General features: G+C 45.6%; 53 protein-coding genes (1 of these 53 running past the window's edge). 30 read left to right on the top strand and 23 right to left on the bottom strand.

Annotated features, from left to right (window positions below):
* The 4 genes from LSG34_RS15695 to mioC all read right to left on the bottom strand — a co-directional run.
* Positions 1-786: the 5' portion of a ParA family protein gene (locus LSG34_RS15695; protein ID WP_233010050.1), read on the bottom strand. The gene continues 9 nt to the left of window position 1, outside the view; the window shows 786 of its 795 coding nt (coding positions 1-786); the start codon lies at positions 784-786; its stop codon lies off the left edge, out of view.
* Positions 787-813: 27 nt separating this feature from the next.
* Complete coding sequence (rsmG, locus tag LSG34_RS15690) at positions 814-1,431, bottom strand: 16S rRNA (guanine(527)-N(7))-methyltransferase RsmG (RefSeq protein ID WP_233010049.1); 618 nt, start codon at positions 1,429-1,431, stop codon at positions 814-816.
* A gap of 14 nt (positions 1,432-1,445) precedes the next feature.
* Positions 1,446-3,335 (bottom strand): tRNA uridine-5-carboxymethylaminomethyl(34) synthesis enzyme MnmG, encoded by a 1,890-nt coding sequence (gene mnmG, locus LSG34_RS15685; RefSeq protein ID WP_233010048.1) that lies wholly within the window; start codon positions 3,333-3,335, stop codon positions 1,446-1,448.
* 532 nt (positions 3,336-3,867) lie between these two features.
* The gene (mioC, locus tag LSG34_RS15680) at positions 3,868-4,305 is read right to left on the bottom strand and encodes an FMN-binding protein MioC (protein ID WP_233010047.1); all 438 of its coding nucleotides are present in this window, start codon (positions 4,303-4,305) and stop codon (positions 3,868-3,870) included.
* A 165-nt stretch (positions 4,306-4,470) separates the two neighbouring features.
* Here mioC and LSG34_RS15675 point away from each other — a divergent pair, with 165 nt between their 5' ends.
* The 5 genes from LSG34_RS15675 to LSG34_RS15655 all read left to right on the top strand — a co-directional run bounded on the left by LSG34_RS15675 (position 4,471) and on the right by LSG34_RS15655 (position 9,592).
* Positions 4,471-6,306 carry a DEAD/DEAH box helicase gene (locus LSG34_RS15675; RefSeq protein ID WP_233010046.1) on the top strand — a complete coding sequence of 612 codons (1,836 nt, stop codon included), beginning with the start codon at positions 4,471-4,473 and terminating at the stop codon, positions 6,304-6,306.
* Between the two features lie 110 nt (positions 6,307-6,416).
* Positions 6,417-6,839, top strand: a complete 423-nt coding sequence (gene trxC / locus LSG34_RS15670; protein ID WP_408636174.1) for a thioredoxin TrxC — start codon at positions 6,417-6,419, stop codon at positions 6,837-6,839.
* Between the two features lie 120 nt (positions 6,840-6,959).
* A complete protein-coding gene (locus tag LSG34_RS15665) occupies positions 6,960-7,451 on the top strand; it encodes a YbhB/YbcL family Raf kinase inhibitor-like protein (RefSeq protein WP_233010045.1) in 492 nt (163 codons plus the stop codon).
* A 56-nt stretch (positions 7,452-7,507) separates the two neighbouring features.
* On the top strand, positions 7,508-8,299 hold the full coding sequence (locus tag LSG34_RS15660) for a sulfite exporter TauE/SafE family protein (protein ID WP_233010044.1): 792 nt from the start codon (positions 7,508-7,510) through the stop codon (positions 8,297-8,299).
* A gap of 105 nt (positions 8,300-8,404) precedes the next feature.
* Complete coding sequence (locus LSG34_RS15655) at positions 8,405-9,592, top strand: YbfB/YjiJ family MFS transporter (RefSeq protein WP_233010043.1); 1,188 nt, start codon at positions 8,405-8,407, stop codon at positions 9,590-9,592.
* 7 nt (positions 9,593-9,599) lie between these two features.
* Here the strand turns inward: LSG34_RS15655 and mnmE are convergent, their stop codons facing one another.
* The 5 genes from mnmE to rpmH all read right to left on the bottom strand — a co-directional run bounded on the left by mnmE (position 9,600) and on the right by rpmH (position 13,562).
* Positions 9,600-10,964 carry a tRNA uridine-5-carboxymethylaminomethyl(34) synthesis GTPase MnmE gene (gene mnmE, locus LSG34_RS15650; RefSeq protein ID WP_233010042.1) on the bottom strand — a complete coding sequence of 455 codons (1,365 nt, stop codon included), beginning with the start codon at positions 10,962-10,964 and terminating at the stop codon, positions 9,600-9,602.
* 219 nt (positions 10,965-11,183) lie between these two features.
* Complete coding sequence (gene yidC, locus LSG34_RS15645) at positions 11,184-12,818, bottom strand: membrane protein insertase YidC (RefSeq protein ID WP_233010041.1); 1,635 nt, start codon at positions 12,816-12,818, stop codon at positions 11,184-11,186.
* A 3-nt stretch (positions 12,819-12,821) separates the two neighbouring features.
* Positions 12,822-13,085, bottom strand: coding sequence for a membrane protein insertion efficiency factor YidD (gene yidD, locus LSG34_RS15640; RefSeq protein WP_233010040.1), 264 nt, complete (start codon positions 13,083-13,085; stop codon positions 12,822-12,824).
* A complete protein-coding gene (gene rnpA / locus LSG34_RS15635; RefSeq protein WP_127026396.1) occupies positions 13,037-13,408 on the bottom strand; it encodes a ribonuclease P protein component in 372 nt (123 codons plus the stop codon). Before rnpA ends, yidD begins: the two co-directional genes overlap by 49 nt.
* Before the next feature lie 19 nt (positions 13,409-13,427).
* Positions 13,428-13,562: a 50S ribosomal protein L34 gene (gene rpmH / locus LSG34_RS15630; protein WP_008897167.1), complete on the bottom strand. Its 135-nt coding sequence runs from the start codon at positions 13,560-13,562 to the stop codon at positions 13,428-13,430.
* Between the two features lie 446 nt (positions 13,563-14,008).
* On the opposite strand from rpmH, the gene dnaA reads away from it, so the two are divergent.
* From dnaA to glyS, 8 genes are all read left to right on the top strand, one after another.
* Positions 14,009-15,370: a chromosomal replication initiator protein DnaA gene (dnaA, locus tag LSG34_RS15625; RefSeq protein WP_233010039.1), complete on the top strand. Its 1,362-nt coding sequence runs from the start codon at positions 14,009-14,011 to the stop codon at positions 15,368-15,370.
* A gap of 12 nt (positions 15,371-15,382) precedes the next feature.
* Complete coding sequence (dnaN, locus tag LSG34_RS15620) at positions 15,383-16,492, top strand: DNA polymerase III subunit beta (protein WP_233010038.1); 1,110 nt, start codon at positions 15,383-15,385, stop codon at positions 16,490-16,492.
* Between the two features lie 3 nt (positions 16,493-16,495).
* On the top strand, positions 16,496-17,596 hold the full coding sequence (gene recF / locus LSG34_RS15615; protein ID WP_233010037.1) for a DNA replication/repair protein RecF: 1,101 nt from the start codon (positions 16,496-16,498) through the stop codon (positions 17,594-17,596).
* A 2-nt stretch (positions 17,597-17,598) separates the two neighbouring features.
* The gene (gene gyrB, locus LSG34_RS15610) at positions 17,599-20,019 is read left to right on the top strand and encodes a DNA topoisomerase (ATP-hydrolyzing) subunit B (protein ID WP_233010036.1); all 2,421 of its coding nucleotides are present in this window, start codon (positions 17,599-17,601) and stop codon (positions 20,017-20,019) included.
* 203 nt (positions 20,020-20,222) lie between these two features.
* Entirely contained in the window at positions 20,223-22,739 is a 2,517-nt protein-coding gene (locus LSG34_RS15605; protein WP_233010035.1) for a hypothetical protein, read from the top strand.
* Positions 22,740-22,744: 5 nt separating this feature from the next.
* Complete coding sequence (locus LSG34_RS15600) at positions 22,745-24,487, top strand: hypothetical protein (protein WP_233010034.1); 1,743 nt, start codon at positions 22,745-22,747, stop codon at positions 24,485-24,487.
* Positions 24,488-24,693: 206 nt separating this feature from the next.
* The gene (gene glyQ, locus LSG34_RS15595; RefSeq protein WP_233010033.1) at positions 24,694-25,626 is read left to right on the top strand and encodes a glycine--tRNA ligase subunit alpha; all 933 of its coding nucleotides are present in this window, start codon (positions 24,694-24,696) and stop codon (positions 25,624-25,626) included.
* Positions 25,626-27,683 (top strand): glycine--tRNA ligase subunit beta, encoded by a 2,058-nt coding sequence (gene glyS / locus LSG34_RS15590; protein WP_233010032.1) that lies wholly within the window; start codon positions 25,626-25,628, stop codon positions 27,681-27,683. The genes glyQ and glyS overlap by 1 nt, the downstream gene beginning before the upstream one ends.
* A 90-nt stretch (positions 27,684-27,773) precedes the next feature.
* Here the strand turns inward: glyS and LSG34_RS15585 are convergent, their stop codons facing one another.
* From LSG34_RS15585 to tusA, 4 genes are all read right to left on the bottom strand, one after another.
* Positions 27,774-28,514, bottom strand: a complete 741-nt coding sequence (locus tag LSG34_RS15585) for a LytR/AlgR family response regulator transcription factor (RefSeq protein WP_233010031.1) — start codon at positions 28,512-28,514, stop codon at positions 27,774-27,776.
* 26 nt (positions 28,515-28,540) lie between these two features.
* Complete coding sequence (locus tag LSG34_RS15580; RefSeq protein ID WP_233010030.1) at positions 28,541-29,548, bottom strand: sensor histidine kinase; 1,008 nt, start codon at positions 29,546-29,548, stop codon at positions 28,541-28,543.
* Positions 29,548-30,273: a hypothetical protein gene (locus LSG34_RS15575; RefSeq protein ID WP_233010029.1), complete on the bottom strand. Its 726-nt coding sequence runs from the start codon at positions 30,271-30,273 to the stop codon at positions 29,548-29,550. Before LSG34_RS15575 ends, LSG34_RS15580 begins: the two co-directional genes overlap by 1 nt.
* Before the next feature lie 164 nt (positions 30,274-30,437).
* A complete protein-coding gene (gene tusA, locus LSG34_RS15570; protein WP_233010028.1) occupies positions 30,438-30,692 on the bottom strand; it encodes a sulfurtransferase TusA in 255 nt (84 codons plus the stop codon).
* Positions 30,693-30,884: 192 nt separating this feature from the next.
* On the opposite strand from tusA, the gene LSG34_RS15565 reads away from it, so the two are divergent.
* Together LSG34_RS15565 and LSG34_RS15560 are read left to right on the top strand one after the other, a co-directional pair.
* Entirely contained in the window at positions 30,885-31,298 is a 414-nt protein-coding gene (locus LSG34_RS15565) for an HI0074 family nucleotidyltransferase substrate-binding subunit (RefSeq protein ID WP_233010027.1), read from the top strand.
* Positions 31,295-31,612, top strand: coding sequence for a nucleotidyltransferase family protein (locus LSG34_RS15560; RefSeq protein WP_233010026.1), 318 nt, complete (start codon positions 31,295-31,297; stop codon positions 31,610-31,612). Before LSG34_RS15565 ends, LSG34_RS15560 begins: the two co-directional genes overlap by 4 nt.
* An 83-nt stretch (positions 31,613-31,695) precedes the next feature.
* On the opposite strand, the gene fadA is transcribed toward LSG34_RS15560, so the two are convergent.
* A complete protein-coding gene (gene fadA / locus LSG34_RS15555; protein ID WP_233010025.1) occupies positions 31,696-32,862 on the bottom strand; it encodes an acetyl-CoA C-acyltransferase FadA in 1,167 nt (388 codons plus the stop codon).
* 15 nt (positions 32,863-32,877) lie between these two features.
* Positions 32,878-35,031, bottom strand: coding sequence for a fatty acid oxidation complex subunit alpha FadB (gene fadB / locus LSG34_RS15550; RefSeq protein WP_233010024.1), 2,154 nt, complete (start codon positions 35,029-35,031; stop codon positions 32,878-32,880).
* Positions 35,032-35,202: 171 nt separating this feature from the next.
* On the opposite strand from fadB, the gene LSG34_RS15545 reads away from it, so the two are divergent.
* From LSG34_RS15545 to LSG34_RS15520, 6 genes are all read left to right on the top strand, one after another.
* Positions 35,203-37,125: a transglycosylase SLT domain-containing protein gene (locus LSG34_RS15545; protein ID WP_233010023.1), complete on the top strand. Its 1,923-nt coding sequence runs from the start codon at positions 35,203-35,205 to the stop codon at positions 37,123-37,125.
* A 55-nt stretch (positions 37,126-37,180) separates the two neighbouring features.
* Positions 37,181-38,503 carry a Xaa-Pro dipeptidase gene (gene pepQ, locus LSG34_RS15540; RefSeq protein ID WP_233010022.1) on the top strand — a complete coding sequence of 441 codons (1,323 nt, stop codon included), beginning with the start codon at positions 37,181-37,183 and terminating at the stop codon, positions 38,501-38,503.
* A gap of 9 nt (positions 38,504-38,512) precedes the next feature.
* Positions 38,513-39,151 (top strand): YigZ family protein, encoded by a 639-nt coding sequence (locus LSG34_RS15535; protein WP_233010021.1) that lies wholly within the window; start codon positions 38,513-38,515, stop codon positions 39,149-39,151.
* Positions 39,151-40,602, top strand: coding sequence for a TrkH family potassium uptake protein (locus LSG34_RS15530; RefSeq protein WP_233010020.1), 1,452 nt, complete (start codon positions 39,151-39,153; stop codon positions 40,600-40,602). Before LSG34_RS15535 ends, LSG34_RS15530 begins: the two co-directional genes overlap by 1 nt.
* 471 nt (positions 40,603-41,073) lie before the next feature.
* Entirely contained in the window at positions 41,074-42,357 is a 1,284-nt protein-coding gene (locus tag LSG34_RS15525; protein ID WP_233010019.1) for an AAA family ATPase, read from the top strand.
* Positions 42,357-43,241, top strand: coding sequence for a hypothetical protein (locus LSG34_RS15520; protein ID WP_233010018.1), 885 nt, complete (start codon positions 42,357-42,359; stop codon positions 43,239-43,241). Before LSG34_RS15525 ends, LSG34_RS15520 begins: the two co-directional genes overlap by 1 nt.
* Before the next feature lie 148 nt (positions 43,242-43,389).
* On the opposite strand, the gene trkA is transcribed toward LSG34_RS15520, so the two are convergent.
* Genes trkA through def form a run of 4 tightly spaced genes read right to left on the bottom strand, consistent with a single transcriptional unit; the run spans position 43,390 to position 47,559 of the window.
* A complete protein-coding gene (trkA, locus tag LSG34_RS15515) occupies positions 43,390-44,766 on the bottom strand; it encodes a Trk system potassium transporter TrkA (RefSeq protein ID WP_233010017.1) in 1,377 nt (458 codons plus the stop codon).
* A 12-nt stretch (positions 44,767-44,778) separates the two neighbouring features.
* On the bottom strand, positions 44,779-46,077 hold the full coding sequence (gene rsmB / locus LSG34_RS15510; protein WP_233010016.1) for a 16S rRNA (cytosine(967)-C(5))-methyltransferase RsmB: 1,299 nt from the start codon (positions 46,075-46,077) through the stop codon (positions 44,779-44,781).
* A complete protein-coding gene (fmt, locus tag LSG34_RS15505) occupies positions 46,077-47,036 on the bottom strand; it encodes a methionyl-tRNA formyltransferase (protein ID WP_233010015.1) in 960 nt (319 codons plus the stop codon). Before fmt ends, rsmB begins: the two co-directional genes overlap by 1 nt.
* A gap of 16 nt (positions 47,037-47,052) precedes the next feature.
* Entirely contained in the window at positions 47,053-47,559 is a 507-nt protein-coding gene (def, locus tag LSG34_RS15500; protein ID WP_233010014.1) for a peptide deformylase, read from the bottom strand.
* A gap of 122 nt (positions 47,560-47,681) precedes the next feature.
* Here def and LSG34_RS15495 point away from each other — a divergent pair, with 122 nt between their 5' ends.
* From LSG34_RS15495 to LSG34_RS15480, 4 genes are read left to right on the top strand one after another with little or no spacing between them, the layout of a single operon-like run.
* Positions 47,682-48,839 carry a LysM peptidoglycan-binding domain-containing protein gene (locus LSG34_RS15495; RefSeq protein WP_233010013.1) on the top strand — a complete coding sequence of 386 codons (1,158 nt, stop codon included), beginning with the start codon at positions 47,682-47,684 and terminating at the stop codon, positions 48,837-48,839.
* 22 nt (positions 48,840-48,861) lie between these two features.
* On the top strand, positions 48,862-49,953 hold the full coding sequence (gene dprA / locus LSG34_RS15490; protein WP_233010012.1) for a DNA-processing protein DprA: 1,092 nt from the start codon (positions 48,862-48,864) through the stop codon (positions 49,951-49,953).
* Positions 49,954-49,955: 2 nt separating this feature from the next.
* Positions 49,956-50,429 (top strand): DUF494 family protein, encoded by a 474-nt coding sequence (locus tag LSG34_RS15485; RefSeq protein WP_046519776.1) that lies wholly within the window; start codon positions 49,956-49,958, stop codon positions 50,427-50,429.
* Positions 50,430-50,477: 48 nt separating this feature from the next.
* On the top strand, positions 50,478-51,023 hold the full coding sequence (locus LSG34_RS15480; protein ID WP_233010011.1) for a DNA topoisomerase family protein: 546 nt from the start codon (positions 50,478-50,480) through the stop codon (positions 51,021-51,023).
* A 68-nt stretch (positions 51,024-51,091) separates the two neighbouring features.
* On the opposite strand, the gene LSG34_RS15475 is transcribed toward LSG34_RS15480, so the two are convergent.
* Both LSG34_RS15475 and purE read right to left on the bottom strand, forming a co-directional pair.
* The gene (locus tag LSG34_RS15475) at positions 51,092-52,243 is read right to left on the bottom strand and encodes a 5-(carboxyamino)imidazole ribonucleotide synthase (RefSeq protein WP_233010010.1); all 1,152 of its coding nucleotides are present in this window, start codon (positions 52,241-52,243) and stop codon (positions 51,092-51,094) included.
* Positions 52,244-52,246: 3 nt separating this feature from the next.
* Positions 52,247-52,732, bottom strand: coding sequence for a 5-(carboxyamino)imidazole ribonucleotide mutase (gene purE, locus LSG34_RS15470; RefSeq protein ID WP_233010009.1), 486 nt, complete (start codon positions 52,730-52,732; stop codon positions 52,247-52,249).
* Positions 52,733-52,844: 112 nt separating this feature from the next.
* Between purE and LSG34_RS15465 the strand changes: the two genes are divergently transcribed.
* The 3 genes from LSG34_RS15465 to LSG34_RS15455 are packed head-to-tail and all read left to right on the top strand — an operon-like array spanning position 52,845 to position 55,427.
* Positions 52,845-53,426 carry a Sua5/YciO/YrdC/YwlC family protein gene (locus LSG34_RS15465; protein WP_233010008.1) on the top strand — a complete coding sequence of 194 codons (582 nt, stop codon included), beginning with the start codon at positions 52,845-52,847 and terminating at the stop codon, positions 53,424-53,426.
* A 29-nt stretch (positions 53,427-53,455) separates the two neighbouring features.
* Positions 53,456-54,385 (top strand): oxygen-dependent coproporphyrinogen oxidase, encoded by a 930-nt coding sequence (hemF, locus tag LSG34_RS15460; RefSeq protein WP_233010007.1) that lies wholly within the window; start codon positions 53,456-53,458, stop codon positions 54,383-54,385.
* A 43-nt stretch (positions 54,386-54,428) separates the two neighbouring features.
* The gene (locus LSG34_RS15455; protein WP_233010006.1) at positions 54,429-55,427 is read left to right on the top strand and encodes a D-alanine--D-alanine ligase; all 999 of its coding nucleotides are present in this window, start codon (positions 54,429-54,431) and stop codon (positions 55,425-55,427) included.
* Positions 55,428-55,500: 73 nt separating this feature from the next.
* Here LSG34_RS15455 and LSG34_RS15450 read toward each other — a convergent pair whose 3' ends face one another.
* Entirely contained in the window at positions 55,501-55,947 is a 447-nt protein-coding gene (locus tag LSG34_RS15450; protein WP_233010005.1) for a group II truncated hemoglobin, read from the bottom strand.
* A 9-nt stretch (positions 55,948-55,956) separates the two neighbouring features.
* Between LSG34_RS15450 and aroE the strand changes: the two genes are divergently transcribed.
* Positions 55,957-56,772, top strand: a complete 816-nt coding sequence (gene aroE, locus LSG34_RS15445) for a shikimate dehydrogenase (protein ID WP_408636173.1) — start codon at positions 55,957-55,959, stop codon at positions 56,770-56,772.
* Complete coding sequence (locus tag LSG34_RS15440; protein WP_233010003.1) at positions 56,769-57,017, top strand: DUF1488 domain-containing protein; 249 nt, start codon at positions 56,769-56,771, stop codon at positions 57,015-57,017. The genes aroE and LSG34_RS15440 overlap by 4 nt, the downstream gene beginning before the upstream one ends.
* Here the strand turns inward: LSG34_RS15440 and LSG34_RS15435 are convergent.
* Positions 57,009-57,548 carry a gamma carbonic anhydrase family protein gene (locus LSG34_RS15435; RefSeq protein WP_233010002.1) on the bottom strand — a complete coding sequence of 180 codons (540 nt, stop codon included), beginning with the start codon at positions 57,546-57,548 and terminating at the stop codon, positions 57,009-57,011. The two genes, LSG34_RS15440 and LSG34_RS15435, sit on opposite strands and share 9 nt — an antisense overlap.
* Between the last annotated feature and the right edge of the window lie 123 nt (positions 57,549-57,671).

Below are 57,671 nucleotides of genomic sequence, written 5' to 3'. Positions count from 1 at the left end.
AGTGGTGGTTTTTACAGTTTTTTTATCGGCGCGGCGTAAAATTTCGCCAGCGAGCGCCAGATAGGCTTTAGCCCCTGTTGAACCTTTGTCGTAATACATGACCGGAGTACCAAAACTTGGAGCTTCCGCCAGTCGCACGTTACGTGGGATCACAGCACGGTAAACTTTATCGCCAAAATGTTGTTTCAGCTGTTCAGACACATCATTGGCCAGACGGTTCCGTGGGTCGTACATAGTACGCAAAATACCTTCGATTTTAAGGTCGGCATTGACCACAGATGTCAGCTGATTGATGGTGTCCATCAGGGCAGTTAAACCTTCCAGCGCATAGTATTCACATTGCATAGGCACCAACACGGAGTCTGCGGCGGCCATTGCATTCACCGTCAGCATGTTCAGTGCTGGCGGACAATCAATAAAAATAAAATCGTACTGTTGCCGGGCGTCTTTTAACGCATTACGTAAACGCAGTTCGCGGGCAAAGACGTTGAGTAAACGCACTTCGGCGGCTGTCACATCAGAATTAGCTGCGATCAGGTGATAACCACCGGCCGTTTCTTTCACCACTACTTCGGCAAAAGGTTTTTCTTCCACCAGTAATTCATAAGCGCTGGCATGCACGGCATATTTGTCGACACCGCTACCCATGGTGGCGTTGCCTTGCGGATCCAAATCAATCAGCAGCACCTTGCGTTTGGTTGCGGCCATAGAGGCAGCCAGATTGACCGCTGTGGTTGTTTTGCCCACACCACCTTTCTGGTTTGCAATAGCTATGACTTTTCCCACAAGGACCCCAATACGTTTTTGATTAAATTAGACTTTCTCCAACACTACCAGATAACGTTCGGCGTTCAGTGTTGGCACCTGTAACGGATGACTGCCGACAACTTTAACAAAATTCGGCAAAGCTGCAATTTCTTCTTGAGCTAAAGCGCCTTTCATGGCTAAAAACTGGCCATCGGCCCCTGGCAAATGCTGACACCAGTTCACCATATCGGTCATTGAAGCAAAAGCACGGCTCAGTACCGCATCATACCCTGTTTCAGGTTGATGATCTTCCACCCGACTCTGAATAGCTTCAAAGTTCTGTAGTTTCAGCTGTAATTTGACGTGATTTAAAAAACGAATGCGTTTGCCAAGGCTATCCAACAGGTAAAATTGCTTGTCAGGTAATGCTATCGCCAGCGGAATACCAGGCAAACCAGGACCAGTACCAACGTCGATAATACGTTTTCCAGTGACAAAAGGTGCCACAACCAGGCTGTCCATAATGTGTTTCACCAGCATTTCTTCTGGATCACGCACTGAGGTCAGGTTGTAAGCACTGTTCCATTTGTCCAGCAACTGGACATAAGCAACTAGTTGTTGCAGTTGGTGTTCAGATAAAACTAAGCTGGTCTGAGCGACCAGCTTTTTTAATTTTTCCAGCATGATGATCCCAATGCTTAAGCAGATTTGCGCAGTAAACCTTGTTTTTTCAGGTAGACCAGCAATAACGAAATAGCGGCAGGCGTGATGCCTGAAATACGCGAAGCCTGGCCCATGGTTTCAGGTTGCACCTGATTCAGTTTCAGTATCACTTCGTTGGATAAACCTTTGACCGCTTTGTAATCAAAGCCTGCAGGCAAACGAGTATTTTCGTTACGCTCTTGTCTGGAGATCTCGTCCTGCTGACGATTGATATAACCTTCGTACTTGATTTGAATTTCAACCTGTTCAGCAGCTGCAGGGTCGGCTAAGCCCGGGCCTACCAGATCAATTTTCATCAGATCCTGATAATTCACTTCAGGACGACGGATCAATTCTTCCAGACTGGCTTCTTTACTCAGCGGCGTTTTCACCAACAGGTTCACTTCGGCCAAAGCCGCGTGTTGTGGGTGGATCCACTGCTGTTTTAAGCGCTGGCGTTCCAGTTCAATTTGTTCAATTTTCAGGTTAAACGCAGCCCAACGCGCATCGTCGACCAAACCTAACTCACGGCCTTTGGCGGTTAAACGAATGTCCGCATTGTCTTCACGTAACATCAGACGGTATTCAGCACGGCTGGTAAACATACGGTACGGCTCTTTGGTACCCATAGTGGTCAAGTCGTCAATCAGAACACCGACATAGGCCTGATCACGGCTTGGCGTCCAGGAGTCTTTATCCTGAGCAGAAAGCGCTGCGTTCATACCAGCCATTAAGCCCTGAGCACCAGCTTCTTCGTAACCTGTAGTGCCGTTAATTTGTCCTGCAAAAAACAAGCCTTTGATAAACTTGGTTTCCAATGAAGTTTTTAAATCCCGTGGATCAAAAAAGTCATATTCAATGGCATAACCAGGCCGGGTAATATGGGCATTTTCCAGACCTTTGATCGAACGAACCAGGTTTAACTGCACGTCAAAAGGCAAGCTGGTAGATATCCCGTTAGGATACAGCTCGTGTGTGGTTAAACCTTCTGGCTCAATAAAGATCTGGTGTTTATCTTTGTCAGCAAAACGGGTGATCTTATCTTCGATCGAAGGGCAATACCGTGGGCCTATGCCTTCAATCACACCAGTGTACATAGGGGATCTGTCTAAACCATTACGAATAATATCGTGGGTTTGCTCGTTGGTGTAGGTGATATGACAAGGGATCTGAGTCGGTTGATCCTTGTGGGATCCCATAAACGAAAACACCGGAGTCGGGTTATCACCAGGCTGAGCCTGCATCACTGAAAAATCAACAGTTCTGGCATCAATACGAGGTGGAGTACCGGTTTTTAAACGGCCCACACGGAAAGGCAATTCACGTAAACGTCTAGCCAGTGCTATGGATGGCGGATCACCGGCACGGCCACCACTGTAATTTTGTAAACCAATATGGATCTGGCCACCGAGGAAAGTACCTACAGTCAGCACCACTGATTTAGCTTTAAATTTCAACCCCATTTGGGTCACTACACCACAAACCTGATCGTTTTCTACGATCAAGTCATCACAGGCTTGTTGAAAGATCTTCAAATTTGGCTGGTTTTCAAGAACTAAACGTACAGCTGCACGATAGAGCTGACGGTCAGCCTGAGCACGGGTTGCACGTACAGCCGGGCCTTTCGAACTGTTTAACGTTCTGAATTGGATCCCGGCACGATCCGTAGCTTTTGCCATGACGCCACCCAGGGCATCAATTTCTTTCACCAGATGGCCTTTACCAATGCCACCAATGGCCGGATTACAGGACATCTGACCTAAAGTCTCAACGTTGTGAGTCAGCAATAAAGTTTGCATTCCCATGCGGGCCGCAGCAAGCGCAGCCTCTGTGCCGGCGTGACCACCACCAACAACGATGACATCAAATGTTTCCTGAAAAAGCATATAGGCCTCGAACTCAAACCAGTTCTGTAAAAAGGGCGCGTATTGTAACTGGATCTGAGGCTTTGGGAAATGATTAAAACTCGATCACGATCCTCGAAAGATCACTAATAATATATAAGGATCTTTAAAGAGATCTTTTTATTATGTTTACTACTATACGGAGCCTTTTCTGTGGGTAACCCTTGATCTGTTTTGAAGATCAATCAGTTAGAAAGGATCGGATCCTGTGATCAACACAAGATCCTGAGTCGAACAAGCGGTGTTTAACTAGCACTTTTATACACAGGGCATAAAACCTGATTTGTTACACAGAGGATAACTTCAGCTTTTACATAAGTTATAACTACACTTATACACATTCGACCTAATAATAAGTGAAAACTGTGGATATCTATGTGTAACTGGATCATAAGTATGATCCTCTTTATATAGAAGTCGATCACGATCGGGTTATAAAGAGTAAAGGCCCTTTGTTTACGGGCCTTTAGGTGATGAAGGGTAAAAGATCCTGTTATGTATAACTAAGAAGAGTTTAAGGCAGAGTTTTGATAAATTCAGGCAGCCAGACCAAAGCTTGATCTTCAGGCAGTTCAGCCGTTAAAACATCGATATCTAATCCTGGTAACAATAATCTGCCACCTAAAGAACCAAAAAGGTCAGAGATTTTTTTACCGGCCAGACAAAAAGTATCGTAACTGGAATCACCTAAAGTGATCACTGCGTAGGAAACTGTGGTAAGATCTGTTCGATCTTGTGCTAATTGATCCACAAAAGGTTGGATATTATCGGGCAGATCCCCTGCGCCATACGTCGAAGTGACGACTAACCAGATACTATTTCTGGTTATCAGTGTTAAATCAGGGGTGAGATGAAGTTTTACTTCATAACCCGCTTTTTCCAAAGTTTCAGCTACTTGTTCTGCTGCATATTCCGCAGCGCCCATTTGGCTGCCCACAAGGATCTCAATCATACTGCATCCTATTGTCAGTGAAATGATTGGCTATACTACTGGAATTAAAACGTGCAAAGCGAATGCTTCTTGCACCTTTTTGGGTATTTTTACTGCAAAGCAGGCTCAGTAAATCTACGATAGCACAAACCGTTCGCCTGCGTGTTATTGAGGTTTATACAATATATGTCCGAGTCCATGTCTTTTTCCCAGCTAGCGCTGCCGGAACCTATTCTTCGTGCAGTTTTAGAACTTGGTTATGAACATCCGTCTCCAATTCAGGAAGCGGCTATTCCTAAGTTACTAGCTGGTGAAGACTTGCTAGGCCAAGCCCAAACAGGTACTGGTAAAACAGCTGCGTTTGCACTGCCTTTATTAGCCCGTTTAGATCCGGCCCAAAATGATCCACAAATTTTAGTGTTGGCTCCTACTCGCGAACTGGCTATCCAGGTTGCAGAAGCGTTCCAGGCTTATGCCCGTTATATGCCAGCTTTCCATGTACTGCCTTTATACGGCGGTCAAAACTACACCACTCAGTTAAAAGCACTGAAACGTGGTTCTCAGGTTATTGTTGGTACGCCAGGTCGTATCATGGACCACCTGGATCGTGGCACTTTGGTGCTGGATAAACTGCGTGCCATAGTACTGGACGAAGCCGACGAAATGTTGCGTATGGGTTTTATCGATGATGTTCAAACTATCATGGATGCTACTCCGCCAGGCCGTCAGGTTGCGATGTTCTCCGCTACTATGCCAAACCAGATCCGTGCTATTGCTCAGAAGCATTTAAAAAATGCTCATGAAGTAAAAATCGAATCAAAAACGTCCACTGTTGAACGTATTCAACAACGTTACGTAATGCTGGACAATAATCAGAAGCTGGATGCGTTAACCCGTATTCTGGAAGGCGAAGAATATGATGCAAGCATCATTTTCGTTCGTACCAAAAGTGCGACTGAAGAAATTGCTGAAAAGCTGGGCGCCCGTGGTTATGCAGTCGCCTGCTTAAACGGTGATATGAACCAGGCTCACCGCGAGCAAACCATCCGTCGTTTAAAAGCTGATCAGCTGGACGTGATAGTTGCAACAGACGTTGCTGCCCGTGGTCTGGACGTGGAACGTATCAGTCTGGTTATCAACTATGACATTCCATACGATAGCGAAGCTTATGTACACCGTATCGGTCGTACCGGCCGTGCTGGTCGTGATGGTAAAGCCATTCTGTTTGTATCACCACGTGAACGTCGTTTACTGCGTACTATCGAACATGCGACTCGTCAGCCGATTGAAAAAATGTCGCTGCCAACAGGTCAGGTGATTGAACAACGTCGTATCGAGTCTTTCCGTGCTCAGTTAGCTCAGACCATTGAAGCGAAAAACTTAAGCTTCTTCCAGGATCTGGTGAACGATTGGCGTGAAAAGTTAGAAACGACTGATGTAGATATGGCTGCAGCCCTGTTGTATCTGGCGCAGAAAGATTCTCCGTTAAACGTAGCTAACCAGTTCCCGGAAATCCGTGAACCACATAGCCGTGACCGTGATGATCGTGCTCCGTCTTCAGGCCGCGATAAATTTGCCCGTGGCGATAGACCAGAACGTTCAGGTGACCGTCCTGAGCGGGGTGGCGATCGTCCACCACGTCAGCGTCGTGAGTTAAAAGGTGATTACACCAATTATCGCATTGAAGTGGGTAAAGAACATGGCGTGCGCGCTGGTGACATCGTTGGCGCTATCGCCAATGAAGCCAACATCGACAGCCAGTTCATCGGTAACATCAAACTGTTTGATCATTTCAGTACTGTAGAATTACCAGCCAATATCCCGGCTGAGACGATGCAGCACCTGAAAAAGGTCTATGTGCGTAAGCAAAAACTGAATATCAGTGTGGATACTGGCTCAACAGCCGGCGGTTCAACCTCTGGTTCAGCTCCAGGCTCAGCACCACGTCGTGAACGCACGGAAACAGGCTCAGGCCCGCGTCCAGGTGCAGCTCCACGTGCACCACGTAAGCCAAGAGATTAATCTCTGACTTGTAAAAAGACCGGCGAAAGCCGGTTTTTTTATAGCTATAACTCTATAAAAACTTATGCAGCGCCCATATTTAGCTTCAATAGCCAAATCTGGAGCCAGTTATGATTATTGCCTGTCCTCATTGTTCAACCTTAAACCGGGTTCAGCCGGAAAAGTTTGCCGATCATCCCAAATGTGGTCAGTGCAAAGACGCGCTTTTTGCCGGAAAACCCATAGAGTTAACCCAGCAGAATTTTGTCAATCAGATCCAAAAGTCAGAATTACCTGTGGTGGTCGATTTTTGGGCTAGCTGGTGTGGGCCTTGTCTGAACTTTGCACCGGTGTTTAATCAGGCTGCTGCTGAATTAGAACCGCAATTTCGGTTTGCCAAAGTAAATACTGAACAGCAACAACAACTGGCGGCACAGTTTCAAATTCGCTCTATTCCCACTCTGATGCTGTTTAAAGCGGGTAAGCTGGTTGCTCAGCAATCAGGTGCTATGCCAAAACAGATGTTTTATCAGTGGTTACAGCAACATAGTTAGAAAGCACATACCTGAAGCGGACTGACCTGAGTTGGTCGCAAAAGTCTGGATTTGCTTAGCGGCAAAGTCCAGACTCCATTCTTATACCTCTTTAATTCTGAATTCAATCTAAGGAAAAGCATGACATCCAGCCTATTTCAACTGACAAGCCCGGATATCCGTGAAGGCCATTTTATGGCAAAAACTTTTGAATTTAATGGTTTTGGTTGTGACGGTCCAAATCTGTCGCCTGCATTAAACTGGCAGAATGCACCAGACGGTACTCAGAGTTTTGCTATTACTGTGTTCGATCCGGATGCACCTACAGGTTCAGGTTTTTGGCATTGGCTGGTTCTGGATATTCCAGCTACTGTCACCTCATTGGCTCAGGGCGCTGGCAATGGTCAGTTACCAGCAGGCTGCCGCTGTTTTAACAACGACTATGGTATTAAAGAATTTGGTGGCGCTTGCCCACCTGAAGGCCATGGTATGCACCGCTATCAGTTTACCGTCTGGGCTTTACCGGAAACGACTTTAGCTGTGCCTGATGCAGCCAGCGCTGCTGTAGTAGGTTTTATGCTGAATGCGACCGCTATTGGCAAAGCGACTTTAACCGCCACTTATGCGCGGTAACTAAAATATTCTACCAGGCCAGCATCTGCTGGCCTTTTTGATGAAAGCGGGAAATTATGGATCTGTGGGTACTGACGTTATTTATTCTGGCGGGTCTTGCTGGTGGCTTGTTGTTGGGCCTGATAGGCGTCGGCATGGCTTTGGTGACAGTGCCTTTTTTAACTTTTATGCTGCCATCTTTAGGTTTTAGCACGGAAGTTTCACCTGTTATAGCGCTTGCCAGTTCTATGGTGATAGCCGCTATAGGTTCTATTTCTTCACTGCGGGTGCATCATCAAAAGGGGACCATTAACTGGGAGTTGATCCGGTTGATGTTACCAGCCAGTTTATTTGGCGTTGTGCTTGGCTCCTTGCTGGTAACCCGTTTGCCGGCCTTGTGGCTGCAGTGTATTTTCGCCGCCTTTTTGCTTTATGTGGCTTTCTCTATGTTAAAGCCATCAACAAAAACGACTCAGCTGCAAAATCCCCCCTCAAATCAACTATTACGCTGGTTTCCGGCTTTAGTCGGAGCCACCGGCAGTTTTATAGGTGCTGGAGGTGGTGTCTTGATGGTGCCTTTTTTAAGTCGCTTTATGGCCATGCCCAAAGCAGTAGCCAGTTCAGTGGCCGTGGGTTTTCCGGTGACAGTGTTTGGCGCTATCTCCTATATGCTGCAGACAGCTCCTGTTACTCATCCGGATCTGATAGGGGCTGTGTATTGGCCGGCTGTGTTGGGAATGAGTATAGGCTCTGTAGTAGCCGCTCCGCTTGGGGTGCAGCTTTCTACTAAAGTGCCTGCGGCCTTGTTGAAGAAGTTATTTGCCTGCGTATTACTTTTGATAGCGCTAAAGATGCTGTTATCTTTTTAAATTGTGCGGGCGAACAACCCATCTCTGCAACTATTCGCCTATAGCTTTGCGTTGTGTTGGCTGTCAATCTGACTAAAAAGTGCGAATGCTAAAAGAAGGGAATGTATGTCTGATCCAGTGGCCCGCCGCATACTATTGGCAGGTTTTTTTAGTCAGCTGTTATGTTTAGGCATAGCGCGTTTTGCCTATACTCCGCTTATTCCTTTGATGTCCGGTGCAGGTCTTACTGAAGCTTTGGCTGGTTATTTAGCAGCAGTAAATTACCTGGGGTATTTTGCCGGCGCTTTATTGGCTGTGCGGTTAAAAGACTGGCAGTGGAAGTTTTATGCCTATCGTGTTGGTTTGGTTTTTGCCGTAGTGAGCACACTAGCCACAGCTTATAGTTCAGACCCTCTGTTTTGGGGCTTGTGGCGCTTCTTGGCAGGTTTAAGTTCGGCTGCTTCGATGTTATTGGCTTCAGGCCTTATTTTGCAGCAGCTGGCCGCGCGTGGTGCTAAAGCTGAACTGGGTTTGCATTTTGCGGGCCTCGGCCTGGGCATAGCTTTAGTGGCTTTATTAGTCGAGCTATTTAGCGCTGTCACTTTGAGTTGGGATCAGCAATGGCTGGCGCTTAGTCTGCTTGGATTGGTGCTGATAGTTCCGGCATGGCGCTGGTTGCCTGCGCCACAGCTGTCGTTGTCCAGCAACAACACAGATGCAACCCCTTTAGCCTTACCGCGTAGTTTCCTCTGGCCCTTATTTTTGATGTATTTCTGCGCCGGTTATGGCTATGTGGTCACTATCACTTTTATTGTCGCTATGGCGAGTCTGAATGCAGAACTGACTGGTTTTGGTAACTGGGCATTTTTTGCATTAGGTGTAGGTGCAGCACCAGCAGCGATACTCTGGGATCGTGTCGCACGACTATCAGGTTATTTAGTCAGTTTACGTTGGGCTTTGCTGTTAAACGCTTCGGCTATTGTGTTACCTGTGCTCTGGAGTCAGGCGCTGGCGTTATTGTTTAGTGCCTTTTTATTTGGCATCAGTTTTGTTGGTTGTGTCAGCTTAATGCTGACGATGGCAGGGCGCTTATTACCAGCAAAACCAGCTCAGCTGATGGGTAAGATGACGCTTTGTTATGGCACTGCTCAAGTTATAGCGCCTGCTATCAGTGGTTATCTGGCCAAACAAAGCGGCAGTTTTGATTCAGGCTTACTACTGGCCAGCGTGATTACCTTATGTGGAGCAGCAGTACTGACGCTGCTTATCCGCCGCACCGCCAGCGATCATCTGGCAATGCGGGGAGGGAGCTAGAATTGAGTTATTTACCGATACAGAACGAGCTGAAAATCCTGCCCAATAAATCATCTGAACTGAATTCGCCCGTGATTTCATTCAGGTGTTGCTGAGTCAGGCGTAGTTCTTCGGCTAACAGCTCGCCAGCCAGGTGGTTATGCAACTGAGCGTCGCCTATGGCTAAATGCTCTGCAGCGCGTTCCAGCGCGTCTAAATGGCGGCGGCGGGCTATAAAGCTGCCTTCTGTATTGGCGTCAAAGCCCATACAGGCTTTTAAATGATCACGTAACTCTTCTATACCGGAATTGGTTTTGGCCGAGATATGAAATACCGGATAGTCACCGTCCTGACTGGCGCCTGTCGTTTCACCTGTTAAGTCGGCTTTATTGCGTATCACAGTTAAGCCCAGGTCTTTGGGTAAACGTGACATAAAATCTGGCCAGATGTCGGCTGGGCTGGTGGCATTTGTCGTGGTGCCATCGACCATAAAAAGTACGCGGTCTGCTTGTTCTATTTCCTGCCAGGCGCGTTCTATGCCTATTTGTTCCACTTTGTCTGTGGCTTCACGTAAACCAGCTGTGTCGATGATATGCAGAGGCATGCCGTCTATATGAATATGCTCACGCAAGACATCACGGGTGGTACCTGCTATTTCTGTCACTATGGCGGCTTCGCGGCCTGCTAAAGCATTTAATAAGCTGGATTTGCCAGCGTTAGGCCGGCCAGCAATCACTACGCGCATACCTTCGCGCAATATGCTGCCTTGAGTGGCTTGTTTCTGGATCCCGGCTAAATCAGAGATGATTTCGGCTAAGTCACCAGCTACTTTACCGTCTGATAAAAAGTCGATTTCTTCGTCCGGAAAATCGATAGCGGCTTCGACGTAAATCCGCAGGTAAATTACTTTTTCGACCAGATCGTGTATTTTGCGCGAGAACTCACCCTGCAATGAATGCATAGCGGAACGGGCCGCCTGCTCCGAACTTGCGTCAATTAAGTCGGCTATGGCTTCGGCTTGCGTTAAATCTAATTTGTCGTTTAAAAAGGCTCGTTCGGAAAACTCGCCTGGGCGCGCTATACGCACATCTTTAATATCCAGCACACGGCGCAGCAGCATATCTAAAAGCACGGGCCCACCGTGGCCTTGTAATTCCAGTACATCTTCACCGGTAAAGGAGTTGGGGCCTGGGAAATACAAGGCTATGCCCTGATCCAGAGTTTGTTTTTGTTCGTCTAAAAACGGCAGGTATTCAGCAGTACGGGGTTTTGGCACTTTGCCCAGAATGGCAGAAGCCACTGTGGATACGGCAGGGCCTGATACCCGTATTATTCCTACACCGGCACGACCTGTGGCTGTGGCCTGAGCGGCAATAGTGTCTGTGCTGTACATAGATCAAACCTCGACTTAAATTATTGCCTTCGTACTTGAAGCTGCAGTTTTGTTGACCGCGTTCTCTCGCCCCAGTCACATAGGACAACTATGCTCCTGGGGTCTCGTTCGCTTGTTGCCTCACTGCAACACCAATTACTTTGGCCACAGGATCAATTTGTTAAACTCATAAAAACAAAAAGGCCTGAAAACAGGCCTTTAAAGTGTATACCTTAAGCCTTAGCTTTTGGTGTATAGACCTTTCTTCTCCATACCGCGGTAGATATACAGCATCTGGGCTAAAGAAATCAGGTTGCTGACTAACCAGTACAGCACCAGACCACTTGGGAACCACAGGAAGAATACTGAGAACACCACTGGCATCCACAGCATAATTTTTTGCTGCATAGGATCAGTCACTGTCATAGGCGTCAGTTTTTGCATTACAAACATACTGATACCAAACAGCACTGGTAATACGTAGTACGGGTCTTGGGTGGACAAATCCTGGATCCATAACATAAACGGAGCCTGACGTAATTCCACACTCTCAACGAACACCCAATACAAAGCCAGGAAGATTGGCATTTGCACCAGCATAGGCAAGCAGCCACCCATAGGGTTTACTTTTTCTTTGCGGTACAACTCCATCATAGCCGGGCCCATTTTTGAGCGGTCGTCCTTATAACGGGCCTGCAGTTCGTCAATTTTTGGCTTCAGATTACGCATCTTGGCCATAGACTCGTACTGCACTTTGGTCAGCGGATACATCACACCTTTCACCAGCAGGGTGATCATAATAATGGCGACACCCCAGTTGCTGACAAAGCTTTGAATAGTGGTTAACAACCAGAATAAAGGCTGAGAAATAAACCATAAGAAGCCGTAGTCAACCGTCAGATCCAGACCATCAGCAATAGCTGCTAAGTTATCCTGATCCTTTGGACCGGCATAAAAAGTTGAAGCAATAGTCAGGCTTTCACCAGCCGGAATCGTCAGCTCAGGGCCTTTAGCGCCTACAATACCGTTGCCGTTATTCACTAAGCTATACAGTTGATTGTCTGCAGTTTTTTCAGGAACCCATGCAGCAACAAAGTAGTGCTCCAGCATAGCCACCCAACCACCTTTGGTGGATTGAGCCAGGTTAGTTTCCTGCATATCTTCAAAATCGTATTTTTCATAACGTTTTTCAGAAGTAGAGAAAGCCGCACCACGGTAGATAGGCATCATCATGCTGCTGCTTTCGCCATTATTAATGGTTTGCACCAGATGCTGGTAAGGCTGAACTAACTTAGTTTCAGCAGTGGTATTTTTCAGTAAATATTCTACCCGGACATCATATTTTCCAGCGGTAAAGGTGTAGCGTTTTTCAATCTCTAAACCGTTATGGTTAAAGGTTAAAGGCACCACAACTTGCTGCTCGCCATTGGCAAGCGCGTAACTGGTTTTGGCTGCAGAATACACAGGACGACCGCTGTTGCGTTTATCATCCGGACCATCTGCTAATAAGCCAGACTGAGCTACGTATTCAAAACCGTTTAACTTACGCATCAGCTGATAAGGCTGGTCGCTGTCTTTGCTTAAAGTAAAAGCAGGTAAAGTTAAATCAACAATATCGCCACCTTTAGTATCGAGCTGTACTTTTAATACATCAGTACTGACTGTGATCACTTGTTGAGTAGCAACTGGCGCAGCAGGTTGAGCTGAAGTGCCTGAACTGCTTAATTGTAAGTCGGCCGAACCAGTTGAACTGGTTGTACTTTGTTCAGTGACCGGAGTTACTGGTTTAGGCGCGTGATCGGTTTGCCATGCCTGCCATAACAATAAGCTAACGAAGGCGAGGGCTATCACTAATAAACTGCGTTGAGAATCCATCTGTTAGTTAGTCTCTTTCTGCTTTTGTGGAACCGGGTCTTCACCACCGGGATGTAAGGGGTGACATTTTAATAAACGTTTTGTAGTTAACCAACCACCTTTTACGGAACCAAAGCGTTCTATGGCTTCAATAGCGTAATGAGAACAGGTGGGATAAAACCGGCAACTGGGTCCAAATAACGGACTGATCAACTTCTGATAACCACGTACAGTGGAAATTAGCAGTCTTGCACCAGTGTTTTGTATTGGCGAGCTATTTTGCCCCATAACTTATCCAGTTGCTTGTGCAATTCTTCATTGGGCGTGTTGCTGATATCACCTTTTACCATCAAAACTAAATCAACAGGTGGAAGTTCATGTTGGTGTAGCCTGAAGCTATCCCGTGAACATCTTTTGATGCGGTTTCGATGCGTGGCTAATTTAACACGTTTTTTGGCAATAGTCAGACCAAGTCTTGGATGAGTAGACTGAGTTGGCTTACACAATATGGTAAAGAGAGGAGAAGAAACCCTGAAAGGATTTTGGAAGACATTGTCGAATTCGCGGGGAGTTAACAGACGTAACTCCCTGCTGAATGTATAGCTGACCACGCAGCGCTTACGAATCTGACTAGACTGTTAAGCGCTTGCGGCCTTTAGCACGACGACGTGCAATCACTTGACGGCCATTTTTGGTAGCCATGCGAGCACGGAAGCCGTGGACGCGAGCACGTTTTAAAACGCTAGGTTGAAATGTTCTTTTCATAACTTCGTCCGTCCGGTCGATATTTACTAAGGGTCTGTGTTTTAGTAAAAACCAAAACGCAGCGATTAAAAAAGAGCGCGAATTCTAAGCGGGTCGGCAGCTCTTGTCAATGCAGATCCTTGTGTTTCTGCTGATCTGATCATTATTTTTTATCGATCTTTAAAAGTTGTCCACAAGGCAGGTCACTCAACTGGGATAAAATGTGAGTTGTTTTAAAAAACAGCGGTTTTTGGACCGCTTTGGTCTGATCTTTTGCTTGCATATCAGTAAATAGAATAAGAGGTTTATTGTTATATAAAACAAGTGGTTACATATTGTTTTTGCCGCGCGTCGCATTTTTGCAAAAGTCAATATTGAACTTGTGGATAAGATCGTATGATAATGCTGCTCTTTTCACTTACGCCTGCCTAACTAAATAATAATTATTAGGGGCTTTTGGAGATATGGTGTATCAGTCCGTTTGGAAAAATTGCCTCGAAGCGCTCCAGGCCGAGCTACCGGCTCGTGATTTTGGAACCTGGATCCGTCCATTACAAGCTGACAGCTCGCATGACGCACTGACTTTGTATGCGCCTAACCGCTTTGTGTTGGATTGGGTGCGTGACAAATACCTGAATCGGATCAATGAACTGATCCAGGGCTACTGTGGCGATCATGCGCCACGTTTACGCTTTGATGTTGGTTCAACCCAAAAGCCTTTGGCCGCCCCTGTGAATCAATTGCCACGAGTTGCACCAGCTGCAGCTCCGGTGGCCGCTATGCCTGAGCCAGCGCCAAAAACTATAGTGAATAGCAATGTCAATGCTAAACACAACTTCGATAACTTTGTAGAAGGTAAATCGAACCAGTTAGCGCGCGCTGCAGCCAAACAAGTGGCCGATAATCCTGGCACTGCGTATAACCCGCTGTTTTTATATGGCGGTACAGGTTTAGGTAAAACTCACTTATTGCATGCGGTCGGCAACGGTATTCTGGCGAAAAATCCAAATGCTAAAGTGATTTACATGCACTCAGAACGTTTTGTACAGGATATGGTAAAAGCTTTACAAAACAACGCGATAGAAGAGTTTAAGCGCTATTACCGTTCCGTAGATGCGCTACTTATCGATGATATTCAATTCTTCGCGAAAAAAGATCGTTCCCAGGAAGAGTTCTTCCATACCTTTAATGCCTTACTTGAAGGTAACCAGCAGATCATTTTAACCAGCGATCGTTATCCAAAAGAAATCGACGGTGTGGAAGAGCGCTTAAAAAGTCGTTTCGGTTGGGGTTTAACTATCGCCATAGAACCACCTGAGCTGGAAACCCGGGTTGCGATCCTGATGCGCAAAGCTCAGGAGATCAATATTCGTCTGCCGGAAGAAGTGGCCTTTTTTGTCGCTAAACGTCTTCGCTCTAATGTGCGTGAATTAGAAGGTGCGTTAAACCGTATTTCGGCCAATGCCAACTTTACTGGCCGTCCTATTACGATCGACTTTGTGCGCGAAGCATTACGCGATATGCTGGCTTTGCAGGACAAGTTAGTCACGATCGAAAATATTCAGAAAACTGTGGCCGAGTATTACAAAATACGGGTGGCGGATTTATTGTCTAAACGCCGCAGCCGTTCAGTCGCCCGTCCTCGTCAAATGGCGATGGCTTTGGCGAAAGAACTGACCAACCACAGCTTGCCGGAAATTGGTGATGCTTTTGGTGGCCGTGACCACACCACAGTTTTGCATGCGTGTCGTAAAATCGAATCGTTAAAAGAAGAGACGCATGAAATTAAAGAAGATTTCCAAAACTTAATTCGAACATTGTCTTCATAATAGGGAATGGTGATGCAATTTACTATTGAACGCGACGCTCTGCTCAAACCCTTACAAATGGTGTCAGGTGCTATTGAACGGCGCCATACTTTACCTATTTTGTCGAATGTGTTGATTGAAGCGCGCGAAGACGGTCAGCTCATCCTGACCGGTACCGACTTAGAAATTGAATTGGTGGCTATGTCACCTATCCAGCAACTTATAAGCCCTGGCCGTATTACTGTGCCGGCGAAAAAGATTCTGGATATTTGTCGCAGCTTACCCGACACCTCTTTATTAAGTGTCACAGTGCAAGGTGATAACTGTGTGGTCAGCACAGGCAAAAGTAAATTCACCTTATCGACTTTAAGCGCCAACGATTATCCAAATTTAGAAAGCTGGCAAGGTGAGGTCGATTTACAGTTACCACGTAGCCAGTTGCGTCATTTATTAGACGACACCGCATTTTCAATGGCCAACCAGGATGTGCGTTATTACCTGAACGGTTTGTTATTTGAAGTGGATAACGGCACTTTACGTTCTGTCGCAACAGACGGTCACCGTCTGGCGATGAGTTCTATTGAATTAGCTGCTACAGCTGGTCATTCAAAACAAATCATTATTCCGCGCAAAGGTGTGCTGGAAGTGATGCGTTTACTCATTGCCGATGATCAACTGGTGACTTTAAGTTTAGGTCAAAACCATATTCGTTTAACCGACACTCAATTCAGCTTCAGCTGTAAATTAATTGACGGCCGTTTCCCTGATTATCGTCGTGTATTGCCACGCAACAGCACTAAGCTGGTGACAGCGCACCGTGATGTATTAAAAGACTCTTGTGTTCGCGCTTCCATTTTATCGAATGAAAAATACCGTGGCGTGCGTTTTACTTTGAGTTCAGGTGAGCTACAAATTGTGGCGAATAACCCTGAACACGAGCAAGCGGAAGAAAGCATTGAAGTGGAATACCAGGGCGATACGCTGGAAATTGGCTTTAACGTCGGCTACTTGCTCGACGTACTGAATACCTTATCAACCGACCTGGTGGTGCTGCATTTAAGTGACGGTAACTCCAGTGCGCTGATTGAAGGTGTAGCCGGTAAGTCAGGCGCCATGTACGTTGTGATGCCAATGCGTTTATAGTGAATGGCATTAAATACGCTTAGAATTCAGCAGTTTCGCAACATTGCCGAAGCTCACTTAGAGTTTCGTTCCGGGATAAACCTGATTTATGGCGAAAATGGCAGCGGCAAAACAAGTTTGCTCGAGGCCATTTATTATTTGGCGCACGGCCGCTCTTTTCGCAGCAGCAGATCAGAAAAGCTGATCCGGTATGAACAACCGGCATTTTTACTGAATGCCAAAGTTGAAATGGCGCAGCAGATATTAAATCTCGGCTTGCAGCGCGAACGCGAAGGCGAACTACGGATGCGGTTAAACGGGGAAGACCTGAACCGTGTCTCTGAACTGGCGCAATTGCTGCCGGTACAATTAATTACCCCAGAGAGCTTTAAGCTATTACTTGGGGGCCCAAAAGAAAGACGGCAGTTTTTCGATATGGGATTGTTTCACGTGGAACACAGTTTCTATTCCTTGTGGAGCAAATTGCAGCGTGTACTAAAACATCGCAATGCGTTGTTAAAAACACAAAAGCGTTATAACGATGAATATGCCTACTGGGACCAAAATTTGGCCAGTTTGGCATTTGAATTACAGGCTTTACGCCAGCGTTATATTTCGGCTTTAGATGCGGCGGTTCAGCCTCTTTTGGTTGATGCGCTCTGGGCTTCGGGTTTAACCATGCAGTTATACTCAGGCTGGCCCGAACGTATCGAAACGCCGGAGCAATTACAGCAATTACTGCAGCAAAATTTTCTGCAGGATTTGCGGTTAGGACATTGTCAGTTTGGCCCACAAAAGGCGGATTTAAAGCTGAAAGTAGCGGGCCAGGCGGTAGAAGAAGTGTTGTCGCGTGGACAACTTAAAGTATTACTCTTTGCGCTGAAAGTTGCGCAAAGTAACGTGATTTATAACTACGGCCATAAAAAGCCAGTGTTATTAATTGATGATTTGGCCTCGGAATTAGACGATAATTCCAAGCGTCATATATTTAGTTTTTTAAACACCATTAATTCGCAGGTATTTATTTCAGCGATTAATACTGATCAGGTTCTGCCAGCAATACCGGATGTGAATCCAGCATTGTTTCACGTGGAACACGGACAGATAACAATACGGACAGAATGAAGATGGCCGAAGAACATATTTACGACTCGTCGAGTATCAAAGTATTAAAAGGCCTGGATGCCGTACGTAAAAGACCCGGTATGTATATCGGTGATACGGACGACGGTTCAGGCTTGCACCACATGGTATTCGAAGTCGTCGACAACTCCATCGATGAAGCCTTAGCTGGCCACTGTACTGATGTATGGGTAACTATCCACACCGATAACTCAGTATCAGTACGCGACAACGGTCGTGGTATTCCTACAGATATGCACGAAGAGGGTGTATCTGCAGCTGAAGTGATCATGACGGTATTACACGCCGGTGGTAAATTCGATGATAACTCCTACAAAGTATCAGGTGGTTTGCATGGTGTAGGTGTATCTGTAGTAAACGCTTTATCTGACAAGTTAGAGCTGACCATTCGCCGTAAGCAAAAAGTGCATTCACAAATCTACCGTTTAGGTGTGCCAGACGCGCCTTTATCTATAGTAGGTGAAACTGAAGGCACTGGTACTTCTATTCGTTTCTGGCCAAGTCCAACCATTTTCAGCGATATCAATTTCCACTACGATATTCTGGCCAAACGTTTACGTGAATTGTCATTCCTGAACTCCGGTGTCAGCATTATTCTGACTGATGAACGTGATGACAAAACTGACCATTTCAAATACGAAGGTGGTATCGAAGCATTTGTGCAGTACTTAAACCGCACCAAAACTCCGGTTCACCAGAAAGCCTTTTACTTCACCTCACACCGTGAAGAAGATGGTATTTCTGTAGAAGTAGCGATGCAGTGGAACGATTCTTTCCAGGAAGGTATTTACTGTTTCACCAACAATATTCCACAACGGGATGGTGGTGCTCACTTAGCAGGTTTCCGCTCGGCGTTAACCCGGGTGTTAAACACTTATATTGAGCACGAAGGTTACGCTAAAAAGATGAAAGTTTCGGCCACAGGCGACGACGCCCGTGAAGGTTTAACTGCTGTTATCAGCGTTAAAGTGCCGGACCCTAAATTCAGTTCTCAGACCAAAGACAAGCTGGTTTCCAGTGAAGTGAAGTCTGCAGTTGAAAGTGCGATGCACGAGAAACTGAACGAATACCTGTTAGAAAACCCGGGTGAAGCCCGCATCATAGTTGGCAAAATTGTCGACGCAGCCCGTGCCCGTGAAGCCGCACGTAAAGCCCGTGAAATGACTCGCCGTAAAGGTGCGTTAGATATCGCTGGTTTACCGGGTAAATTGGCCGACTGTCAGGAAAAAGATCCAGCATTATCAGAACTTTACCTGGTAGAGGGTGATTCTGCGGGTGGTTCTGCCAAGCAGGGCCGTAACCGCAAAAACCAGGCTATTCTGCCGTTAAAAGGTAAAATCCTGAACGTAGAAAAAGCCCGTTTCGACAAGATGATTTCATCTCAGGAAGTAGGCACGCTGATAACCGCTTTAGGTTGTGGTATTGGCCGTGACGAATACAACCCGGACAAAACCCGTTACCACAGCATCATCCTGATGACGGATGCTGACGTCGATGGTTCTCACATCCGTACTCTGTTACTGACGTTTTTCTACCGTCAAACACCAGAGCTGATTGAACGTGGTTATATCTATATTGCTCAGCCACCTTTATACAAAGTGAAAAAAGGTAAGCAAGAACAATATATTAAAGACGATCCGGCTTTAACTGAATACTTAACCACACTGGCGCTGGATGAAGCTACTCTGCACGTCAATGCAGACGCTCCTGGCATAGGTGGCCTGCAGCTGGAAACTCTGGTGCAGCTGTACCATAAAGTGTCAGCCACTATTACTCGTTTAAGCCGTAAGATCCCGTCGAACTTACTGAACGAACTGGTGTATGTGCCTGCTATTACGCCTGAGCTGTGTAAAGATGCTGCTTTAGCCGAGAGCTGGGCTAAAAACATCATCACGCGTTTACAAGAGCGTGAAGGAGATGGTTCAAGCTACGGTTATGCTGTAGTAGAAGACCGCGAGCGTCATCTGTTTATACCAAAAGTTATTATCCGTCAGCACGGTATCGACAACGAATACCTGCTGCATTATGACTTTATCACCTCAGTGGATTACGGCCGTATTGTTGAATTAGGTGCTGCTATAGCTGACCTGATTGAAGAAGGTGGTTATGTTCGCCGTGGTGAGAAAATCAAGCCAATAGAGAGCTTTGTTGAAGGGCTTGAATGGCTGATGGCCGAATCCAAACGCGGTTTATATATCCAGCGTTATAAAGGACTAGGTGAGATGAACCCTGAACAGTTATGGGAAACCACTATGGATCCAAATACTCGCCGCATGCTGCGCGTGACTATTGAAGATGCCATTGGTGCCGACCAGCTGTTTAGCACACTAATGGGTGACGACGTAGAACCACGCCGTAACTTTATCGAAGAAAACGCGCTGCGGGTTGCAAACCTGGACGTGTAATTACCTTTATAAAATAATGTTTAAACGAAAAAGCCGAGCAATTCAATTTGCTCGGCTTTTTACTATACAAAGAATTCTAATGTATGTGTTTCAGGCTCAAACATTAAAGACAATCAGTTCAACTTTGGGTAAAGTATAAGGCTCAAGTTTGCTAATAATCTAATTCTTTGTTAGCTCAACTAAAACAGCGATATGGAACATTTATGCTAAATACCTTACTTCCACAAGAACGAATTATCATATGTCATATACAAGGAAGCAAAAATCAGTCTGATCAATTTGGTTTCGTAAAACCTGTGGCTGAGCTAATTGAAGGCAAGTTACATCAGATAACAGAAGATAATTTCTGCGCAACACAAAAGGTATTCATAACAAATCATTACGGTGAACTTGAAGAAGCTTATCCCGATAAAAAGTTGTTCCAATTAAGAATAAGACTATCCGAGCGAAACAGCGAAAACGTGGTGCCGGAACAGGCATGTAAATATGTTGCCACTTCCCTTGATGCGACTCCTATAAAGCCTAAAGATTATTTTGAGGTTATTCTTAGTAAGCTACCACATGCAAACTCAAGAGTTATAGTTTTAGATGAATATCCTGGAACTAACTACATCTTTATTGAAGATTCCGAAATAGTTTATGGTCCATTTAAATGGTCAAAGCTACTTAATAAAGAAGAACTTCTGTGTACCATTGAAATTGATTTTATTGATAGTCCTTTACCTAATGTCAGTTTAGCGCCATACCAAACATACAAATTCGATAACGAAAAAAGTGGGAAGTTTTTAGTAAGATTTTTTAATGGTGCTAAAGCCCTGATTCAGGGACTCGATCTGTTAATGGGGGCGGGTTATTATGACTATTCCTCAGATGACGAAGTGCTACGTTATTGCTCGAAGCTCGCGGGAGATCAGGGGCAAAGAATTTTAGAGAAAAGTAGAGTTGATTCTTTAATAACTCAGATAAAAAAATATCCTAGGTTGGATAACGAACTTAACAAAGCTCGTTTAGCTAGGCTTCAGACATTAACGGAACATTTATTCGAATCGAGAAACGATGTTCTGAAGGCTATGTCTATGTTCTTGAATGGTGATTTGGGGAAGCCTCTAGTCACGGAGTTCATCGAAAAGCATGAAAACGTATTTATTGAAAAGCTTCGCAAAGAAAGAGCTGAAGATATAAACGAAGAATTAAAAGAACTGAATTCTGAGATCATAAAAGCTCAAAATCGAGTAAGCGAGCTAAACAGCAAAAAGAACGATCTGAACAATGACATTCAGAGATTAGCCGAAGAGCGTGAAAAGGATTCAGATCTTAGCCAAGTCTATGCACAGAGTGACGAGGAGATAAGGAAAAAACGAGCGGAAATAGAAGAACTAGGTTCTAAAATACAACAGCTTTTGGTTACACACAAAATGGTTGAGAAGTTAGATACGTTAACTAACGAGATCGATTTTCTTGAAAAGACCAGAGACAAAGAAAAAGAAAAATTAATTAGAGCTGAGCAGGAAACAAAAGAAATAAATGACGAATTGCGGTTAAAAGAATCTGAACTTCAAAAGAAATTATCTCAGTTAAAACCTTATGTTGATGCAATTAATGGTTCGTACCATCCACATGAACAAAATTTAGAGAAAATATCTTTAAACTCAAGGCTGGTGAATACTGGCTCCACGACAAGCCGCCAAAAAGAGATCGTCGATCTACTTAAAGCTTCGTTATCTTCAAAAGGCAGATATTATGCCGACTTCCAGATTGCGAATTTCCTAGTCACTATCCAGCAGTCATTTATGACAATATTTGCGGGGTTACCAGGAACAGGTAAAACGTCGTTAGCTCGCTTGCTTGCTGAATGTCAAAATGTAAAACCTAGGCTACGAGAGGTAGCTGTGGCTAGAGGATGGACTTCACAGAAGGATTTAATAGGCTATTTTAACCCTTTAACCAGCCGTTTTCAGCCTGCTAATACTGGATTATACAATTTCATTAAATCACTATCTGATGAGCGAAATAGCGAACAGCCCATGGCGTTTGTTTTACTCGATGAAGCAAATTTAAGTCCGATAGAGCATTATTGGTCAGCTTTCATGGGACTCTCTGACTCTGAACAGGAACGAAACATAATTCTTGGTAATGACACCTTGAATATCCCTGATTACCTTCGGTTCATCGCCACAATTAACTATGATGGAACTACAGAGCCTCTAAGTCCGCGCTTAATCAATAGGTGTCCGATAATTATTTTAGATAATCCATCAGATACCACGGAACATGATGTAATTACACAAAGCATAATTGAATCCCAACCGATTGCTGCTGTTAGTATGAAAGAGTTATTTGGTACATCTCAAAAAGTGCCAGAACTTGAAGCTGTTGAACTTGCTATTTACAGTCAGATTAAAAAAGTTTTGGTTGATGTAGATGCAAACTATGGACGGCCAATATCTATTAGCCCAAGAAAAGAGAATGCGATATACCAATATTGCGGTAAGGCAAGAATGCTAATGAATGTTGATAATGACCTCATGGCATTGGATTTCGCTATCCAACAGAATGTACTTCCGCTAATCCAGGGACATGGAAGTAAATTCGCAAAGAGACTAGAGCTCCTCAAGACAATACTAGTCGACAATGATTTAAAAGAGTCAGCTCGAACACTTCAGCGAATTATTGCTTTCGGAGAGTCAGATTTACAATCGTTTGACTTCTTTTGTTGGTAAGTACAATGAGTAATACGGTACTTATTGATATCGGAGGCATTCAGCACGTCGTTGGACTAACTGGTAATCTTTCGCTCGTAATTCGTGAAGATGACGAAATATGCATAGTAATTAATTCGAGTGAGCTATTTGATGATGTCTCTGTTTTTATAGAGGATGCTGAAGTTGCTACAGAGGTCATGCATGTTGATGATATTTATCAATATAGAACGCCTAAATCGAGGTTCTTTTCTGAAAGTTTCGGGCAATCATTTATCCGTATATATATTGAGGACCTGACATTCTTTATATTGCTAGATGTTCGTGCGAAAAAAATGAATGCAGAACAAGCTACAAAGATGTTGATGTACCTTTCCTCAAAACATGAAAATATAATAAAAACGTGTTTTTCTCGTTCTACTGCTCCTGCTGGGTTTGATAAAGACAGTTTAGGGTTGGCTGATCCTGAACAAATAGTTGGTGCTGCAGAATCGTTCGTTTCTAAACTAATTAGTTTTAGAACTGAGCTTCTAACGACAAAGAGAACAAGGTTGGTACCTGTAAAACAGAGTTTGTGGAAAGCAAAATCTTCAAACTTTGATATCGATCCTGTAAACATTATTGAGAACTTGGACTCTATATCTCCTACTTTTGGTGAAGGAGACGTTTTTCTTCGTGGGAGAAATTTTGATCTTGGTGACATGGATGTACTAACACTTAGAGAAAGTGCTGATGTTGAAGAGAATAGAATTATCCTAGGAGGGCTTTACTCGGTAAGGAAGAAGTTAGAACAATTGATAGACAGATTTCATTCATCTAGCTTAACCCCTGCAGACATCGAGGGATATGAGAGCTTTGAACGATTACTCCTAAACGTGACCGCCGTTGGTATGGAACGTCGTTGTAAACTCGTTATAGAGAAGTGTATTGAATTCATTAAATTGCTTGAGACTAGGCTTGCCGTTGTCTATGTGGGTGAACTAAGGCCTATCATGACCCCTTATGCCCGTACATCGAAAATATACCGCGTGTTATATAAAGACTTATATGACTGGTATGCGTTAGGCGCTCCTTACTTAGGAACAAATGCTTTTTTGTTGAAGCTAAAATCTCTTTCAAAAATATACGAATTGTATGTTCTGTTCTTCACCATCGATTATTTCCTCAAATCAGAATGGACGATTGTTGCGGCTAAAGAGCATCATGAATTTAGTGAGTTTATACCTAGAGAGTTGATATTCAGACGCGGCACCTACAAAGTAACTTTTTCCTATGATAGAAAAATAATGCCATTTAATCTTCAAGATACAGAGGATATGGCCCTTTGTGATGTCTGGCATAGGAATGTTGGAGAATATAAATACTGGCGACCGGATTATGTCATTAAGTTCGAATCAGATAATGGAGATGTAAGATATATTATATTGGATGCGAAATACAGCACCGAAGGTACTGTGCGTAATATCCATCTACCAAACATTATTGATAAATACTATTGGGGGATGTCCGTCTATAACAAACGCTCCGGTATCTTAACAAACAATGAAATAGTTGGTGTCATAGCGCTATTCCCACTTAGTTATGGGACGGAATTTTTTCAATATAAGCGTCGATCAAACTTAAAGGCCAAAATATTCTCTTTACCGATTATGGGCGCTTCGTGCCTGTCTTTGGAGGATCACTCAAAAGCGGAAAAGGTTTTCGATGTACTAATAGATGCAGTCCATTGCTCTATAGTCGGTGATACTTCACAAGCTTTAATGATCTAATAGCTGCAAAATATCAAAACTATTTTATGTTTAACTTGGCGCTTAGTCCCAGCTAAAAAATATAATGTGCGGATGTTGTTTTGCATCATATTACAACCGTGTATGAAGCAAATTGCTCTTTTTAAGCCAAAAATCAGGCTTAGCGCTACAGTTCAGCGGCGCAAATAGGTATACTTTTCAGTCATTTTTTCCAGCAGGTCAGGCTAATGCAAAAGTACGATATGAAGACCTTCCAGGGGTTGATCCTGGCATTACAAGATTATTGGGCACGCCAGGGCTGCGTTATTGTTCAGCCGCTGGATATGGAAGTAGGGGCCGGTACTTTCCATCCTATGACTTTTTTACGTTCTTTAGGCCCGGAGCCGACCAACGTGGCTTATGTGCAGCCTTGCCGCCGTCCTACAGATGGCCGTTACGGTGAAAACCCAAACCGTCTGCAGCACTACTATCAGTTTCAGGTGATCTTAAAGCCGTCGCCAGCCAATATTCAGGAGCTGTATTTAGGTTCCTTACGTGAACTGGGTATTGATACGCTAGTGCACGATATACGTTTTGTCGAAGACAACTGGGAATCGCCAACGCTGGGCGCCTGGGGTCTGGGTTGGGAAGTGTGGCTAAACGGCATGGAAGTGACTCAGTTCACTTATTTCCAGCAAGTAGGTGGCTTAGAGTGCCGTCCTGTCACAGGCGAAATTACCTATGGTTTAGAGCGTCTGGCGATGTACATCCAGGGCGTCGACAGTATTTATGATCTGGTGTGGGCTGACGGTCCTTTAGGACGCGTCACTTATGGTGATGTATTCCACCAGAACGAAGTAGAGCAGTCCACTTACAACTTTGAATATGCTGACGTGCCAGCGCTGTTCACTTACTTCGACCAGTGTGAAGCAGAAAGCCAGAAGCTGATTGAAGCAGGTTTGGCTTTACCGGCTTATGAAAAAGTAATGAAAGCCTCTCATGCGTTTAACTTACTGGATGCCCGTCACGCCATTTCTGTGACCGAGCGTCAGCGTTATATTCTGCGGGTTCGCACCCTGGCTAAAGCCTGTGCTGAAGCCTATTTCGCTGCGCGGGAAAAGTTAGGTTTTCCCCTATGTAGTGATAGCAAGCGCCGTAACCAGTCTAAGCAGGAGGCATAATGTCTGTGCAAGATTTTTTCGTAGAAATTGGTACCGAAGAGTTACCACCAAAAGCCTTAAAAACCTTAGCTACTGCGTTTAGCGATAACATTGTTGAAGAGCTGGCAAAACACAACTTAAGCCATGGCGAAGTCAGCTGGTACGCAGCGCCACGCCGTCTAGCGGTTCGTGTGAATCAACTGGCGTTGCAACAGCAAGACAAAGTGGTAGAAAAACGTGGCCCGGCTTTGGCTGCTGCTTTTGATGCCGATGGTCAGCCAACTAAAGCTGCTGCAGCCTGGGCTGCGTCGAACGGTATTACTGCTGAGCAGGCGGAGCGTTTAGAAACGGATAAAGGCGCCTGGTTAATTCATAAAGCGCTGATTAAAGGCGAAAGCACAGCTTCTTTATTACCAGCTGTGATCAGCACTGCCTTAGCTAAGTTGCCAATTGCCAAGCCAATGCGCTGGGGCAATTCAACGGCCGAATTTATCCGCCCTGTGCACACTGTCACCCTGTTATTAGGTGACGATGTAGTGCCTGCTACTATTCTTGGCAAAGAGTCGGGTCGTGTCAGTTATGGCCACCGTTTCCATGCACCAGCTTTGGTAGAAATCAAAAATGCCGATGCCTACTTAAGCACGCTGGAACAGTCTTATGTCATTGCCGACTTTGCCAAACGTAAAGCCATTATTGCTGAAAACGTGACAACTCAGGCCAAAGCTTTAAACGGCGTAGCGCTGATGGATGATGCTTTGCTGGAAGAAGTTGCTTCATTGGTTGAATGGCCAGTTGTGCTGGTCGGCTCTTTTGAAGAACGTTTCCTGCAGGTTCCTGCTGAGCCGTTAATCTCCACTATGAAAGACAACCAGAAGTATTTCCCGCTGGTTGATAATAATGGCAAGTTACTGAATAAATTCATTTTTGTGGCGAACATTGCCAGCAAAGACCCAAGCCAGATTATCTCTGGTAACGAAAAAGTAGTGCGTCCACGTTTATCTGACGCTCAGTTCTTTTTTGTTACAGACGCCAAAACCAAACTGGTCGATCGTTTGCCTGCCTTAAGCACCGTATTGTTCCAGCAAAAGCTGGGCACTTTATTAGAGAAATCAGAGCGTATCGCCAAAGTAGCAGCATTTATTGCCGGCAAAATTGGTGCTGATGTTACTCATGCAGAACGCGCTGGTTTGTTATCTAAAACTGACTTAATGACCAATATGGTTGGCGAGTTCCCTGAAGTGCAGGGCGTGATGGGTATGCATTATGCGCGTCTGGACGGTGAAGCCGAAGCTGTGGCTGTGGCGCTGAACGAGCAATACAAACCACGTTTTGCCGGTGACAGCCTGCCAAGCCAACTCGAAGCTTGTGCTGTAGCCATCGCCGATAAAATGGATTCTCTGGTCGGTATCTTTGGTATAGGTCAGGCGCCAAAAGGCGACAAAGACCCGTTCGCTTTGCGCCGTGCTGCCATTGGTGCGCTGCGTATTATGGTGGAAAAACAGTTACCACTGGATCTGATTGAACTGATTGAATTCAGCAAAACTACTTTTGGTGACAAGCTGACTCAGCAAAGCGTATCCGACGAAGTGCTGGACTTTATGCTTGGCCGTTTCCGCGCCTGGTACGAAGGCGAAGGTTTTGGTGTGGATGTGATCCAGGCCGTATTAGCCCGTCGTCCAACCAATCCGGCCGACTTCGACCGTCGTGTCAAAGCTGTAGCTGAATTCCGCAAACTGGATGCCGCTTTAGCTTTAGCGGCAGCCAATAAGCGGGTAGCCAATATTCTGGCCAAAGTGACAGAAGCTATTCCAGAGAGCATCAACAGCGCTCTGCTCAGCGAAGAAGCCGAACAAGCTCTGTATAAGGCCATAGTGGCGGAACAGGCGTATCAGTCGACTGTAAGCAGCTACGCTGAAGGTTTAAGCCATCTGGCCGCCATGCGCGACGTAGTAGACCAGTTCTTCGACAAAGTCATGGTCAACGCCGACGATGCAGCAGTACGCTTAAACCGTCAGGCTTTGTTACAGCAATTACGTGAACTATTCCTGCGCGTAGCGGATATTTCTGTATTGCAGTGATATGCAACTGATTGATAATAATTAAAAAAGGAGCTTCGGCTCCTTTTTTGTTGGTTAAGGTAGTGATTATAAAAGTAGATGCTTCGGAGCCTACTGATTCAACCATTTCCTAAACAACGCTGTTCTGGTTTTACTGCTGATAGCCGGTTCTTTATCGCAGCTTAGTACTACTGCCACTGACTCTTTGTTGTATGGCTCTACCTGCAAAATACTGCTGATATGCAGGATATCGCTGCGGTTTAGCCGGAAGAATTCACTGGGGTCGAGCTGGCTTTCGATATCGCCTAAGTTGGCTTCCGTCAGTATATGCACGCTGTTGTGTTTATCAGTGGCCAGTAATACGCCGTTGGCAGCTCGAATAAGCAAAATATCGGCCACAGGCAAAATAGATAAGCTTTGGCCTTTGCGTAATAAAAAACGTTTTTTATAAGCCGGTACCGCTGCTAGCACTGGCTGTTGCAGCTTATGTTTGAGCTGGGCAAAGTTCAGCATAGCTTCGGCGAATCTGGGGTAGGAGAAGGGCTTCAGTAAATAATCCACCGCCTGGTACTGAAACACCTGCATCCAGTATTGATCGTAAGCTGTGGTGAAAAGCACAGGGCAAGGCAAATCCAGCTGTTCTAACGCAGTAAATACCTGGCCATCTGTCAGCTCTACATCGGAGAAAATTAAATCCAGCTGTGAAGCTTTTGGATCTGCGCTGAAAAACTCCAGTACCTGAGCTACAGAGCTGAGTTGAGCGACCACTTCGGCATCGGGCTGATGCCGTTTCAGATAACCCATTAGTTTTTCTGCCGCTAATTGCTCGTCTTCAATAATCAGTACTTTCATGGCTTGTCCTTGCTTGTGCCGCTTGTTTACACACTTTGCTGCAGCGGCACTTTCACTATAAATTCGTCGTTTTGTATCACGTCTATTGGCTTACCAAGCAAAGCCAGACAGCGTTCGGATAAATTTGTTAAACCAGTGCCTGTGCCTGGCTGAGCAAAAGCTTTGGGCCGCAGTGGGTGACGCACTATTAACTGGTTTTGCTGCAGTTCCAGTTGAATAACCAAAGGTTGTTCGGCTGATGCGCTGTTATGTTTTACCGCGTTTTCCAATAGCAGCTGCAGGCTGCAGGGCACTAATTGATAGTTGGCTTGCTGTTTCGGCTCAATATGGATTTGCAGCTGAAAACTGGCCGGAAAACGCTGTACCAATAGCGCCATATACTGCTGCGCAAAAGCCAACTCATCTGTAAGTGGCACCAGCGTTTTACTGCCTTGTTGCAACTGGTAACGGTAAATATCGGCAAAATGGTCAAGAAACTGTTCGGCCTGCTCCGGGCTTTTATGAATAAGCACAGAGAGCACATTTAAGTTATTAAACAAAAAGTGTGGGTCCAGCTGTTGTTGCAGCAATTGCAATTTGAACTGCTGGTTATGCTGCTGCGCCTGCATCAGCTCCAGTTGCTGTTGTTGTTGGCGTTTTAAGGCCTGCCATAACAAGTCTGCTCCTGCAATTAAGCTATGCACCAGCATATACATCAGGCCAACCCGCAGATACTGCTGTAGCAAAAAGGGCTGGCTAGTGGCTGTATCTATCAAAAGCTGCATACCAGTCATCAGGCTAACAAAAATCAGTAAACTTAAACCAAAGCTCTGGCTGTAACGCTGCAGCAATGAAGCTGCAGCGCCTTTAGCCCAAAGTACAGCATCTAACTTGCGGCTTAACCATAGCGATAATGCGGCCTGCAAGGTTAGCCAGACAGGAGCATCGGCATGAAACTGCAAGGGTTGCTCAGGCATGGTTTGCAACAGCGCCAGGTACAACATCAAGCCATAGGAAAAAGCCAATAACAGGACAAAGGTTTTTAGCTGTTTCATCATTTCACCTGTACCTCTTCTGGCAAACGCAGCAGTTCGCTGCCATCTTCGGCATAAAACACCAGTTGAGGTTGACCATCTGTGCCCACAGCCATTTCAATTCGTTTATTTCCTTGTGGATCATTAAGTTGCAGCATTGCCTTTTTGTTTAATGTGCCATAAAAAGCCCTTCTGTTACCATGAATATCTGGGTGTAGTTGTTCCAGCTCTTTAATTCGGGCTGAAGCTTTGGCATCACCTTTTTCGGCAGCCAGCATCAACTGCATATAGTCATCAACAGGGTATTGTGGTCTGTCTATCACGTTCAGGCCTGAGATCAGCATACCGTCCTGTTCCACATGCTGCAGCGCCAGGCTTTGATCCTGATTGTAACGGTCAAAAGATAAATGCAGCCCATGCTCCACTTTGCCGTCTTTTTCAAAACCACGAAATACAAAACCGCCGTTTTCTGTGCCTTCGTCATTGTAAAAAATCATGCCTGGGCGTGGGCCCGGATCAAAAAATTCTTTGCCATCTTTTATGGCTTTAGGTGCATGATCTGTATTGGCAATCACCAGTCGTGGATGACCGCTGGGCTCCATCACATTAATGCGCTGTACATTCAGTTCACGCACTGTGCTGCTGTCGCTTGGCAGCAGTTGGGTTTTAATGGTTAAAGCCACCAACGCCGTGACTAGCAGCAGGTTTAAGTTGGTTTGGTTAAAAATTTTATTGGTCTGTTGCATCATGTTTTACCTTGTTTATCAGGGGTTAAGTGTCTTGATGCAGGCAGTGTGGCGGAATGGCGTTGACCCTTATAGAGCGAATCCATAAGGGGCAGAAAGTGGTCAATAAAGGGCGGAAAAAGGTCGTTAAAAGACGAGGGGAAGCGCGTCAGCTGATTGAATGGTTAGCCGGACTTTTTTACTAAATAACGGAAAGGTTCAGCACTGGTATCACTGGCCACCAGTTCATGCTCCATAAAACGGCAAAAGGCAGGAATATCGCGGGTAGTGGCCGGGTCGTCTGCTGTAATTAATAGCGTCTGGCCCGCCGTCATCTTACGGATAGCCAAGCGGGTTAACATTACTGGCTCAGGGCAACGTAAACCTAAAGTATCCAGCTGCTGATCGGCCGCTAAAAATAACTGTTCGGGGTTCGACATAGCTCTTGCTCCACAGCTTTCAAACTAAAAGGGCGCTTATGCTAACTTAGCTTATTCGTGCTGAAAAGCTGGAATTAAGCGAAAACTCCTACTTCAGGCTAAGATTGGGCAAAAGTACGCAAATTACGATAGCATAGTGTTAAATTCGCTTACACCTGCTGATGTGACAAGGCTTAATACAGGACTTAGCTGATGAATGATTTGGTGCTCGATCTGGCCCCTTTACATAATGCCACCAATAGGCTGCACGAAGGTTGGTTAAGATATCAGCAGGATATCAGCGACACTCAAATTCGTGATGGTCTGGTGCAGCGTTTTGAGTTTACCTATGAAATCAGCCATAAAATGCTGAAGAGTTACCTGGAAATGACGTCCGCGACTCCTGAGCTATTTGATCAGATGCCTTTTCAGGATTTGATCCGCACTGGTAACGAGCAGGGCTTATTATTGGGAAGCTGGCCGGACTGGCGTTTGTATCGTGAAATGCGTGGTAAAACCAGTCATAGCTACGATGAAGCTGTGGCTTTAGAAGTGGTAGCAGGTATTCCAAAATTTTTAGCTGAAGCTAGTCATTTATCTGAGCAGTTACAAAAGAGAATGGCATGAGCATTAGTCAGTTAGATATCAGTTCTGAACATTTGACTATAGTGCAGCAGATATTGCGACAACTGGTGCCTTCCTGTGAAGTCTGGGCTTTTGGTTCACGTGTCAAAGGGACTTCTAAGCCTTTTTCTGATTTAGATTTAGTGATTATGTCGCAGCAGTCTTTGTCTTTAGCCTTAATGGCCAGTTTACATGAAGCCTTCTCTGAGTCTGATTTACCGTGGAAAGTCGATGTTGTGGATTGGTCGACAACAAGCCCGGAATTCAGGGCCGTGATTGAACAGCAGAAGGTCAAAGTTCAGGCTCTAGTGTTTTAAGTTCTCCGCAGCGGAATCTCAAAATACAAATAAAAAGGGCTGGCCAAAGCCAACCCTGTTATTCAACAGCTAACTGCTGGTATTTATTCGACTCTTTCAAACACTGTCGCTATGCCCTGGCCTAAGCCTATACACATAGTGGCTAAGCCGTATTTGCCGCCTTTGTCTTCCATCACGTTGATCAGCGTGGTGCTGATACGTGAACCTGAGCAACCCAATGGGTGGCCGAGGGCTATGGCGCCACCGTTTAAGTTCACTTTGCTATCCATCACTTCCAGTAAACCTAAGTCTTTCATTACAGGCAGAGCCTGAGCAGCGAAAGCTTCGTTTAACTCGGCGTAGTCGATATCAGCAATAGTGATACCTGCAGCTTTTAAGGCTTTTTTCGTGGCCGGAACCGGACCGTAACCCATAATAGAAGGGTCACAACCAGCTACACCCATGCCAATGACTTTGGCGCGGATTTTTAAGCCTAAAGCTTTGGCTTTTTCTTCACTCATCACCAGCATGCCAGAAGCACCGTCAGATAAAGCAGAAGAAGTACCAGCTGTGACAGTACCATTGGCCGGGTCAAATACCGGACGTAAAGCACCCAGTGTCTCCACTGTAGTTTCTGGACGTATTACTTCGTCTGTATCAAATACTTTTAATACGCCATCAGCGTCATGGCCTTCAACCGGGATAATTTCGTTTTTGAAACGACCCTGTATAGTAGCCTCATGAGCTAAACGGTGTGAACGGGCGCCAAACTCGTCTTGTTGCTGACGGCTGATGCCATGCAGTTTACCTAAGAGTTCAGCTGTTAAACCCATCATACCTGCGGCTTTGGCGATGTTTTTGCCTAAGCCAGGGTGGAAATCCACACCGTGAGTCATAGGCACATGACCCATATGTTCCACACCACCAATTAAATACACTTCACCCATGCCGGTTTGTATGGCACGTACTGCGTCGTGTAAGGCCTGCATCGATGAACCGCAAAGGCGGTTGACCGTCACAGCCGGCACTGAATGCGGAAGACCTGCTAATAAAGCAGAATTACGGGCGATGTTAAAACCTTGTTCCAGAGTTTGTTGGGTACAACCCCAGATCACGTCGTCAATTTCGGCTGGGTCTAAAGCCGGGTTACGTTCAACCAAAGCGGCCATCACATAAGCGGATAATTCTTCTGCACGCACGTTGCGGAAGATACCTGCTTTAGAACGACCCATAGGGGTACGGATACAATCAACGATCACTGCTTGTTTCATTTGTTTCTCTCCGCCTTAAACCGGGTAGAACACGGCACCAGAAGCTGCCATGGCGCGGGTTTTGTCTGTTACCTGATAGATTTCACCTAAGTGGGCGTATTTGTCTGCTAAAGCAACAAAGTTAGCCAGACCAATGGTGTCGGCATAACGCAACGGGCCACCACGGAACGGAGGGAAACCTAAACCATAAATTAAGCCCATATCAGCTTCTGCAGCGCTGGCCACTATGCCTTCTTCTAAGCAGCGGATCACTTCGTTAATCATTGGCACCATACAACGGGCAATAATGTCGTCCGCGCTGAATTCCACGCCTGAAGCACCAGCTTTGGCCAGTAAGTCATAGGATACGGCATCAGAATCTTTTTTCGGTTTGCCTTTGGCGTCTTTGCTGTACGCATAGAAACCTACACCGTTTTTCTGACCATAACGCTGTGCCTGATACATCAGAGCGACAGGGTCGTTTTCTACTTTGCCCATACGGGTTGGGAAACCAGCAGCCATTACGTCTGTGCAGTGGAAAGCTGTATCTAAACCAACCACATCCAGCAAGTAAGCAGGGCCCATAGGCCAGCCGAAGGTTTTTTCCATTACTTTGTCTACTTTGGCAAAGTCAGCACCGTCTAATACCAGTTTGCTGAAACCTGCAAAGTACGGAAATAATACGCGGTTGACATAAAAGCCAGGGCAGTCGTTTACCACAATAGGGGATTTACCCATTCTGGCAGCGTAAGCGACCACAGCAGCTACTGTTTCTTCGCTGGTGTCTTTACCACGAATGACTTCAACCAATGGCATCTGGTGCACAGGGTTAAAGAAGTGCATACCGCAGAAGCGGCTTGGATCTTTTAAGTTGGCTGCTAAAGAATCAATGGAGATAGTAGAAGTGTTGGAAGTAATAATGGTGTCAGCCGCTACTAATTCTTCGACTTCTTTTAATACTGCGCCTTTGATTTTCGGGTTTTCTACTACAGCTTCTACTACTATATCAACGCTTTTTACCGGTTCCATGCTCAGGGTTGGCTGAATGCTGGCAATCACTTTTGCCATGCCAACTGCATCTAATTTTTTGCGTTCAACCTGCTTGTTCAGCAGCTTAGTCGCTTCGCCCATACCCAGCTCTAAAGCTTTGTCGGCTATGTCTTTCATTACTACTGGCACACCTTTCAGTGCAGACTGGTAAGCGATACCGCCACCCATAATGCCTGCGCCTAAAACGGCTGCTTTCTTAATTTCTTTGGTTGCTACTTTAGCTGCTTTTTTCGCTTTGCCTTTGATCAATTGGTCGTTGAGGAATAAACCAATCTGGGCAGCAGCAGCTGTAGTTTTTGCCAGCTTGGCAAAAGAAGCGTTTTCTAAAGCCACAGCACCAGCACGGTCTAAGCGGGCTGCGGCTTCAATAGTTTCTACTGCCACCATAGGAGCAGGGTAATGTTTACCTGCATTGGCAAACACCATACCTTTAGCTGTGTTGAAGCTCATCATGGCTTCAGTTTTGTTCAGCTTCAGTGGCTGTAATTTGGCGGCGCGTTTTTTCTGCCAGTTCAGTTTGCCTGCTATGGCATCCTTGATCATCGACAACGCAGCGTCTTTTAATTTTTCCGGAGCAACAACGGCGTCGATAGCGCCTTCTTTTAACGCAGCGTCAGCGCCACGTTCTTTGCCCGTGGTGATCCACTCCATACCACCGTCTGCACCAATAATGCGAGGTAAACGTACTGAACCGCCGAAACCTGGCATTAAACCCAGTTTCACTTCAGGTAAACCTACTTTGGCTGTGGTGTCGGCCACACGGTAGTCTGCTGTTAAAGTCCACTCGAAACCGCCACCTAAGGCAAAACCACGAATAGCAGCAATGGTTGGAACTGGTAAATCTTCAGCCAGGTCAAACACGTCAGAGGCAGATTTGATCCAGGGGATAAGTTCAGCTTCAGGCTGCTGGAATGTACCTAAAAACTCAGTAATATCAGCGCCTACGATAAAAGCGTCTTTTCCTGAGGTGTAAATCACGCCTTTCAGGTTTTTATCTGCATGCAGCAGATTCAAAGCGGCGCGACAATCTGCTAAGGTTTGTTGGTCAAATTTATTAACTGAACCGGTAGCATTAAAGGTAAACTCGGCAATACCATCCGCCAGATAGGCGACGGTGATGCTGTTACTCTGGTAGATCATGAATGTTCTCCTTCGTCCCACATGGTGGACTATTGCTTTTATTCGCAACTGGTAAGATGAGTCTATTGCAGAGTCAGTGTGTCGCGGTTCAGTAAAAATTTCAACCGTTATTTAAACACTTGTTTGAATTTGCGATAGATGTTCCAGTAACTATAGGTGGTAAATATTTGTATGTGGCGTTTCTCCTCTGTTTTCCGTCCATCGCTTTGGTTGCTGGCAACCGCCGCCTTGTCCGTCGTTTTTCCTGCCCATGCTATTAATGAGGGCATGCGTAAACGTTTTGAACTGGCTGAAAAAAATATTCATAAACTGACCGATGCCCAGGCCAAAAAAGTCTTAAAAGAAATGCAGGCTTATCCGCTGCAGCCTTATCTGGAGCTGGAATGGTTAAGCAAATCGCTGGATGACACAGGTGCAGTAGTGCGTTTTATGCAAGAGCATCAGGGCACCCCACTGGAACGAACCTTACGCAAACGCTGGCTGATTTATCTGGCGGACCGTCAGCAAGCCCAGCTTTTTCTGAAAAACTATCAATATGGCTCGGATGTGAGTTTAGATTGTAAGGCGCTGGAAATGCGGCTGGTGCTGGAAAAGCCAGTAGCTGTATGGCCTGCAGTGCGTGACTTATGGGCTGTAGGTAAAACACGTCCTGATGAATGCGACCCTATTTTTGACCGCTGGCGTAAAGCAGGTCAGCGCACACCAGATGCGGTCTGGCAGCGTGTATTAGCTGCAGTAAAGGCCGACAATCAGCGCATGTTGCCTTATTTGCGCAGCTTGCTGCCGCAGAATCAGAAGTACCTGGCTGAAAAGTGGGTGCAGGTGATGGATAACCCGTCCTTGGTGTACCGCAAAAACTTCCTGCCACTGCGTAGCCCTCTGGAGCGTGATTTAGCAGCTTATGGTATACAAAAGCTGGTATGGAAAAAGCCAGATCAGGCCATTGATGTCTGGAACAGATTTGCTCACGACCCGGCTTTCAGCAACGAAAACCGTGCTGTGACGGCTCGTCAGATTGCTATAGCCTTAGCCAGTAAAAACGATCCCCGTGCTGATAAATTTATCGCCATAGTGCCAAACGAGTACAAAGATAAATTATTTGTGCAGTGGCAATTGGCCAGCTTATTACGCAAAAAGGATTGGTACGCCGTTATTGAAGCGGTCAAGGCTTTACCTACAGAGTTGGCTGAAGAAGACTCGAGCCAATACTGGTTAGCCCGCGCTTATCAGCAAGTGAACTTAAAAGAATCCTCAGTGCATATTTATCAGCAACTGGCCAAGCTGCGTAGTTATTACGGTTATCTGGCTGCTGCTCATTTAGGTCAGCCACCTAGTCTGGCGCATAAACCAGTGCCAGTATCCGCTACCGACTTTTTAGCTTTTAAAAGCAGTGCACCAGTGCGTCGCATGAAGGAATGGCAAGCAATTAAACGACCTAATGCAGCCAAGCGTGAACTGACGCATTTACAGCAATACGGCAGCGATTTACAAAAATACAGTGCCGCTAAACTGGCCTTTGAGTGGGGTTGGTACGACAACGCTATAGTAGCACTGGCCAAAGCAGGTTATTGGGATGATGTAGATTTACGTTTCCCTATGGCCTTTAATAAAGAAATTCAGACCTACTCGAAGAAAGCCAGGGTCGATCCGGCCTGGGCTATGGCGATAGCACGGCGTGAAAGTACCTTTATTCCAACGGCTAAATCGCCTGTTGGCGCCCATGGCCTGATGCAAATTATGCCGGCAACAGCCAAGCATATTACTGGTCGTCGGGTCCCTGTTGAGCAGTTGTATAATCCGGTCACCAATATTAATTACGGTACTTATTATCTGAATTATCTGATGAAAAATACCGGAAATAACGTGGTATTCGCCACAGCATCCTACAATGCCGGGTTTAGCAGGGTGAAATCCTGGATCCCCAAAGATGGTTCAGTGCCGCTGGATATCTGGGTGGAAACTATTCCTTTTAAAGAAACCCGTGACTATGTCAAAAACGTCATGATGTACTACCAGATCTACAGCTTAAAAATGCAGAAAAGCCAGCATATTTTTGAGCCTCTGGCCGAGATGCGGGTAGGGATAGAGGGCTAAGGCTCTCGTGGTACAATGGTTTTGAATTAATAAATATTTATTGGGATCCGAATTTATGCGTCCAGCTTATCAAGAACTTTACGCCGCTCATTTATTTGTGTTGCAGCAACGCACTAAAGCCGTATTGGCCCGCGAGAATCTGGACGCTTTAGTGATCCACTCAGGCCAGGCTAAACGCCAGTTCCTCGACGATATGGATTATCCGTTTAAAGTAAATCCGCTGTTTAAAGCCTGGATCCCAGTGGTAGACAACCCGAATTGCTGGTTGATTGTTGATGGTGTGAATAAACCTAAACTGGTCTTTTATCTGCCAAAAGACTTTTGGCATAAAGTGCCTGACGCTCCCGATTCGTTCTGGTCTGGTTTTTTTGATATTCAGATTCTGGAAAAAGCCAATCAGGTTGAGCGTATTTTGCCTTATGACAAAGGCCGTATGGCGTATCTGGGCGAACATATTGAAGTAGCAACAGCTTTAGGTTTTAGCGAAATAAACCCTGAGGGCGTGATCAGCTATCTGCATTACCACCGAGCCTACAAAACTGACTACGAGCTGGCCTGTATGCGTCAGGCAAATAGCATTGCAGTCGCAGGACACAACGCTGCCAAAGCCACCTTTATGGCGGGTGGTTCAGAGTTTGATATTCAGCTGGCTTATCTGGCTGCAGTGGGTCAGGGCGAAAACGAAGTGCCTTACGGCAATATCATAGCGCTGAATCAAAACGCGGCTATTTTGCATTACACAGCTTTAGAGCGAAAAAAACCGGACCAATTCCATTCGTTTTTAATAGACGCTGGTGCCAGTTTCCATGGTTATGCTGCTGATATTACCCGTACTTATAGCTTTTTAGACGACGAATTCGCTGCATTGATCAATGCCATGACTGATAGTGAACTCAAACTGGTGGATGGCTTAAAACCTGGTATCAAATACCCGGATTTACATATCGAAGCTCATCAGCATATTGCAAATATTCTGGCCGACTTTAACTTTGTGCAGATGTCCGCTGAAGGCATTCTTGAATCCGGTATCAGCCGTACTTTCTTCCCGCATGGTTTAGGTCATCACCTGGGTTTACAGGTGCATGATGTCGGCGGTTTTATGGCCGATGAGCGTGGTACTCATGTGGCTGCTCCTGCTGATCATCCATTCCTGCGTACCACTCGTCTGGTCGAAGCCAACATGGTCTTTACCATTGAGCCTGGTTTGTATTTTATTGACTCTTTATTGGCTGATTTAAAAGAAACTGCCCATGGTAAAGCGGTGAACTGGGATAAAGTGGCTGAATTCCGTAAATACGGCGGTATCCGTATTGAAGATAACGTCATAGTGCACAAAGACCGCAATGAAAATATGACCCGTGAGCTGAAGCTGGCTTAAGGTGTTTTGATGTCCGGTTGCTGGGTATTGGCTAAAACGGTTTCGTCTGAGCAAGAAATCAAACGCAGCCGTTTTTTATGTACTTTATGGCCGATACAAAGTCTGGCAGAAGGCCAGCAGATTATTCGTCAGCAAAAGCAGCAACATCCACAAGCAGCTCATGTCTGCAGTGCTATGCTGTTGCCAGCAGGTGCAACGGGTCAGCCGCAAGCCTTCAGTGATGATGGTGAACCTTCTGGTACCGCAGGCAAACCTATGTTGGCTGTATTGCAAGGCTCTGGCATGGTAGGGCTTTGTGCGACTGTAGTACGTTATTATGGCGGCATTCAGCTGGGCACTGGCGGATTAGTCCGTGCTTACAGTGATGCAGTACGACAAGCTCTGACGCTGGCACAACGCGAATTTATACCTATACGGCATCAGGCCACTTTGTCTGTGCCTTATGCCGTTTTTGAAGCCATACAGCGCCTGTGGCAAAACCGCTGGTTGATAGACCAGCAAGAGTTTGACCAGCAAGTGCGATTAACAGTACGTATCGCTCAAAGCGACCAACAGGAATTTGAACAGCAGTTTATGCAGACCATACTCAGACTAAAAGAATCACAAGCCACCTTGATGTGGCATAACCCGTCAGAGCAGGATTCCTGATGCAATACCGTTCCATCATCCGTATTTTAGGTCTGCTGGTTACCATCTTCAGTATTACCATGTTGCCACCAGCCTTTGTTGCTTATTGGTATCAGGACGGCGCTGGCGTGCCTTTTTTATTGTCTTTTTTCCTGTCCTTGTTGATTGGTTTTGTGGTTTGGTATCCAAACCGCAATGAGAAATCTGAACTGAAAGTGCGGGAAGGCTTTTTAATAGTGGTGTTGTTCTGGACCGTATTAGGTGCAGTAGGTGCCTTACCTTTCTGGCTGACAGAAAATCCTGATATGAATCTGGCGGCCAGTATGTTTGAGTCTTTTTCAGGCTTAACCACCACAGGCGCTACAGTGCTGACCGGTTTAGAAAGTCTGCCCAAAGCTATTTTGTATTACCGCCAGCAAATGCAGTGGTTTGGCGGTATGGGGATCATCGTATTAGCTGTGGCTATTCTGCCTATGTTAGGGGTAGGGGGCATGCAGTTGTACAGGGCTGAAACTCCGGGTCCGGTCAAAGATAACAAAATGACGCCGCGTATAGCTGATACCGCCAAGCATCTGTGGTTTATCTATCTGGGGATTACTATCGCTTGTGCTGTCTCATTTTATGTCGCGGGTATGAGTGTTTTTGATGCGATTTGCCATGCATTTTCTACCGTAGCTGTAGGAGGTTTTTCTACCTACGACGCTAGTATTGGCTACTTTAACAGCGTCAGTATTAATATGATTTGTGCCATCTTTTTATTGATTAGTTCAGTCAATTTCCCTCTGCACTTTGCCGCGGTAAGAGGCAAAAATATTAAAACCTATTGGCGCGATCCTGAGTTTAAAGCCTTTGTCGCTATTCAACTGGCGTTGATGGTGATCTGTTTTCTGGTGCTGTTGGAAGAGCAAATTTATCCTGACTGGCAAAGTGCGTTAAACCATGGATTATTTCAGTCCGTGTCTATGTCGACTACTGCAGGTTTCTCCACCGCAAGCTTTTCCAGCTGGCCGCTGTTTTTGCCTATTCTGTTAATTTTCGCCAGCTTTATCGGTGGTTGTGCTGGTTCCGCTGCTGGTGGTTTAAAAGTAGTGCGGGTACTGCTGCTATTTTTACAGGGCAAAAGGGAGTTAAACCGCTTAGTACATCCACGTGCTGTGTATTCGATCAAACTGGGCCGTCGGCCAGTACCGGATCGAATAGTAGAAGCCGTCTGGGGCTTTTTTGCCGCTTACGCTTTTGTGTTTGTCGTCATTATGTTGTTGCTGCTGTTGGTCGGCATGGACAATATCAGCGCTTTTACCGCTACAGCGGCCTGTTTAAATAACTTAGGCCCTGGCTTAGGGGAAGTGGCAGCCAACTTTGCATCAGTGCCTGATGCCGGCAAATGGGTACTGATTATGGCGATGATCTTCGGTCGTCTGGAAGTATTCACCTTGTTGGTCTTATTCACAGCTGTGTTTTGGAAGGATTAACAGGTAGTACAGCTGCCTGTATAAAAGGGCTACCTATCTAGCTCACAGGTAATGAAGATACTGAACGGATTCTGCAAAAATAGCAGCAGTTGCCTTATGGTTATATTCGGTATTGGTATACGCCGAGCTATGAAAGGGCACTGTAGAGCAAAGCCTTTATGAACGCTCCCACAGCTTTAACCGAAAGAGAATAGTGTTTGCTTAGTTGCTAAATGCACGTTTTCTATGCCTGTTGCTATGGGGGGAGGCTCGAAAGCATCAAACATCGCAAATCTATAACTCTAATTGTCATACTTTGTACTAATTTGATTAAAGATATAGTTTCCCTTTTTAATCGTGGAAACTATAAATTCCTGTCCCCGTAAGTAGTTGAAGCTAACTCAAAAGCAAGGTAATGTCATCTTACTAAATTTGGATTTTTGGGTAAGCACTCCATTTGAGCGCAAGTCTACTTTACGGAAATGGATAAGCATGAATGTTATTGACAGTGTGCATGTAGAGGGTTTTTGGGGAGAACGGACTCTGAACTTTGAGTTTTATGGCGATGTGAATTTCGTGATCGGCATCAATGGCTCAGGAAAAACCACAGCTATAAACATAATTGTAGCTGCACTAACTGCGGATTTTCCTGAATTAGACAGGTTAGAGTTTACCCGTATAGCAATTAAACTGAAATCTGCTTTAAATAGAAAAAGACCTTCGGTCATTATCACAAAAAAACCAAATCAGGCGACTCCCTTTTCTGCCATTGAATATGAAATTAGAGAATCTGCTTCGGAGAAGCCTTTAAAGCTATCTTTAGATGATTTTGAAGAGCAAATGATGCTCCGTAGATATCCCCGACATTTTATAGATAGAGAAGTATTTCGGAGAAATGGTCACAGCCTTAACCGCTCTCTTGAAGGCTTAGTAAATGTAAGTTGGTTGTCTGTTCACAGATCTAGTGGAAGTAAAGATGACTATGAAGGGGAGAAAGAAATATCTACTGTTGACCGTAAGTTGAAAGAGCTAGTTAATCGCCTCGTTAGATATTTTTCAACCTTAGGTAAGGCAGGGTCTGAACAATTCGAAAACTTTCAAAAAGAAGTCTTTTTGTCAATGCTTTATAGGAAATCAAACAAGCCATTTTTTTCAACAGCTAAGAATCTCGACATAGTTGAAGAAAAAAATGCATTAGTTGGTATTTTCAACCAGTTCAAAGTGAAACCTAAAGAATTTAGTCAAAGAATAGATATCCACTTTGATGCACTAGCAAAAGCAAAAGAAAAGTTAACTTCAGAAGACACTGTTAATTTAAATACTACTGATATCTCTGTTCTAATTGGAACTGAAAGGATTGACTATATTGTCGAAGAATGGAATAAATCCATCGAAAAACGAAAAATGATTTTCGAGCCTAGAGATACTTTTCTCAAAATCATTAATTCGATGATGCAAAGAAAGTCTTTTTCAATTAACGCTCAAAACGAGTTACAGATAACTACTCAATCAGGTAAAGATCTTCCCCTTCATCGATTATCTTCGGGGGAAAAACAGTTATTAATAGTTTTGGGGGAGGCACTATTGCAGGAGAAGAAACCTTGGGTCTATATAGCTGATGAACCTGAGTTATCCCTGCATGTTAAGTGGCAGGAAAGTTTGGTTGAAAATTTAAGAGCTATAAACCCAAACTCTCAAATTATCTTCGCAACTCACTCTCCTGATGTTGTGAGTGTTTTTGGTAATAAAGTATTTGATATGGAGAAGATGCTTTAATGTCATTTACTAGAACAAACTCTGGCATAACTAATGGGCATTTATTTTATGATGCAGAAATAATTGTTTATACTGAAGGTGGTGGCAGAAGTATTTCAATTGAAGATGTAGAAAAAGGGATTTTTAATAGTAAATCTATAGATATTAAATTTTGGAATGGCCTTTTTAGCGCTGCTAAATTTAATAAAAAAGTCGAGTTCAGAGCGTTGGGATCAAAGACTGCTTCAAAAATAATAAGAGAAAAAATAATTTCAAATTCGATTAGGAACGTAGCCGTAGTAATAGATCGGGACTTGGACTTTATAAAGGAGCCACTCCCAGATTCACCATTTATATTATACACCAAAGGATATAGTTGGGAGAATGATGTATATTCTAAAGATAATACTATTGATCAATTGAATTCTTTCGTGTTAGAGCAAGATTTATCGGAACGTATTAAGGGTGAAGTAAGCTTGGCATATGACGATTATATGCGCATCAGTAGGCGGCTCTTACGTTTGGAAATAATATTTCGACGTCAAAATAAGAGATTCATAACAGAACTGAAGGGTGAAAGGTTTTTTGATTCAAAAAGGTCTCCCAGAATAAATAAGGGTCAAGTGTTGAAGTTGATAAAGGAGAAGAAAAACGAACTACCAACTAGGCCTGCAGTTTTGGATGAGCGCCTAGGCGGTCTATGTCCAATGAATAATAGTTATGGTAAGTTATTAACCCATCTTTCTTTGGCAATAGTATCTTTTTTTTGTAAGCGGCATTCTTCAATTACCTCGATTCCATTTTTGCTGTTCGAAAGTTCGATGTTGGAAAGATATATTCACAAGCAAGTTATGGCATGTGATGACTACTATAAAACCATAATAGATAGATTAGATACTGCTTGAGTAGATAATCTATCGTAGCTCTAAAGTTTAGCTAAATGACTTTTATTAAACAAAAATAGTGTTGGTAAAGGCGGTTTAAATTCAGACAGCAACTTCTATGCAGCTGTCTGATTGATTTTTGTGCAAAATTTTTCTTTTCCAAATTACATCAAATAAATATCGCGCTGACCTGGAATAAGCGTTCCACTTCAGTGATGTACTTTTTATCCACCAGAAATAAAATCACATGGTCGTCTGTTTCAATCACTACGTTATCGTGGGCTATTAATACTTCGTCGCCACGTACTATGGCGCCTATGGTCGCTCCTGGTGGCAGTTTAATCTGACCTATGGCCTGACCTACCACTTTTGATGTCGATTTATCACCATGAGCAACAGCCTCAATAGCTTCTGCAGCTCCTCTGCGCAGTGAGTACACGTTCACTATGTCGCCACGGCGGATATGGGTCAGCAGGGCTGAAATAGTGGCTTGTTGTGGCGATACCGCTATATCTACTTCGCCACCCTGCAGTAAATCCACATAAGCACCGCGTTTAATCAACACCATGGTTTTTTGCGCGCCCATACGTTTAGCCAGCATGGCCGACATAATATTGGCTTCATCGTCATTGGTAACGGCTAAAAATACGTCTACCTGTTCGATGTTTTCTTCTTCCAACAGCTCTGGATCTGAAGCATCACCAATATAAACCACAGTATTGTCCAAAGCGCTGGATAGGTATTCGGCGCGCTCTTTACTGCGTTCGATCAGCTTCACGCTATGGTTTTTCTCTAAAGCACGAGCCAAACCATAACCAACGTTACCGCCACCGGCTATCATAATGCGGTGATAGCTTTTCTCCAGCTTTTGTAGCTCGCTCATCACAGCGCGGATATGTTTAGTCGCTGCGACAAAAAACACTTCATCGTCTGCTTCAATGACCGTAGTACCCAAGGGCTTAATGGCATGACCACGACGATAAATAGCAGCAACACGGGCATCCACATGCGGCATATGCTGTTTTAAGGTGGATAAGGCATGGCCCACCAGCAAACCACCGTAATAGGCTTTTACCGCTACTAAACTGACACGGCCTTCAGCGAATTCCACCACCTGTAAAGCGCCAGGGTAGTCGATCAGGCGTTTGATATAGTCGGTGACCAGGGTTTCTGGGGAAATAAAGTGATCGACCGGCATATCGTCTTTGTTAAACAACTGGTCGCGGTATTTCAGATATTGATTGGTACGGATACGGGCAATTTTCAGCGGCGTATTAAAAATACTGTAGGCCACCTGACAGGCGACAATATTCACTTCGTCGCTGCTGGTGACTGCAATAATCATATCGGCATCTTCAGCGCCGGCACGTTTTAAAATATCCGGGTGCGCACTATGGCCATGCACCACCTGCAAATCGTATCTGTCTTGCAGGGCGCGCAGCTTTTCAATATTGGTGTCGACGACAGTAATGTCGTTTTGTTCACCGACCAGGTTTTCCGCTAAAGTGCCACCTACCTGACCTGCACCCAGAATTATAATTTTCATAAAGCCTCTGCGTTACCGCTTTGTCTTGCGAAGTTTGGCATAAAAGAAACCATCCATCTGCTGCTGGCCCGGCAAAATTTGCCAGTGCAAATCCGGGTGACTGTCGGCCAGCGGGATTAATTTTGCATCTGGGTAGTCTGCTAAAAAGGCCTGGATTTGTTGCAGGTTTTCTTCCGGCAACACAGAGCAGGTGGCATACAACAATTCGGCATCAGGTTTTAATAAAGGCCAGATCTTGCGCAGAATGTCTTGTTGTAGCTCGACTAATGGCGCTATATCGGTTTTTTTCCGTAACCAGCGAATATCAGGGTGGCGACGGATCACTCCAGTGGCTGAACATGGGACATCCAGCAATATGCGGTCAAAGGTTTGAAAACCAGCCCAGTCGTCCGGATCTGCAGCGTCAGCGGCCATCACTCGGGCATCTAAACCTAAGCGGTCCAGATTGTCGTATACCCTGTCTAAACGGCGTGGGTCTTTATCCAAGGCTAATACATCGGCTTCTGGCGCCAGTTCCAGAATATGGCAGGTTTTGCCACCAGGAGCGCAGCAGGCATCTAATACCGAATCTTTATTACGTGCGCCAAGGAAATAAGCGGCATGTTGAGCAGCACCATCCTGCACTGAAAACCAGCCATCAGCATAACCTGGTAATAAGGTCACATCAGAAGCTTGTTCAAGCAATAAGGCACAAGGCAAATAAGCAAAAGGCTGACTGGCGACTATGCCTTCGGCAGCAAGAGCGGCCAGGTAAGCTTCAGGCGTAGTACGTAACTGATTTACCCTGAGCCACAAGGGAGCTTTTTGCTGATTTTCATCCAAGATCTGTTGCCAGTGGTCCGGATAAGCGTGCTGTAACTGCGTGATGACCCAGCTTGGGTGGTTATACTGCACAGGTAAAGGCGCATCCTGAAAATCAAAAACTTCAGGTTTACGCTGTACTGAACGTAATACGGCGTTAATTAAACCTGTCAGGCTTTGGCCTTTTAATTCACGGGCCGCTTCCACTGTTTCGCCTATGGCGGCATGGTCTGGTACCCGTAAAAATTTCAGCTGATACAAACCAACGTAAATTAAAAACTGCAGCGGGCGCAGGTGTTTGACCAGCGGTTTATCCATCAGCTTCTGACAGACAGTTTCCAGTTGAGGCAAATAGCGCATCACGCCAAAACAGATTTCCTGCAGCAGGGCTTTATCTAAAGGCGAGTCCAGCTCTATCTGGGCTTTATGCAGAACTTCTGATAAGGATTTACCCTGATCCACCACCTGATAACAGGCTGTTGCCGCCAGAGCGCGTAAATTTTTACTCATCAGCTCTGCCCATCAACAGGGCTCAACATCTGGCCTGGTTGAAACCAGTCGGCGCGGCCATTAAGGAAATCCATCACTTTCATGGCTTTTTTGCCGGCAGGTTGTAATTCAGTGATCACCAATACGCCATCAGAAGTTTGAATGGCGATGCCTTTTTTATCCACCCGCAGTACCTGACCTGGTAAACCAGAGCCTGCTTCTGTTACAGCGCGCCAGATTTTCAGCTGCTGAGCACCCAGTTGCAGATAACTGATAGGCCAGGGGTTAAAAGCACGGATTTCGCGCTCAAGCGCTATAGCTGGCTTGGTAAAGTCTAATAAAGCTTCTTCTTTTGATAGCTTTTCGGCGTAGTTAGCTAACTCATCCTGCTGTGGCTGAGCATTGGCTTGCAGTGCTTCCAGATTGGCTAGCGCTTCTACTAGAGCTACTGGACCTGTGATCGCCAGTTTGTCATACAAGCTGGTGCTGGTTTCATCCACAGCTATAGGCGTGCTGACTTTACTCAGCATAGCGCCTGTATCCAGGCCTATATCCATCTGCATAATAGTAACACCAGACTCGGCGTCGCCAGCCCAAATGGCGCGTTGAATAGGAGCAGCACCACGCCAGCGTGGTAATAACGAGCCATGCACATTGATACAACCTAAACGTGGTGCATCGAGCACAGCTTGGGGCAGGATCAGGCCATAAGCCACCACTATCATCAAATCGGCATTTAAAGCCGCTAATTCTTGTTGGGCAGCGGCTTTTTTTAACGACTTCGGCTGATACACCGGAATATCATGTTGCAATGCCAGTTGTTTTACCGGACTTTGTTGTAACTGATGACCACGACCTGCAGGTCTGTCGGGTTGACTGTAGACGGCAATCACCTGATGAGGAGAATCCAGCAGGGCGGCGAGATGGCGGGCAGCAAAATCTGGTGTGCCCGCAAAAATAATACGTAAAGGAGTGGTCAAAATAGTTCCTGCTTGGTTAACGGGCTGCGAGGCGAGCTTCTTTTTCCAGCTTTTTCTTAATACGATCACGCTTTAATGGCGATAAATAATCGATAAACAACTTGCCCATTAAATGGTCCAGCTCGTGCTGTAAACAAATCGCCAGTAAACCTTCAGCCTGAATTTCAAACCACTCGCCTTTAGTGTTTTGCGCTTTGACTGTCACAGCTGCGGCGCGTTCTACTTTGGCGTAGCTTTGCGGCACAGACAAACAGCCTTCTTCGTATTCAGTGTCACCACTTTTGGCAATGATTTCCGGATTGATAAAAATCATCGGCTCGTCACGGCTTTCTGAGATATCGATCACGACAACACGCTTGTGCACATTGACCTGCGTGGCGGCTAAGCCTATGCCATTTTCGGCATACATAGTGTCCAGCATATCTGCTGTCAGTTGCTTAATTTCGGCCGTAACTTTAGGCACAGCAGCGGCTACTGTGCGTAAACGGTCGTCTGGATAATGTAAAACTGTTAATACTGTCATGGAACCTACAAAAGTCGTCTATGTTCAATTGGCTGTGCTATGGTCTAATTTTAGCCATTTATGCACAGTATGAATAGCTTAGTGTGCAAGAATTACTAATAAGTACGGATGGGGATGGTGTTATGCGACAGCAGCTTCTTGCTATTTTAGTCAGCTTCTCTGTGTTTTTCAGTCCTATTCTGCTGGCTGATGAGCTGAAACTCAAGGCTGATGCGCCTACCTTATATCAGGTTAAGGCAGGCGACACCTTATGGGATATAGCTGGTTTGTATCTGCAACACCCCTGGTTATGGCCACGGTTATGGAAGCTAAACCCCCAAGTGAATAATCCACACTTGATTTACCCCGGTGATGAGTTGCATTTGCAGTTTGATGCCGACGGCCAGCCGATACTGACTTTAAATAGCCAGCGAGCGACAACCAGCAGCTCCGAAGTTACGCAAGCTCAAAGCAATACCGCAGAGGCCGGCGCTATCAAATTAACCCCTCAAATTCGACGTATAGCAAAAGCAGAGAAAGCAGTGCCTTCTATCTCGCTTGCCGGGATCGAGCCTTTTTTATCAGAAGAACAACTGGTCTCAGAAGACCAATTGGAAAGTCTGCCTTATGTGTTGGGTGGCAAGGATAATGTAAAAAACGCCGTATCTGGTCATATGCTTTATGTTCAGGGGGAGTTGGATCAAACTCGGCGTTATGGCATTTACCGCCAGGGTGAAGTGTACGAAGACCCACAAAGTGGTGATGTCTTGGGTTATGAAGCCGTATTAATGGCAGAGGCTAAAGTATTGCCGCCCGCTATGGTAGACGAGCAGCAAATCAGTCGGATTGAAGTGCAAAAATCCAGAAGGGAAGTGAAACAAGGTGATCGTTTATTACCTATGCCACAGCAGTCGATGTATCCGGACTTTTTTCAGCTGCAATCGCCAGAAACTGTAGTTTCCGGAGTAATAGTGGATAGCGCGTCTGAATGGCGCGAGTTTGCCAAAGGCGAAATTGTGCTGCTGAATCAAGGCCAGAATGCTCAGCTGCAACCCGGTCATCTATTGGGGATCTTCCGTCCGTCGCCCGCAGTCGTTGATTTTGGCGATAAACCTTCTTATCCGGAAGATAGCGATAAGCTGCAGCGTATTTTGCATGAAGTGGTAGGTTCTGCCGATGAAATGCCCACCGAATTAGTGGGGCAGCTGATGATAGTTAAAGTGAGTGAACACAGCAGTTTTGCGATGATTTTACGCACAGAGCAACCAGTACGGGTCGGGGATTTAATAGGTAATCTCTGATGTTTTAACAAAGGAGAGGAACATGGATGACCTCGAGCATTGGATCCGTTTAGCTGCTATTCCTTCTATGGACAGGCTAAAGCATCAGCAGTGGGCAGAGCTGGTTTCGTCAGCTGATTTCTATCAATTGGATGATCACCAGCTGCAGCAGCTGGGTTTTACCCCTGGCCAAATCCAATGCCACAGGGCTATTACTCCACAGCGTATCGAGCATTGCCTGGAGTGGCTACAAAGCAGCCCCGATCACCATTTTATCCGTTACACAGACCCACTTTATCCTGAATTACTCAGCCAGATTAAACAGCCTCCTTTTGCCTTGTTTATCAAAGGTAATCCGGCTTTGTTAAACGAAGCGCAGATAGCGATAGTGGGGAGTCGTCAGCCCACGGCCACAGGTAAACAAGTGGCCTTTAACTTTGCTGCCGATTTATGTCGTTTAGGTTTAACTGTCACCAGTGGTATGGCCAAAGGCATAGATGGTTGCAGTCACAGAGGGGCTTTGTCAGTACAGGGCAACACCATAGCAGTGCTTGGCCATGGTTTTGATACGGTTTATCCGGCGCAGCATAAAGAGCTGGCAGCTGAAATTGCCTGCAGCGGCGCTTTGGTCTCGGAGTTTTTACCTGATGTACAGCCTAAAGGGGATCACTTTCCGCTGCGCAATCGTATAGTGGTAGGCTTAAGTTTAGGGACTTTGGTGGTGGAAGCTGCGCTTAAAAGTGGCTCTTTGATCAGTGCAGGTTATGCTGCAGAGTATAGTCGGGAGTTGTTTGTGATCCCAGGCTCTATCTACAATCCGCAGGCGGCAGGCTGTCATCAGCTTATTCAGCAAGGTGCTAAATTAACCACTTGTGTGGCCGATATCATAGAAGAATGGAGCTTTTTGCAAAATAACAGTCTAAGTACTGTAAAGGACAAAGAAAAAAATTTACAAACGGACTTGTTTGACGACAGCTTGTTGGCTAACGTAGGTGATGAGGCCACTGCGATTGATCGTATAGCAGAACGTAGTGGTTTATCTGTAGCGCAAGTCTCAATTGAATTACTTCAGCTGGAATTGGCCGGTGAAGTGGCAGCAGTACCTGGTGGTTACATCAGAGTGAGGAGGGCCTGACTATGTTTGATATCCTCATATATTTGTTTGAAAACTACATCCACAACGAGTCAGAAATTTATGTGAATCATGCCGATCTGCAGCGTGAGCTCAGCAAAGCTGGTTTCCATGATGATGATATTTTTAAGGCCCTGCGCTGGCTGGATTCTTTATCTGCCTTGCAGGAAAGTCATGTTAAGCCCTATTTAACCAAAGTGAATTCGACCGCAGTACGTATTTATACTGTGGAAGAGCAACGTAAGCTGGAGACTGAGTGTCAGGGTTTCCTGCTGTTTCTGGAACAAATCAACGTGCTGGATGCGCCCACCCGCGAGATGGTATTGGACAGAGTCATGGACCTGGATCAGAGTTCTGTCAGTCTGGACGATTTAAAATGGGTGGTGTTGATGGTGCTGTTTAATGTGCCTGGTCGTGAAAATGCTTATGCCCAGATGGAAGACCTTATTTTTGACGAACCTACAGGGCCGCTGCATTAAGCGGCCTTTTTCGTTATAATCCTGCCAGTTTTCTTCTATGGCCTTTGTATGTCCCAGTCTGACGATACACTTTTTCAACACGAAAAAACCGCAGAGCCTTGTCCTCTGTGTGGCCATGCTTTGCAGATTAAAAGTGGCAAAAACGGGCCTTTTTTAGGCTGTAGTAACTATCCGGTCTGTAATTACCTTAAAGCGCTGCATCCACATGAAAATACAGTGGTAAAAGTGTTAGAGGATCAATTTTGTCCAGAATGTGGAAACGAGTTGGCGGTGAAAAATGGTCGCTACGGTATGTTTATCGGCTGTAGCCATTACCCACATTGTCATTTTGTGGTGCATGCCGATGAACCTGAACCCAGCGATGTGCCTTGTCCGGAATGCAAAAAAGGTCAGTTGCTGGAGCGTACCAGTAAATATGGCAAGGCCTTTTATGGCTGCAGCAGATATCCAGACTGCAAATGCCTGCTGAATTTTAAGCCTGTTTTAGGGCAGTGCCAGTTCTGCAACTATCCACTTTTAATGGAAAAACCTTCGGCTTCTGGTGTGAAACTACTGTGCGCCAGTAAGAAATGTCAGAAAGTGCAGGGCAGTTAAAACGCAGTATCAGGATTGATGACAAATAAAAAAGGCCCACAAGGGCCTTTTTGCTAACAGCAGATCTGCTATTGCAGTTGCTTTAAGCGTGCCGCCACTAAATCCAGTTCAGGGAATTCCTGCTCTGGTAAATGTTGACGCAGCAAATCAAAACGTTGTGCTAGTTCGCTGGTGCTGGTGGCGCTTAAATTGATATGGCCCATTTTGCGACCCGGTCTTTTGCCTTTGCCGTACCAGTGCAAATGGCAGCTTGGTAAGCTTAACACTGCAGGGCTGACATGATCTTCGCCCAGAATATTCACCATCAAAGTGGGACGCACTAAAGCTGTGCTGCCCAAAGGCAAACCACAAACAGCCCGTAAATGGTTTTCAAACTGGCAGGTGTCGGCGCCTTGTTGGGTCCAGTGTCCTGAGTTATGCACCCGTGGCGCTATCTCATTCACCAGCAGCTGGTCACCCACCTGAAAAAACTCCAGTGCTAATACACCAACATAATCCAAAGCGCTGGCTACAGCTTCAAACATCTGTTTTGCTTGTTGCTGCAATTCCTGCTGACCAGGTAAAGCGAGAGATACCGCCAGCACACCAGCGACATGATGATTTTCTGTCAGAGGGTAGACCACCATATCGCCGGCCTGATTACGGGCTCCGACTAAACTGACTTCACGGTCAAAACGGACAAACTGCTCAGCCACTATAGCTTGAGGTAAAGTGTGATCAGCGCCCGCCATAAACTGCTGGATGTCAGTCCAGACAGCTTGCGCGTCAGCCTGAGTTTTTAAGCGCCATTGGCCTTTACCGTCATAACCTGCCAAAGCACTTTTCAGCACCAGTGGCAAACCCAGCTGTTCAATCGCCTGATAAAAATCCTGTTCAGTCACGACAATTTTATAAGCAGCGTTGCTCACGCCTGCTTTATCCAGCAGTTGTTTTTCCTGACGGCGATCGCCACCTGCTTTTATCGCAGTGCTGTTTGGTAAAAACTTACCGCTTTGCTGACACAGATCCTGCACCGGATAAGGGATATGCTCAAACTCAGAGGTGATCACATCCGCATTGGCTATAGCTTGTGCCAAACCTGTCCCCAGCTGTTGCTGAGTGACAGGATCAACAATAGTGTCGCTGTTTACATCATAAGCAGAGACTTTTAAATTCAGTGGAGTACCTGCCAGACTCATCATACGAGCCAGTTGACCAGCACCTAAAACCAGAACCTTCATCAATTATTCCTCGGCTGGATTCGGGTGAGCCAATACAGAGTCGGTTTGTTCTTTACGGAAGGCATCAATTTTGCTCATCAGCTCTGCATCAGAGGTCGCCAGAATTTGTGCTGCCAATAAACCAGCATTGGCTGCACCTGCATCACCAATAGCCAGCGTACCCACTGCAACACCTTTTGGCATTTGCACTATGGATAACAAGGAATCCAGACCTTTTAAGGCTTTAGACTGCACAGGCACACCTAAGACCGGCAGGCTGGTAAAAGCCGCCGCCATACCAGGTAAATGCGCTGCACCACCAGCACCGGCAATAATGACTTTTAAACCACGACCAGCGGCATTAGTCGCGTAGTCAGCTAAAAGTTGCGGAGTTCTGTGAGCTGAAACAACAGTGGTTTCATAGGCAATTTGAAAACGATCTAACATATCGGCCGCGTTTTTCATTGTGGGCCAATCAGATTTAGACCCCATGATAATACCTACTTTCATCGTTGTTTCCTTAAAGCTGCAAAGAACTGGCATAATAAGGCCGCTATTATAGCCATCTGGCGGCTGCCAGGAAAACTTTTGATCAAAAACCTCAGATACAGGACTTAGAAAAGTGACAGATATCCCATCTGCCGTGACCGCCCTGCGACAAGGTCAAGTGATTGCCTACCCAACCGAAGCTGTGTTTGGTGTCGGCTGCGACCCGGATAATAGTTTGGCCATCGAAAGCTTGTTGCAGGTCAAACAAAGGCCAAAATCCAAGGGCTTAATCTTAATAGCTGCGGACTTTTCCCAGTTGATTCCTTATATTGCAGCCGACAAGCTCAGCACAGAACAAACTCAGCTGATGCTGGATTCATGGCGCGACAGTGCAGGTGTGAAAGACAAAGCTGCCGTGACCTGGGTAGTGCCGGCGTCAACACGTTGCAGTGATTGGCTGACAGGGCAGTTTGATAGCATTGCGATTCGGGTTTGTGATCACCCTGTAGTGCAGCAGTTATGTCTGGCTTTTGGTAAACCTATCACGTCCACCAGCGCGAACTTATCCGGCCTTGAGCCCTGTCGCAGCACAGCCGAAGTTCAGCAGCAACTGGCTGATAAAGTTGCTGTAATAGTGGATGCGCCAACAGGTGGACGTGCTGTGCCGTCAGAAATACGTGATATCACTACAGGCCATATTTATCGGGCGGGTTAATAGCCGCCTGCGAATCAAGAGATAAGCAAATGCAAAACGTCGATAAACATCAGGTAAAAGCTTTTTTAATGGCACTGCAGGACAGCATTTGCGCTGAGCTTGCCGCTGCTGATGGCGCAGCAGACTTTGCAGAAGAAAGCTGGGACAGAGCCGAAGGCGGTGGTGGTCGTAGCCGTGTACTGACTCATGGTGCTGTGTTTGAGCAGGCTGGTGTGAATTTCTCACATGTGTTTGGCGATAAGATGCCTGGTTCAGCCACGGCGCACCGGCCTGAACTGGCTGGGCGTAAGTTTGAAGCTATGGGCGTATCTTTGGTGATCCACCCGTTGAATCCACATATCCCCACCAGTCACGCCAATGTGCGTTTTTTTATCGCGGAAAAAGAAGGTGAAGCACCAGTCTGGTGGTTTGGTGGTGGTTTTGATTTAACTCCTTTTTATCCGGTGGAAGCTGATGTAGTGCATTGGCATCAGGTGGCCAAGGACTGTTGTGATGGTTTTGACGCCGCTTATTACCCTAAATACAAAAAATGGTGTGATGAATACTTCTACTTAAAGCACCGCAACGAAACCCGTGGTGTAGGTGGTTTGTTTTTTGATGATTTAAACGAGCCAGGTTTTGAGCAAAGTTTTGCTTTTATGTCTGCTGTAGGAAAAGCCTTTACTAAGGCTTACGTGCCTATAGTGCAGCGTAATAAAAACAAAGCCTATTCGGAAGCGGAGCGCCAGTTCCAGCTGTATCGCCGTGGCCGTTATGTCGAGTTTAATCTGGTATTTGACCGAGGCACTTTGTTTGGTTTGCAAAGCGGTGGTCGTACCGAATCTATTTTGATGTCGATGCCACCTTTAGTGCGTTGGGAATATGGTTATCAGCCTGAAGCAGGTTCGCCGGAAGCTCTGTTGTATCAACGTTATTTAATGCCACAAGATTGGCTGGGCCTGAACGGATCACAGCTTTGAATGTCTGTTTAGTGTCTGCTTGTTGTATCTCAGGAAAAACTAAATGATAAATATCAATGTATTGTTATTGTGTGGTGGCGGCAGTGCTGAACACGAAGTATCACTTCGCAGCGCTGATTTTCTCGAACAACAATTAGCAGCTTTGCCGGGTGTTGCAGTGACCAGGGTTGAGATGCAGAAAGACCGTTGGCTGGCTGCTGACGGCACTGAATGTAGCTTAGGCTTAAACCGTCAATTGCTGACTGGCGATAAAACCCTTTTAGTTGATTATGTGGTGCCTTGTATTCACGGTTACCCGGGCGAAACCGGTGATCTGCAATCTATGCTGGAGCTGGCCGGCTTGCCTTATCTGGGCTGTGGGCCGGAAGCCAGCACTTTGTGTTTTAATAAAATCAGCACCAAATTATGGTTATCGGCCGTTGGTATTCCAAATACCCCATATTTGTTTTTAACCGAAGCGTCAACGAACAGCCTGCAACAAGCCAAACAAGCGCTGACCAAGTGGGGTAGAGTCTTTGTGAAGGCGGCCAGTCAGGGCTCTTCGGTGGGGTGTTATGTGGCCAATACCGAAGCTGAGCTGATCCAGGCTATTGACGACGCTTTTGGTTATTCAGAGCAGGTCCTGATTGAAAAAGCGCTAAAACCGCGCGAGCTTGAAGTGGCTGTTTATCAATATGGTGACGAACTGATTGCGACCCATCCTGGAGAAATTTGTGTGCCGCAGGACAGGTTTTATTCTTACGAAGAAAAATACAGCAACGCCAGTCATACTACCACCAGTTTGGAACCTGCCGGCCTGACCGAATCTCAAATTGCTACAATGCAGCAACTGGCCTTAAAAGCATTCAGACAACTGAATTTACGGCATTTGTCGCGGGTCGATTTTTTCCTGACCGAAGACGGTGAGATTCTGCTAAACGAAATTAATACTTTCCCCGGCATGACCTCTATTTCAATGTTCCCGCAAATGCTGGCACATCATGGTCATCAGTTTGGCTTGTTTTTACAGCAGATTTTGCAGCGTGCTGTGCCGCAGCAATAATCATTGAGTAAATAAAACACCAGGAAAGAGAAGGGGGCGAACTGCCCCTTCTTGTTGTAATGGATAGTTGTGTTTAGTTATCTCGATTAATCATATGGCTGGCCAGTTGCGCCAGCGAATGACTTAAGCCCTGGCGCAACAACTTGTCTTCTACCACTTCAGCCAAAGCTTTATCCATACAAAACATCCATTGATCGCGCATCTGCTGATCCACAGCAAAAGGCATGTGGCGCATCCGCAAACGTGGATGACCGTATTTTTCTTCAAACAAAGCCGGGCCGCCCAACCAGCCGGATAAAAACTCAAAAAACTTTTGCCTTATGCTGTCCAGAGGCAGAGGATGGATAGCATATAGTTCAGCGGCTTCCGGTGCTGTCGACATAATGTCGTAGAATCTGTTGGCCAGACGCCGTGTTGCTGCTTCGCCGCCAATCAGCTCGTAAGGCGTGGTCGCCGGAGTCGGATGTGGCTTGCTATTTGGCTGGCTTTTATTAAAAATCGCGTCAAACAACTTTTTCATGGTGAACCTGTGGACCGTTACGCTGTATTTGGAAATCCTATTGGGCACTCAAAATCGCCGCTGATCCATAGCTGGTTTGCCAAACAAACCGCACAAGCTTTGAGTTACGAAGCCATTTTAGCACCGGTCGACGCCTTTGCCGACAGCTGGTTTAGCTTTGTCGCTGCTGGTGGCCGTGGTGGCAATGTCACAGTGCCTTTTAAAGAGCAGGCTTATCAGTTAGCAGAACAACTCAGTGAACGTGCTTTGCAGGCAGGTGCGGTTAACACTCTCTATATAGATAAAGCAGGTGTGCTCTGTGGTGATAACACCGATGGTTTAGGTTTAGTCGCCGATTTAACCCGGCTGGGAGCGCTGCTTCAGGATGCTTCAATTTTAGTATTAGGTGCCGGTGGGGCTTGTCGTGGTGTAGTAGGGCCTTTATTGGCTGCTGGTGTAAAGCATATTCATATAGCCAATAGAACTGCAGCTAAAGCTGAAATTATTGCCGGGCTGTTTGATAACAGGGTAACAGCATCAGGTTATAACGAAGTGCCGGCTGAAAAATGGAGCCTGGTGATCAACGCGACTTCAAGTGGGCTGGAACAACAAAGACCGCCGTTAGCAGAACAACATCTGCAACACTGCACCTTGGCCTACGATATGTTGTATGGCAAAGCGCCGACAGCTTTTCTGATCTGGTGTCAGCAACAAGGTGTGCCTCAGTGCGCTGATGGTTTAGGTATGTTGGTCAGTCAGGCCGCTGAAAGTTTTGCAATATGGCGTGGTGTTAAACCTGATGTTACTCCAGTACTGCAGCAACTGACGGCTATGGTGAAAGCATGAACCAGCAACTGATTTTTAATCATGACTTCAATTTTGATGAAAACACCGATTCAGTCAGCTGTAGTTGTTTAGCTGCAGGTATGCGGTTACAAGTCTATATAAAGAAGCCACAAGGCTGGGATAACCAAAGCTGGCTTGAGCAAATAAAAGAAGACTGCTTTTATTGGGAAGAGCAAATAGAGGAAGCGGCCAAAGCAGACCGCTTTAATACAGATGGGATCTTGTATCTGGATGGTTCAGCTTAACGGCTCGGCCAGATACTCATCTTTTAATATCACGTAGTTAATAGCAGACTGTGTCAGAAAACTACGCTCTGCTTCATTCAGCGGCCTTGCTTGTTTCACCGGGCTACCTACATAGAGATAACCAGACTCTAATCTTTTGCCTGGTGGTACCAAACTACCTGCACCAATAATGACATCGTCTTCTACTACAACGTCGTCCATCACTATAGCGCCCATACCAACCAGAATACGATTCCCTAACTGGCAGCCGTGCAACATCACTTTATGTCCTACTGTGACATCGTCTCCTATAAGAAGAGGAGAACCGCCCGGGTTCTTTATGGTCGGACGCGATACATGCAGTACAGAACCATCCTGCACATTAGTACGCTCACCAATACGGATAATGTTCACATCACCCCGTGCTGCTACTAATGGCCAGATACTACTATGAAGGCCAATTTGAATATCGCCGACTAAAACAGACGATGGATGCACATAAACCCCGTCAGCAAGCTGTGGAGTTTTACCTTTATATGAAGTTAATGACATAAGAATTTCCTCTGCTGCTGCAGGATTATGCGACAAATGTTGAAAAAAAGCACGGTTCGATTGAATTTCAGGCTGTCGCACTCAAAAGTATAAGTTTTCTTAAAAAGAGTATTGCACGCTGGC

It is taken from the genome of Rheinheimera faecalis, assembly GCF_021290965.1.
Classification (GTDB): Bacteria; Pseudomonadota; Gammaproteobacteria; order Enterobacterales; family Alteromonadaceae; genus Pararheinheimera; species Pararheinheimera faecalis.
Note: the sequence above shows the minus strand (reverse complement) of the source record. Positions and strands in the feature narration are given on the sequence as shown.

Coding starts and splice junctions, on each gene's coding strand:
- rsmG (WP_233010049.1), bottom strand. CDS start 1,431: ATGCTGGAAAAATTAAAAAAGCTGGTCGCTCAGACCAGCTTAGTTTTA.
- mnmG (WP_233010048.1), bottom strand. CDS start 3,335: ATGCTTTTTCAGGAAACATTTGATGTCATCGTTGTTGGTGGTGGTCAC.
- mioC (WP_233010047.1), bottom strand. CDS start 4,305: ATGATTGAGATCCTTGTGGGCAGCCAAATGGGCGCTGCGGAATATGCA.
- LSG34_RS15675 (WP_233010046.1), top strand. CDS start 4,471: ATGTCCGAGTCCATGTCTTTTTCCCAGCTAGCGCTGCCGGAACCTATT.
- trxC (WP_408636174.1), top strand. CDS start 6,417: ATGATTATTGCCTGTCCTCATTGTTCAACCTTAAACCGGGTTCAGCCG.
- LSG34_RS15665 (WP_233010045.1), top strand. CDS start 6,960: ATGACATCCAGCCTATTTCAACTGACAAGCCCGGATATCCGTGAAGGC.
- LSG34_RS15660 (WP_233010044.1), top strand. CDS start 7,508: ATGGATCTGTGGGTACTGACGTTATTTATTCTGGCGGGTCTTGCTGGT.
- LSG34_RS15655 (WP_233010043.1), top strand. CDS start 8,405: ATGTCTGATCCAGTGGCCCGCCGCATACTATTGGCAGGTTTTTTTAGT.
- mnmE (WP_233010042.1), bottom strand. CDS start 10,964: ATGTACAGCACAGACACTATTGCCGCTCAGGCCACAGCCACAGGTCGT.
- yidC (WP_233010041.1), bottom strand. CDS start 12,818: ATGGATTCTCAACGCAGTTTATTAGTGATAGCCCTCGCCTTCGTTAGC.
- yidD (WP_233010040.1), bottom strand. CDS start 13,085: ATGGGGCAAAATAGCTCGCCAATACAAAACACTGGTGCAAGACTGCTA.
- rpmH (WP_008897167.1), bottom strand. CDS start 13,562: ATGAAAAGAACATTTCAACCTAGCGTTTTAAAACGTGCTCGCGTCCAC.
- dnaN (WP_233010038.1), top strand. CDS start 15,383: ATGCAATTTACTATTGAACGCGACGCTCTGCTCAAACCCTTACAAATG.
- recF (WP_233010037.1), top strand. CDS start 16,496: ATGGCATTAAATACGCTTAGAATTCAGCAGTTTCGCAACATTGCCGAA.
- gyrB (WP_233010036.1), top strand. CDS start 17,599: ATGGCCGAAGAACATATTTACGACTCGTCGAGTATCAAAGTATTAAAA.
- LSG34_RS15605 (WP_233010035.1), top strand. CDS start 20,223: ATGCTAAATACCTTACTTCCACAAGAACGAATTATCATATGTCATATA.
- LSG34_RS15600 (WP_233010034.1), top strand. CDS start 22,745: ATGAGTAATACGGTACTTATTGATATCGGAGGCATTCAGCACGTCGTT.
- glyQ (WP_233010033.1), top strand. CDS start 24,694: ATGCAAAAGTACGATATGAAGACCTTCCAGGGGTTGATCCTGGCATTA.
- glyS (WP_233010032.1), top strand. CDS start 25,626: ATGTCTGTGCAAGATTTTTTCGTAGAAATTGGTACCGAAGAGTTACCA.
- LSG34_RS15585 (WP_233010031.1), bottom strand. CDS start 28,514: ATGAAAGTACTGATTATTGAAGACGAGCAATTAGCGGCAGAAAAACTA.
- LSG34_RS15580 (WP_233010030.1), bottom strand. CDS start 29,548: ATGAAACAGCTAAAAACCTTTGTCCTGTTATTGGCTTTTTCCTATGGC.
- LSG34_RS15575 (WP_233010029.1), bottom strand. CDS start 30,273: ATGCAACAGACCAATAAAATTTTTAACCAAACCAACTTAAACCTGCTG.
- tusA (WP_233010028.1), bottom strand. CDS start 30,692: ATGTCGAACCCCGAACAGTTATTTTTAGCGGCCGATCAGCAGCTGGAT.
- LSG34_RS15565 (WP_233010027.1), top strand. CDS start 30,885: ATGAATGATTTGGTGCTCGATCTGGCCCCTTTACATAATGCCACCAAT.
- LSG34_RS15560 (WP_233010026.1), top strand. CDS start 31,295: ATGAGCATTAGTCAGTTAGATATCAGTTCTGAACATTTGACTATAGTG.
- fadA (WP_233010025.1), bottom strand. CDS start 32,862: ATGAAACAAGCAGTGATCGTTGATTGTATCCGTACCCCTATGGGTCGT.
- fadB (WP_233010024.1), bottom strand. CDS start 35,031: ATGATCTACCAGAGTAACAGCATCACCGTCGCCTATCTGGCGGATGGT.
- LSG34_RS15545 (WP_233010023.1), top strand. CDS start 35,203: ATGTGGCGTTTCTCCTCTGTTTTCCGTCCATCGCTTTGGTTGCTGGCA.
- pepQ (WP_233010022.1), top strand. CDS start 37,181: ATGCGTCCAGCTTATCAAGAACTTTACGCCGCTCATTTATTTGTGTTG.
- LSG34_RS15535 (WP_233010021.1), top strand. CDS start 38,513: ATGTCCGGTTGCTGGGTATTGGCTAAAACGGTTTCGTCTGAGCAAGAA.
- LSG34_RS15530 (WP_233010020.1), top strand. CDS start 39,151: ATGCAATACCGTTCCATCATCCGTATTTTAGGTCTGCTGGTTACCATC.
- LSG34_RS15525 (WP_233010019.1), top strand. CDS start 41,074: ATGAATGTTATTGACAGTGTGCATGTAGAGGGTTTTTGGGGAGAACGG.
- LSG34_RS15520 (WP_233010018.1), top strand. CDS start 42,357: ATGTCATTTACTAGAACAAACTCTGGCATAACTAATGGGCATTTATTT.
- trkA (WP_233010017.1), bottom strand. CDS start 44,766: ATGAAAATTATAATTCTGGGTGCAGGTCAGGTAGGTGGCACTTTAGCG.
- rsmB (WP_233010016.1), bottom strand. CDS start 46,077: ATGAGTAAAAATTTACGCGCTCTGGCGGCAACAGCCTGTTATCAGGTG.
- def (WP_233010014.1), bottom strand. CDS start 47,559: ATGACAGTATTAACAGTTTTACATTATCCAGACGACCGTTTACGCACA.
- LSG34_RS15495 (WP_233010013.1), top strand. CDS start 47,682: ATGCGACAGCAGCTTCTTGCTATTTTAGTCAGCTTCTCTGTGTTTTTC.
- dprA (WP_233010012.1), top strand. CDS start 48,862: ATGGATGACCTCGAGCATTGGATCCGTTTAGCTGCTATTCCTTCTATG.
- LSG34_RS15485 (WP_046519776.1), top strand. CDS start 49,956: ATGTTTGATATCCTCATATATTTGTTTGAAAACTACATCCACAACGAG.
- LSG34_RS15480 (WP_233010011.1), top strand. CDS start 50,478: ATGTCCCAGTCTGACGATACACTTTTTCAACACGAAAAAACCGCAGAG.
- LSG34_RS15475 (WP_233010010.1), bottom strand. CDS start 52,243: ATGAAGGTTCTGGTTTTAGGTGCTGGTCAACTGGCTCGTATGATGAGT.
- purE (WP_233010009.1), bottom strand. CDS start 52,732: ATGAAAGTAGGTATTATCATGGGGTCTAAATCTGATTGGCCCACAATG.
- hemF (WP_233010007.1), top strand. CDS start 53,456: ATGCAAAACGTCGATAAACATCAGGTAAAAGCTTTTTTAATGGCACTG.
- LSG34_RS15455 (WP_233010006.1), top strand. CDS start 54,429: ATGATAAATATCAATGTATTGTTATTGTGTGGTGGCGGCAGTGCTGAA.
- LSG34_RS15450 (WP_233010005.1), bottom strand. CDS start 55,947: ATGAAAAAGTTGTTTGACGCGATTTTTAATAAAAGCCAGCCAAATAGC.
- LSG34_RS15440 (WP_233010003.1), top strand. CDS start 56,769: ATGAACCAGCAACTGATTTTTAATCATGACTTCAATTTTGATGAAAAC.
- LSG34_RS15435 (WP_233010002.1), bottom strand. CDS start 57,548: ATGTCATTAACTTCATATAAAGGTAAAACTCCACAGCTTGCTGACGGG.